The sequence below is a fragment of the Pseudoduganella sp. R-31 genome (assembly GCF_049913235.1).
GTDB lineage: Bacteria > Pseudomonadota > Gammaproteobacteria > Burkholderiales > Burkholderiaceae_D > Rugamonas.
Map to the genome: position 1 here is coordinate 6,226,999 of NZ_CP183986.1, position 55,301 is coordinate 6,282,299.

The window sequence follows — 55,301 nt, forward strand, 5'->3', positions numbered from 1 at the left end:
GTCAAGCAGTTCGGCGTCTCGCGCATGACCGTCAACCGCGCCGTGCGCGAACTGACCGCGGAAGGCGTGCTGACCCGCCGCCAGGGCGCCGGCACCTATGTCGCGCCGCAAAAAGTCCAGGCCACCCTGCTGGAAATCAAGAGCATTGCCGACGAGGTCAGGGCGCGCGGCCACGCCCACCGCAGCGCCTTGCAGCTGCTCGAGCGCGGCAAGGCCGGCGACTTGCTGGGCAAGGCCTTCGACTTGCCGCCGGGCCAAGAGCTGTATCATTCCGTCATCGTGCACTTTGAAAACGGCGTGCCGATCCAGGTGGAAGACCGCTGGGTCAACCCGCTTTGCGCCCCCGACTACATGACGCAGGACTTCAGCCACACCACGCCCAATGAATACCTGATGCGGGCGGCGCCGCTGCAGGCGGCCACTTACAGCATAGAAGCGCTGGTGCCGCCGCGCGATATCGCCGAGATGCTGGCGATGGATGGGCGCCAGCCCTGCCTGGTGCTCAAGCGCCAGACCCAGTCGGCCGGCCGCGTGGCCTCGCTGGCCACCATGTGGCATCCTGGCCATCGCTACCAATTTGGCGGCAGCGTCCCCGCCTGAGCAATGCTATAGTTGTCCGCACGCCAGCGCCCCCGCGCTGGCCAGAAAGGGAAGCCTTGTCGCCATCGAGCCAGAAAGCCGCCCCGCCTGTCCTTGCCCGCGTGCGCGCCCGCGCGCGCCGCCGCTGCGCGCGCGCCATCGCAGCCCCGCTGTGCGCCGGGCTGCTGGCGCTGGCCGCCCTGCCGCTGGCGCCGGCCGCCAGCGCCGCCGAGGCCGTCACCGTCCAGCTCAAATGGCGCCACCAGTTCGCCTTTGCCGGCTATTACGCGGCCCAGGCCAAGGGCTATTACCGCGACGCCGGGCTGGACGTGACCTTGCGCGAAGCCCAGCCCGGGCAAGACCCGCTGCAAAGCGTGCTCGACGGCGGCGCCCAGTATGGCGTGGGCAATGCCTCGCTGCTGCTGCGGCGCGCCGCCGGCGCCCCGGTGGTGCTGCTGGCCTCCGTGTTCCAGCATTCGGCCACGGTGCTGGCCGTGCGCCTGGACCAGCAGGGGCGGCGCCGCCCCTGGCCCGGCAGCCGCGTCGCGCTCGGCCCCGACACCGAGGAATTGCGGGTCTACCTGCAGCGCGCGCAGGTGCCGCTGGCCCAGCTCACCATCGTGCCCGGCAGCCACGGCACGCAAGACTTGCTGGAGGGCCGGGTCGACGCCATATCCGCCTACCTGAGCTCGGCGCCCTACGCGCTCGAGCGCGCCGGCCTGCGCTATGAGATCCTGCACCCGCGCAGCGCCGGCATCGACTTCTACGGCGACAACCTGTACACCACCGAGAGCGAGCTGCGCGAACATCCGGCGCGCGCGCGCGCCCTGCGCGAAGCGACGCTGAAAGGCTGGCGCTATGCGCTCGAGCACCCGAACGAGATTGTCGACCTGATCCGCGCCCGCTATCCCGAGCGCAAGGCGCGCGAAGAGCTGCTGTGGGAAGCGGCCCAGCTGGCGCCGCTGCTGGAACAGCACCTGATCGAACTGGGCTACAGCAACCCGCTGCGCTGGCAGGGCATTGCCGCCAGCTACGCCGGCGCCGGCCTGCTGCCGGCCGACTTCAAGCTGGACGGCTTCCTCTACCACGAGGCCCCCGCCACCCCGGCCTGGCACTACGCGCTGGGAGTGGCGCTGGCGCTCTTGGCCGGCGCCGCCCTGTGGCGCCTGCTGCGCGTGTCGCGCGCCCTGCGCGGCGCCGAAGTGCGGGTCGGCGACGCCGAGCGCATTGCCAGCTTTGCGCTGGAAGGCGCCGGCGAAGGTTCCTGGGACTGGCAGCCGCAGCGCCCGGCGCTGCACCTGTCGCCGCGCTACTGCGAAATCCTCGGCTATGCGCCGGGCGCGCTGCGCCCGGCCAATGTCGAGCAGTGGCTGCAGCTGGTGCACCCCGACGACCGCGCCCGCATCGCCGGCGAGATTGGCGCGCTGGACCAGCCGGACGTCGGGCGCACCCCGTTCACCATGGAATTTCGCATGGCCTGCCGCGACGGCAGCTACACCTGGGTGCTGGCGCGCGGCATGGTGCTGGCGCGCGACGCCGCCGGCCGGCCCTTGCGCATGTCTGGCACCCTGGGCGACATTTCCGACCGCAGCGCGGCCGAACTGGCGCGCATGGCCGCCATGCTGGACGCCCTGCCCGGCGCCCTGCTGGTGGCCGACCGCGGCGGGCGGGTGCGCCAGGCCAACGAGGCGGCCGACGCGGTGTTTGCCGCCGACGCCGGCACGCTGGCCGGCGCCAGCATGGAACTGCTGATCCCGGACGTGATGCGCGACACCCCGGGCCGCCCGCGCGAACTGTTTGCCCGCCCGCGCATGCCGGGCCGGGTGCTGACCGCGCGCCGCCTGGACGGCAGCCACTTCCCGGCCATGGTGCACCTGGCGCCGATCCAGCTGGCCGGCCAGGGCCTGGTGGTGGTGTCGCTGCGCGACATGACCCAGCGCCAGCGCGCCGAGGAAGCGCTGCAGGCCTCGTCCGAGCGCTACCGCCTGATCGTGCAGACCGCAGCCGAAGGCATCTGGATGTGCGACGCGGCCGACCAGACCAGCTTCGTCAACCCCACCATGGCGCGCATGCTGGGCTACGAAGTCGAGCACATGCTGGGGCGCCCGATGGCCGACTTCATGGACCCCGACTGCCCGGCCCTGCAGGCGCAGCGCCAGCCAGGCGGCGCCGCCGCCACGCCGGCAGAACCGGCCGAAGGGCGCTTCTACCGCCAGGACGGCTCTTCGCTGTGGGCCCTGCTCTCGACCACCACCGTCAACGCCGACAACGGCAGCTACGCCGGCACGCTGACCATGGTCACCGATATTTCCGACCGGCGCCTGGCGGAGCTGGCGCTGCGCCACTCCAACCAGCGCCTGGCCTCGGTGTTCAACGCCGTCACCAACGGCCTGCTGGTGTTCGACGCGGCCGGCAATATCGTCGAATGCAATGCCGCCGCCAGCCGCATGCTGGGGCGCGCGGCCGCGCGCGGCGCCGGCCAGTGGGACGGCGTGCACGAGGACGGCCGCCGCTTTTCCGCCCCCGAGCACCCGGTGGCGCAGGCGCTCTCCAGCGGCCAGCCGGTGCGCGACGTGGTGATGGGGGTGCCGGCCGCCGCCGGCGCCGGCAGCGACACCTGCTGGCTGTCGGTCAACGTCGAGCCGCTGCGCGACGAGCACGGCCCGGGCAGCATGCTGGTGGCCAGCCTGACCGACATCACCTACAGGAAGCGCAGCGAGGACGCGCTGCGCCAGGGCGAGCAGCGGCTGCAGGAAATCATCCAGATGATGCCGATCGGCCTGTTCATCAAGGACAAGGACAGCCGCATGCTGCTGATGAACCGCGCCTGCGAGCAGCAGTTCGGCTACACCTTCGACGAATTGAACAACGGCGACTACAGCGTGTTCCACGCGCCGGAAGAAGCGGCCGCCTTCCGCGCGCGCGACCTGGAAGCGTTTGCCGGGCGCGCCCTGATCGACTTCGAGGAAAACATCTGGAACCCGGCCCTGGGCCAGACGCGCCAGCTGCGCACCTTCAAGAAGCCGGTGTACGACGCCCACGGCGCGCCGGCCTACCTGATCTGCATGTCGATCGACATCTCGGACAGCAAGGCCAACGAGCGCGCCCTGCGCGAACTCAACGAGCACCTGGAAGAGCGGGTGGCGCAGCGCACCGCGCAGCTGGACGAAGCGCGCCAGCAGGCCGAGGAAGCGTCGGCCGCGAAAGGCCAGTTCCTGGCCAAGATGAGCCACGAGATCCGCACCCCGATGAACGGCGTGATCGGCATGGCCTACCTGGCGCTGAAGACCGAACTGGAGCCGCGCCAGCGCGACTACCTGGAAAAGATCCGCTTCGCCGGCGAGCACCTGCTGCGCATCATCGACGACATCCTCGACATCTCCAAGATCGAAGCAGGCAAGCTGGAAATCGAAGACGTCGACTTCTCGCTCGAGCACGTGATCCAGACCCTGACCACGGTGGTGGCGCCGAAGGCGGCCAGCCGCGGCCTGCGCCTGGCGTTTGACATCGACCCGGCGCTGCCGCCGGTGCTGCGCGGCGACCCGCTGCGCCTGGGCCAGGTCCTGATCAACTACGTCAACAACGCCATCAAGTTTTCCGAGCAGGGCAGCATCGAAGTCAGCGTCAAGCAGCTGCTGGCCGACGACATGGCCTGCCTGCTGCGCTTCGAGGTGCGCGACCACGGCATCGGCCTGTCGGACGCCGAGCAGGGCAAGCTGTTCCAGGCCTTCCAGCAAGCCGACAGCGCCATCACGCGCGAATACGGCGGCACCGGCCTGGGGCTGGCCATCTGCAAGCAGCTGGCGCAGCTGATGGGCGGCGAAGTGGGCGTGCACAGCGCGCCCGGCGCCGGCGCCACCTTCTGGTTCACCGCCCGCCTGGGCGTCTCGCCGCGCGGCCTGCCGGACGTGATCAACGAAGTCAACGCCGCCGCCGCCGCCCTGCTTGACAGCGCGCGCAGCACGGCCGCCATGCAGGCGCTGAAGGACGCGCGCATCCTGCTGGTCGAGGACAACACCTTCAACCAGCAGATCGCGCTCGAGATGCTGGAAGAAGCCGGCTCCTCGGTGTGCCTGGCCAACAACGGCGCCGAAGCGCTCGACCTCTTGCACCAGGCCGCCTTCGACTGCGTGCTGATGGACGTGCAGATGCCGCTGATGGACGGGCTGGAAGCGACGCGCCGCATCCGCGCCGACCCGGCCCTGGCCGCCACCCGCGTGCTGGCCATGACCGCCACCGCCACCAAGGACGACCGCGAACGCTGCCTGCAGGCCGGCATGGACGACTTCATTGCCAAGCCGATCCAGCCGGCCCTGATGTACCAGAAGATCGCCAGCTGGCTGCCCGAGCGCGACGCCGGCGCCGCCGCCAGCGAGGCCGCCCTGCCGCGCGGCGCCGGGCGCGCCGCCTTCCGTCCCACGCTGGCTGGCGACCCGGCCATCATCGACCTGTCGGTGCTGGCCCAGCTCCTGGGCTACCAGCCGCACAAGATCCGCAAGTTCGCCTTCAAGTTCCTGCAGACCACCGAAGCCGGCTTTACCGAAATGGAAAACGCGCTGGCCGCCGGCGAGCTGCAGAAAGTGCGCGAGCTGGGCCACCGCATCAAGAGCAGCGCGCGCGCCGTGGGCGCGCTTGGCATGGCCGAGCTGTGCCTGCAGCTGGAACAGCTGGCGCCCGAAGCCGAAGCGGGCGCCGCGCGCGCCGTGCTGGACCGCCTGTGGCCGCTGCTGCATGCGGTGAGCGAGCACATCATGACCAACACCACCTTTGCCGACGATGACTGAGACCCCCACCACGCCGCTGCGCATCCTGCTGGTCGACGACGACCCCTTCATGCTGAGCATGTTGTCCGACATGCTCGAAGAGCTCGGCCAGCTCAATGTACGTAGTGAAAGCGACGCCCGCCAGGCCCTGCTGGTGCTGCCGCAATACCGCCCCGACCTCCTGGTGTGCGACCTGTCGATGCCCGAGATGGACGGCATAGAATTCCTGCGCAAGGCCGCCGACAGCCACTTCGGCGGCGCGGTCGCCCTCTTGTCCGGCATGGACGCCGGCATCCGCCAGGCCGCCGAAACGCTGGCGCGCGCCCACGGCCTGGCCCTGCTCGGCACGCTGGCCAAGCCCGCCACCCCCGCCGCCCTGGCCGAGCTCCTGGCCCAGGCCGCCACCCGCCGTGCAGGATGAAAGTCGGGGTCAGGTCTGGCAATCCGCCATTTTGGCGGATTGCCAGACCTGACCCCGACTTTCGCCTTTCAAGCAGCGTACACAGGCTGGAAAAATCGGTTATTATTTGGGCCATTCCCGCCCTGATTCCCGCTTGACTTCCCAGTATTGAATTAGCGCAGTTCGTCGCCAGATGGGCGATAACAGCAAGGGATATTCCCGGGCGAACACTCAACTAAGGAAAAACATGAGCGACCTGATCAAACACATTACCGATGCCTCCTTCGACACCGACGTGCTGAAGGCCGACCGCCCTGTGCTGGTGGACTTCTGGGCCGAATGGTGCGGCCCTTGCAAGAGCATCGCGCCGATCCTGGAAGAAGTGGCCAAGGAATACGACGGCAAGCTCACCATCGCCAAGCTGGACGTGGACAGCAACCAGGCCGTGCCGGGCAAGTTCGGCATCCGCGGCATCCCGACCCTGATCCTGTTCAAGAATGGCGTGCCAGCCGCGCAGAAAGTCGGCGCCATGGCAAAAGGTCAACTGACCTCTTTCATCGACAGCAATATTTGATGTAATATAGGCGGTGCTGCGCCCGCAGCCCGCCTGATTGGCAGGGAAAGCGCCCAAAAACCTTTCCCTTTAATTAAAAGAACCCACGTAGTTCCCTCCCCTACCCTTACTTTCCCGTCACGGGACACTCAAACAGCTATGCACCTTTCTGAACTTAAGGCTATGCACGTTTCAGCTTTGCTGGAAATGGCAATCAGCCTCGATATCGACAATGCGGCCCGCCTGCGCAAGCAGGAACTGATGTTCGCGATCCTGAAAAAACGCGCCAAGGCCGGCGAACAGATTTTCGGCGACGGCGCCCTGGAAGTCCTGCCTGACGGCTTTGGCTTCCTGCGCTCGCCGGACGCCTCCTACATGGCGTCGACCGACGATATTTACATTTCCCCGTCCCAGATCCGCCGCTTCAACTTGCACACCGGCGATTCGATCGAGGGCGAGGTGCGTACCCCGAAGGATGGCGAGCGTTACTTCGCCCTGGTGAAGGTGGACAAGGTCAACGGCGAATCGCCGGAAGCGTCCAAGCACCGCATCCTGTTTGAGAACCTGACCCCGCTGCACCCGAACGTGCCGCTGCGCCTCGAGCGCGACATGACCGGCACCGAGAACATCACCGGCCGCATCATCGACCTGGTGGCGCCGATCGGCAAAGGCCAGCGCGGCCTCTTGGTGGCTTCGCCAAAATCCGGTAAATCGGTGATGCTGCAGCATATCGCGCACGCCATCACCACCAACCACCCGGACGTGACCCTGATCGTGCTGCTGATCGACGAACGTCCTGAAGAGGTTACCGAGATGCAGCGCTCGGTGCGCGGCGAAGTGGTGGCTTCCACCTTCGACGAACCGGCCACCCGCCACGTGCAGGTTGCCGAGATGGTGCTGGAAAAAGCCAAGCGCCTGGTGGAAATGAAGAAGGACGTGGTGATCCTGCTGGACTCGATCACCCGCCTGGCGCGCGCCTACAACACCGTGATCCCGGCGTCGGGCAAGGTGCTGACCGGTGGTGTGGATGCCAATGCGCTGCAGCGTCCGAAGCGCTTCTTCGGCGCCGCCCGTAATGTGGAAGAAGGCGGCTCGCTGACCATCGTCGCCACCGCGCTGATCGAAACCGGTTCGCGCATGGACGATGTGATCTACGAAGAATTCAAGGGCACCGGCAATATGGAGGTGCACCTGGAGCGCCGCCTGGCCGAGAAGCGCGTCTACCCGGCCATCAACCTGAACAAGTCGGGCACCCGCCGCGAGGAACTGCTGATCAAGGCCGACCAGCTGCAGAAGATCTGGATCCTGCGCAAGCTGTTGTACTCGATGGACGAGATCGAGGCGATGGAGTTCATTCTCGACAAGATGCGCGCCACCAAGAACAATGGCGAGTTCTTCGAGATGATGCGGCGCGGCGGCTGATCCACCAAAACCGGTAAACCGGGGTCTGACCCGCAGGGTCAGACCCCGTACGGTCTCACGGCCGGGGGCAACCCTAATCCCCGGCTTTTGCACACCTGGGGTCCGACCCTTGGGTCGTACCCCGCCTTACCGGGTTTGATGTATAATCGCGAGTTCCGTTAAACCCTGGCAAGTGATCGGCAATCGGGTCGAGAGGCAGTAAGGACCGACGAAGTGCTGTTTGGCTACCAACATTGAGAGAAAAGCATGAAAGCTGATACCCATCCAGATTACCGCGAAGTCCTGTTCCACGACGTGTCCTGCGACTTCAAGTTCATCACCCGCTCGACCATCCAGACCCGCGACACCGCGACCCACGAAGGTAAAGAGTACCCACTGGTGAAGATCGAGGTTTCCTCCGAATCGCACCCATTCTTCACCGGCCAGCACAAGATCGTCGACACCGCCGGTCGCGTGGAAAAGTTCCGCCAGAAGTTCGGCAAAGTCGGTTCCAAGACCGCAGTTGCAAACGGCTAATCCCCGTCGCAGCGAAAAAAAGGCAGCCGCGGCTGCCTTTTTTCTTTTTACCCGTCATACTCCAGCTTTCCAAAGAATAAGCCCTGACCGATGAAGCCAGTCCGTCTTCCCGCCGCCGCCACCCGCACCCTGCCCCGCTGGGCGTTTTTCGCCCTGGGCTTGCTGTACATCCTGCCGGGCCTGATCGGGCGTGAACCATGGAAGAACGATGACGCGGCCAGCTTCGGCGTGATGTGGACCATGGCGCATGGCGCCTGGCAAGACTGGCTGTGGCCGAACATCGCCGGCCTGTCGGTGACCGATGAAGGGCCGCTGGCGTTCTGGCTCGGGGCGCTGGGCATCAAGCTGTTCGGCTGGGCCATCGGCGACGTGCTGGGCGCGCGCGTGGCCACCCTGGGCGTGTTTTTGCTGGGCGTGATGGCGGTCTGGTATGCCACCTTCAACCTGGGCCGGCGCCCGGAAGCGCAGCCGCTGCGCCTGGCCTTCGGCGGCCAGCCCGAGCCCAACGATTTCGGCCGCACCCTGGCCGATGCGGCCGTGCTGATCTACCTCGGCTGCCTGGGCTTGCTGGTGCACAGCCACGAGACCACGGCCGAACCGCTGCAGGTCTCGCTGCTGGCGCTCACCCTGTACCGCAGCGTGCGCTACATGGAACTGCCTTCGCTGCGCAATGCCGCCCTGGCCGGCCTGGCGCTGGGCCTGCTGACCCTGACGCGCGGCTGGGTGGTGCCGGCCGCCCTGGTGGTCGCCCTGTTTGCCTGCACCCGCTTCCTGGCCATGCCGGCCGCCCGTTCGCTGCGCGACCTGGCCTTTGCCGTGGCGGTGGCTGCCGGCGTGACCGCCGTGTGGGCCGTGCCCGCCCTGCTGACCCGGCCTTACGGCCAGGCGCCGCTGGCTGCCTGGATGGCCTGGAACGAGGCCCAGTTGACGGTGGCCGGCTTCGAAGGCTTGCGCACCTTCTTGCGCGTCGGGGTCTGGTTCTTCTGGCCGGCCTGGCCGTTTGCCGCCTGGGCCGTGTGGGCCTGGCGGCGCCAGAGCAACCTGCTGCACATCGTGGTGCCGACCACCTTCGTCACGGTAGCCACCCTCCTGGTGCTGATCAACCCGGCCCCCGAGCAGGGTCACCTGCTGATGCTGCTGCCGCCCTTGGCCATCATGGCCGCCTTCGGCCTGCTGACCATGAAGCGCGGCGCCATCAACGCCATCGACTGGTTCAGCGTAATGGTGCTGACCCTGTGCGCCGCCGTGCTGTGGATTTTCTATTACGCCCAGCTGACCGGCTGGCCGGCCAAGCCGGCGCATAATGTGCTCAAGCTCTTGCCGGGCTTCACGCCGGAAGTGAGCTGGCTGTCGCTGCTGGTCGGCCTGTGCGCCAGCGCCGGCTGGTTCGTGCTGGTGCACTGGCGCCTGTCGCGCCGCCCGGCCGTGCTGTGGCGCGCCGTGGTGCTGTCGTCCGGCGGCCTGATCCTGATCTGGATCCTGCTGATGACGCTGTTCCTGCCGCATGTGAACTACAGCAAGAGCTACGCCAGCGTGGCGCGCGAGGCGGCGGCAGTGCTGCCGCCCGGCACCGATTGCGTGCAGAGCAACGTCACCCCGGCCCAGCGCGCCTCCTTCGCCTTCTTCGGCAAGATGCCGTTCAACGGCGTCGAACAGCGCCGCTGCGAAGTGATGCTGTTGCAAGATAGCATCAAATCTCGTGCCTACCAGCAACAACCGGGCGCCGAGTGGGAACAGCTCTGGGAAGGGCGCCGCGCCTCGGACCGCAGCGAGCGTTTCCGCCTGTTCAAGCGCCGCACGGTTCAAGCCAACTGATTGTCCGCCGGCCCGCCTCCCTGCTATCCTGTGGTTGAGGATAGCAAAGAGGTAGGCATGGTATCAGGGCTGGCGATTCTGACAATGTTGATGGGAACTGCCGCGGCGCTGGCAGCCCCGCCCCTCGTGATCACCGCCGAGCATTCGCCGCCGGCCAGCATGAAGGTCGGCGACCAAGTGGTCGGGCGCGAGGGCGAAAAAATCCGCGAAATGCTGGCCCGCAGCGGCTATGCCTACACCATCGACGTGCTGCCGTGGAAGCGCGCCTTCACCATGGCGCAGCGCGATCCCTACACCTGCGTGTATTCCACTTCGCGCACCCCGGAACGCGAAAAACAGTTCAAATGGGTCGGCCCCACCGATGAAGCGGAATGGGTGCTGATGGGGCGCGCCGGCCGCAAATACGATGTGCACAGCCTGGACGATGCGCGCAAGCTGCGCATCGGCACCTATCACGGCGACGCGCGCGACGAATTCCTGCGCGCCCGCGGCTTCGAAGTCGATGGCGCGCCGGACAACGCTTCCAACCCGAAGAAGCTCATGCTCGACCGCATCGACCTGTGGGCGGTCGGCGTGCGCAACAACGACCTCAGCGCCCTGGCGCAGTTTGCCGCGCCGGAAGCGCTGGTGCCGGTCCTGACTTTCCATCACGTGAAGGTCTACCTGGCTTGCAACCCGAGCGTGCCGGACGCCATGATTGGCCGCATGAATGCAGCGCTGGATGCCATGCGCAAGGACGGCACGTTTGCAAGATTGGAAAAGAAATACGATCAGTGGCAAGCCGGCAAATAACTTGTCGATTATTACTGTTGCGCAACTAAAGTTTTTTTGAGGCGTGGCGAACGCGTGCTTGGATTACGCGCTATAGTCACCATATGTGGAATGTTGCCGTACGGCATTCCTGACAACACTGGGGCCAGCCGAGGCATACGCCGCCGGCCATAGGCCCACCACAAAACCTTGCGTTTGAATGGCCTATGTTCAATATCTACAAGCTCCAACTCGCCCTCAAGAACCCCCTGGTGCGCATCACCCTGGTGCTGCTGGCTACCGCCGCCCTCGCCTTTGCGCTGCTGCGCGGCGACGTGGCGCAGGATGCCGCGCCGGTGCTGCGCTCGCAGAACATCGGTGAAATCACGGCCCTGGTGGCCCAGCGCGACAAGCTGGACTACCTGCTGATCGCCCGCCCGCTGGCCGATTCGCCGCGCTATGTCTACAAGTTCAAGGGCGACGCCACCCTGCACGTGGTGGTGGTGCCCAGCACCTCGCACCAGAGCCTGGAGCGCGAAGTCCTGCTGCGCAATAACATCCCTTACGCCATTGCGAAAGAAGACTACCTGGCCGCCCACAAGGGTGTGCTGCTGGACGACGGCGGCCAGTGGGCCAGCGTGCAAGCTTTCCTCAAGCGCCATGCTTTCGACATCTTCGTGGTGGGCCTGGTGCTGTTCGTGCTGAAGTGGGGCGTGCCGGGCATGGGCATGAACGCGTCGGTGATCACGCCCGACCAGCTCAAGGGGTCGATGGACGACCTGATCGGCATGGAAGACATCAAGCAGGAAGTGCTGCACCTGGAAGACATGATCCGCAACCGCGAAGTCTACAAGCAGCACAATATCGACAAGCCCTTCAACGTGATGCTGACCGGCCCGGCCGGCACCGGCAAGACCAAGCTGGCCGGCTACCTGGCCAAGCGCCTGGGCTATCCGCTGATCCAGGCTTCCGGTTCGGCGCTGGAATCGGGCTACGTCGGCGGCGGCTCGAAAGCCCTGAATGCGCTGTACAAGAAGGCTTGCGCGCGCGGCAACTGCATCATCTTCCTGGACGAGGCGCAGGCGCTGTTCATGCCGCGCGGCCGCGGCGAGAAGAAATGGGAAGACGATACCGCGAATACCCTGCTGGGCTTGCTGGACGGCGTGAAGAGCGAACAGGGCCAGGGCGTGATCTGGATCGTGGCGTCCAACTTCGACGATGCCTCGACCGCGATGGATGAAGCCATGCTGCGCCGCTTCAGCGTGAAGATCAACTTCCGCCTGCCGAACAAGGGCGAGCGCCGCGCGCTGCTGGAATCGTTCCTGAAGCGCAAGCAAGATGGCCTGGTGGACTGGAACGCCATGGACCTGGACCAGGTGGCGGAAATCACCGCCAACCTCAGCCCGGCCCTGCTGGAAACCGTGGTCGACCGCGCCTCCATGATCTCGATCCAGGAAAAATGCGTGATCAATACCGACCTGATGTTCCGCGCCTTCGAACGCGCCACCATCGGCCTGACCGACCGCGCCACCACGGCCGAGAAGACCCGCCAGCGCGAGCGCATCGCCCTGCACGAGCTGGGCCACTTCTTCATGCAGATCGACCCTTACCTGCGCGCCGGCATGCCGCTGGCCGAGGTGAAGGAAAAATCGCACCTGCTGAAGATTTCCACCGAAGCGGTGTCGAAGATGAACGCGCTGGGCTATGTGCTGTCGGCCGGCGACGACATGTCGCTGCGCACGCTGGAAGAGATGGAGCGCGACGTCATGCAGCTGTACGGCGGCGTGGCGGCGGAAGAATTGTTCTACGGCGCGCGCGGCATTTCCGTGGGCAGCCAGAACGATATCGAGAAGGCCACCAAGATGCTCAACATGATGGTCAACCGCCTGTCGATGTATTCGCGCTCCAAGCTCGATTACAGCCAGTTGCGCGGCGAGACCGGCGACGAGCACACCCTGGTGCAGGTGGAAGCCAAGGCGGACGAGTTGTACAGCACCACACTGGCCGCCATGCGCGACTATCGCGCGGTGATGGAATCCATCAAGGATGACCTGATGGAGCGCTATGTGCTGTCGAAGGATGCCATCTTCGCGCTGCTGGAGGAGCGCCTCGATCCGGCGCCCCTGCAGCAGGCAGCGTAAGCCGCGTCAGCGCGAAGCGATGACTGTGATATTGCGTTCGCCCGGGGCGGCAGCCAGCGACAGTTTCTCGAAGTTGCGGATGGCGACATCCGCGCCGTCGCTGCTGAATTCGACGCGCGTCCCGGCAGCGGTCACCAGCGCACCCGGCGCGACCGCGAACATCTCGGTCTTCGGCTGATCGTCCCCCGCCAGGGCGGAAGCGCTGCACAACAAGGCGAGCGACCGACATCGGCAGGCGCGCGTCCCGTGGAATAGAACGCATGCTGCGCGGACGAACTGCAATCATGGCCTGGAGGACTTGCCGTCAGTGCGACATGGCAGTCCGGGGCGCGCCCTGGCCCGAATCTGGGAGGACGCCCGGGGCCGTGGCGGCTGGGTGCACCCGCATCGGCAGTCCAAACCTGGTGCCCTGCGCTGCGGCCGGTAGGCTGGGCGCCGTGGGAGCAAGCTTGCGGCGGCCCCTGTGGCGACCGCCCTGTCTCTTCGACTTGGTCCATCCTACGCCCCGCTGTTTCCCTTGGAAAGCTGGCCGGGCGCTCATTTTTTTCAATTTGGACACCGCAGCCCATAGCTTAAATATTTGCTGCAGGGTTGCCGCGCGGTGGCAAATCGGTAATAATGCGTGTCGCGTTAAGTGGCCCGAGTGGTGAAATTGGTAGACGCAGCGGACTCAAAATCCGCCGCCGCAAGGCGTGCCGGTTCGATTCCGGCCTCGGGCACCATCTCTTCTTACTAACGCCTGCTTCCCTATACGCTTCGGCGCACGCCGTGGCATCCGCAAGGCTTCCCGGATTCCAGCTGTTCCCTCCTTTTTTGCTGCAGCACCAGGCGCGCCAGCCAGGCCATCGCCGGGCAGCGGCACCATATCGCGCAAGCGGGACGTATTGCGGCCCGGGCCGGACCGGTCCAGGGTACTGCCGCGTATCGGCGTTCAGGCGTAGCCGTAGCCACGCGCCATGGCGGCGGCGGCAATCGGCAGCAGGGCGAAGAGATGGATCTCGGTCATCAGGGTTTTGCGGACCGCACGGATTTCCACCTCCTCCGGTGCAAAGCCGGCGTCGGCCGACTGCGCCTTGCGCCAGCGCAGGAAGGCGCGGGTCGGCTTGATCGACAGCAGGCCGATGACGGCAAACAGCACCACCTTGGTCCAGAACACGTGGTTGTGGAGGTAGAACGCAGCCCCCTTGGCGCCGAAGAACACGCGCGCAAAGCCGATCGCCACCAGCGACAGCGACATGATGCCGAGCGCGATGTCGTACTTGGCCGCCAGCTGCACGGCCGGCGGCTGCATGCCCGGCCGCACCAGCACCAGCTGGGCCGTGATGGCCGCGGCGATGCCGAAGGCCAGCAGGTGGTGCACTACCGCGAGCAGCAGGTCGACCATCATGGCCGGCCTCCTTAAGCGCGTTCCGACACCGCGTCGACCACGCACAGCGCCGTCATGTTGACGATGCGGCGCACGGTGGCGGACGGGGTCAGGATGTGCACCGGCGCGGCGCAGCCGAGCAGGATCGGGCCGATCGCGATGCCGTTGCCGGCGGTCTTGACCAGGTTGTAGGCGATGTTGGCGGCGTCGATGTTCGGCATCACCAGCAGGTTGGCGTCCTGCTTCAGGGTGGTGTTGGGCAAGAGCTTGTGGCGCAGCTTGGAATCGAGCGCTGTGTCGCCGTGCATTTCGCCGTCCACTTCCAGGTCCGGCGCGCGCTGGCGCACCAGGTCCAGCGCGGCGCGCATCTTCTGCGCCGATTCGCTGTTGGAGGAGCCGAAGTTCGAATGCGACAGCAGCGCCGCGCGCGGCACCAGGCCGAAGCGCTTCATCTCTTCCGAGGCCATGATGGTGATGGCGGCCAGTTCGTTGGCGTTCGGGTTTTCGTTGACGTGGGTGTCCACCAGCGCCAGCTGGCGGTCCTGCAGCACCAGGATATTCATCGCCGCGTAGACGCAGGCGCCCGGGCGGCGGCCCAGCACCTGGTCGATGTAGTGCAGGTGCAGCTGGGTGGTGCCGAAGGTGCCGCAGATCATGCCGTCGGCATCGCCCTTCTTGATCATCATGGCGCCGATCAGCGAATGGCGGCGGCGCATTTCCAGCTTGGCGTATTCCTGCGTCACGCCCTTGCGCGCGGTCAGCTCGTAATAAGCCTTCCAGTAGTCGCGGTAACGCTCGTCGAAGTCCGGATTGATCACGTCGTAGTCGACGCCCTGCTTCAGGCGCAGGCCGAATTTCTGCACGCGCGCATCGAGCACGGCGGGACGGCCGACCAGGATCGGGCGCGCCAGTTTCTCGTCGACCACCACCTGCACCGCGCGCAGGATGCGCTCTTCCTCGCCTTCGGCGTAGACGATGCGCTTCATGTCGGCCGGGGTCTGCTTGGCCACCGCGAACACCGGCTTCATGAAGGTGCCGGAACGGTAGACGAACTGCTGCAGGCTGTCGGCGTAGGCTTCCAGGTCCTTGATCGGACGGGTGGCCACGCCGGAATCGGCCGCCGCCTTGGCCACGGCCGGCGCGATCTTGGTCAGCAGGCGCGGGTCGAACGGCATCGGGATCAGGTATTCCGGGCCGAAGGCCAGGTTGGCGATGCCGTAGGTGGTGGCGACGATGTCCGACTGCTCGGCGTGGGCCAGGTCGGCAATCGCGTGCACCACGGCGATTTCCATTTCGCGGGTGATGGTGCTGGCGCCGCTGTCGAGCGCGCCGCGGAAGATGTACGGGAAGCACAGCACGTTGTTGACCTGGTTCGGGTAGTCCGAACGGCCGGTGCAGATGATGGCGTCGCCGCGCACCGCCTTCACGTCCTCCGGCAGGATTTCCGGATTCGGGTTGGCCAGGGCCAGGATCAGCGGATTCGGCGCCATCTGCTTGACCATGTCCTGCTTCAGCACGCCGCCGGCGGACAGGCCGAGGAAGATGTCGGCGCCTTCGATGCAGTCGGCCAGGGTGCGGTGCGGGGTGTCGCGTGCGAAGCGTTCCTTGTCCGGGTCCATCAGTTCGGTGCGGCCCTTGTAGACCACGCCGGCCAGGTCGGTGACCAGGATGTTTTCGATCGGGAAGCCGAGGTCGACGATCAGGTCCAGGCAGGCCAGGGCCGCCGCGCCGGCGCCGGACACCACCAGCTTGACGTTCTTGATGTCCTTGCCGATGTATTTCAGGCCATTCAGGATGGCGGCGCCGACGATGATGGCGGTGCCGTGCTGGTCGTCATGGAAGACCGGGATCTTCATCTTCTCGCGCAGCTTGCGCTCGATGTAGAAGCACTCCGGCGCCTTGATGTCTTCCAGGTTGATGCCGCCGAAGGTCGGTTCCAGCGAGGCGATGATGTCGACCAGCTTGTCCGGGTCGGACTCGTTGATTTCGATGTCGAACACGTCGATGCCGGCGAACTTCTTGAACAGCACGCCCTTGCCTTCCATCACCGGCTTGGACGCCAGCGGGCCGATATTGCCCAGGCCCAGCACGGCGGTGCCGTTGGAAATGACGGCCACCAGGTTGCCGCGCGCGGTGTATTTATAGGAGTTGGCCGGGTCGATGACGATTTCTTCGCATGGCGCAGCCACGCCCGGCGAATAGGCCAGCGCCAGGTCGCGCTGGTTGGTCAGTTGCTTGGTGGGGGAGACGCTGATTTTGCCTGGCTTGGGGCACTCGTGGTATTCGAGTGCGGCGGCGCGCAGTTGTTGGCGAAGTTCTTCTTTTTTGTCAGATCCCGAATCCATGCTGTACTGCCCCTTCTATCCTATGTCCGAAAGCTTCCGATTCTAGCAGATAGAGGGATTGCTCTAACGTAGGTATTTTTACCAATCCCGAATTTTCATCGGTTTCCATTGCCTTCCGATTAAGAATCGTCTTGCGGCCCGGGATTTTTCTCCCAATCAAGCTAATAAACTGTCGCCCCGGCGACAATGCTGACTTGCGGCACGAGACCTTAAAATCTAGTTGCGCCAAATCGCATTTGCTTGCAATTTTCGGCGAAAGCAACTTTACATATAGCATTTTTCTGCATAGACTGGATTTACTGGCACTTTACGGAAGGAAAATACCATGCGTGATGCAATCTGGCATTCCTGGTCCCGTCTGTCCGGCGTCCTGTTCCCTGCGACTGCCGTCGCCCTCTTCTTCACCCCGCAAGATTCCAGTTATGTTGCCTTGCTTGCCATGGCGGCACTGGCTTCGGGCGGCACCTGGATTTACCTGCGCGACAAGCCAAACTAAGGACGAAGCCCGGCTACCCCGCTAGAATGGCGGGATGCTTTCCGAATTCGACCTGATCAAACAATACTTCGCCCGTCCCTTGCCCGGACGCGCAGCCCTTGGCATCGGCGACGATTGCGCCTTGCTGGGGCCGTCGCCGGGGATGCAGACGGCCGTTTCCTGCGACATGCTGGTCGAGGGCCGGCATTTCTTTGCCGGCGAAGATGCACAGCGCCTTGGCCACAAGAGCCTGGCCGTCAACCTGTCCGACCTGGCCGCGATGGGCGCCCGTCCGGTGGCTTTTACCCTGGCCCTGGCCCTGCCGGCCGCCGAACGCGCCTGGCTGGAAGGTTTCTCGCGCGGCCTGTTCGCGCTGGCCGACCTGCACGGCTGCGAACTGATCGGCGGCGACACCACCAAGGGGCCGCTGAATATCTGCATCACCGTGTTTGGCGAAGTGGCGCCGGGACGCGCCCTGCGTCGCAGCGCTGCCCGTCCCGGCGACGACATTTGGGTATCCGGCACCCTGGGCGATGCGCGCCTGGCCCTGGCCGGCTACCTGGGTGAACTGGCGCTTCCCGCCGAGCAGCTGGCAGCCGCCGGAACGCGCATGCATACGCCGACGCCGCGCGTGGCGCTGGGCGCGCTGCTGGCCGAGCGCAGCCTGGCCCATGCCGCCATCGATATCTCGGACGGGCTGGTGGGCGACCTTGGCCACATCCTCGAGAAGTCGCGGGTGGGCGCCACCCTGAATGCCGACGCGCTGCCGGCCGGCCCGGTGCTGGCGACCCAGCCGCAGGCGCTGCGCCGCGCCTTTACCGCAGCCGGTGGCGACGACTACGAGATCTGTTTCACCGCGCCCGCCTCGCGGCGCGAGGCGATCCTCGCCGCCGCCGCAGAATGCGGCACCCCGGTCACCCGCATCGGCCGCATCGAGGACGCTGCCGGCCTGCGCTGGACCGATGCATCCGGCGCGCCGTTGGCACTGGAGCTGTCCAGCTTCGACCACTTCTCCACCTGAACAATGACCTTCCGCGAACATTGCCAACGCCTCGATACCGAAGCGCTGCTGGGGCACCTGCGCCTTGACCTGCGCGACGACGCCAAAGCTGTCGTGATGCAGCTTCTGGCCGCGCGCGGCGTCACGCCCGCCACGATCGAACAGGTACTGGCCGACCAGGCGGCCCGTGATGCCGACGCCTTCGCAGAGTCCGAACGCATGGCCAGCTTGGGCGAGCGCATGCTGGCCTTCGGCATCGACTTCGCGGCCTGGCTGCTGGCGGCCGCCTGCCTGCTGGGGACACGCGACGGGGAAACTGCCGCCCTCCCGGCAAGCAGTTTTGAAGTCCTCAGCTGGACCTATTTGCTGCTGCGCGATGCCGGCCCGGGCCTCAGCCCAGGCAAGCGCCTGCTGGGGCTGCGGGTCGTCCGCGCGTCGGACGAAGGCCCGATATCGTTGCTCAGCTCAATACTGCGCAACGCCACGCATCTGATCTTCATTCTCGATGCTCTGTTCATCCTGGGCGAGCGCCGCAGGCGGCTCGGCGATAAGCTGGCCCGGACTATCGTGCTGCGGGCGGCGGCAGTTGGCGCAAGTATTCCCCCGGCGGCTTGCCCACCAGCGCAGCAAAATCCTTGATGAAGTGGGCCTGGTCGTAATAGCCCAGGCTGAGCGCGAGCTGGGCCAGCGCCGGGGCGGTGCCGGCCTGCAGCCGGGCCACGGCTTCGTGCATGCGATAGCGCTTGATCACCCATTTCGGACCGACGCCAACGTATTGCTGGAACAGGCGCTGCAGGGCGCGCTTGTTGATGCCCGCCTGTTCGGCCAACGCGTCCACCGTCAGCAGCGCCGGATTGCCTGCCACGGCAGCCACCAGCGCTGCGGCGCGGCCTGCGTCTTCATCCGCCCGGGGCAGGCGTGCCAGGAGAAAAGCTTCCGCCAGGGCAGCCATCGCAGAGGGCGCCGCATCGGCGGACGTTGCGCAGGCGCGCAGCTGCTGCGTCAGCTGTTCGCCGCCGGCGCCGAACAGCTGCGCCAGCGCGACACGCCGGTCGGACAGTTCCGCGACTGCGCGGCCGAAGAAGGGACGAAAACCGCCCGGCCTGAACTTGATGCCGAACGCGAAGCCCTGCCCCGCAAGCAGCTTGGTGTAGCGCGCCGTATGCACGCCGTACACGCCGTCCGTATCATTCTCGATCACCAGGTGCACATTGGGATGCGGCAGCGTTTCCTGCTGCTGCGGCGGATGGCCCTGCATGTCCCAGCCGACGAACCAGTAATGCTCGACCCATTCCGCCAGCGCGGCGCTGGGCGCCATGCGTTCATGGCAGAATGAGCCCACCTTGATATGCGGCACCAGGATGCCGCGCGGCTCAGTTTCGATTTGTCGCGTTTTTCCAATCATCAGGCGATGGAGACTACCATAATGGCGGCCATGAAAACACTGATCCCCCTACTATTCGCATTCGCCGCCGCTGCGGCCAATGCAGGAGACAAGCCCATGCAAATCGAAGGCACGTTCGACGTCAAACTCACGCCGCAGCCGGCGGTGGAGGGCCAGCCCTGGGGCCGGCAAACCATTAGCAAGACTTTCCACGGCCCGCTCGATGGCACCAGCAAGGGCGAAATGCTGGCCGTCATGACTGCCGTGAAAGGCTCGGCCGGCTATGTCGCTCTGGAACAGGTCAGCGCCACGCTGGAGGGCCGCAAAGGCAGCTTCTTCCTGCAGCACTCCGGCCTGATGAACAAAGGCACGCCGACACTGAACGTCAGCGTCGTCCCCGACTCCGCCACCGGCGAACTGGCCGGCCTGCAAGGCACGATGACCATCGACGTGACCGGCGGCCAGCACCGCTACACTTTCAACTACCAGCTGCCGTCACGCTGACCTGCCTCAATATCGCAGTCCGCCGTGCCCCTATGCTTGAAGCAGCGGCGCAACGGGGATAGCGATGGCAAATCTTTCCGAGGAAGAAGCACTAGCATTAATGACTGTTCGCAGCCACTGCGATGACTTATGCAACTGGAAGCTCGAGCGAGAGCGAAGCGTAACCTGGGAAATCTCGTCTGGCGTGCCAAACACAATTGGCATCAGAAAGGACCAGTTCATCCAATTGCAGCTCCCATGAACATTTTGGCTGCAGTCGCCGGGAAGAACAGCCTGGATGGCAAAGCTGGGACTTTGAATTGGCGCTTGCACACTTCTGCCAAAGGGCTAACATTTACCTGATGCCCATCCCAATGGATCCACGTTCGGCGTTCAAGGAGAAGGGATATGCTAAAAAACATCATTGAGGCCGCAACAGGCCTGAGCTGTGAAGTGGATGAAAACGACGAAAGCGCAGTAGTCTTCGCTCCACGCCCCTTTAAAGACGAACCGGAGTACTTTCTCTTGATCGAGAAGAGGGGCGACAAACTGCTGCTGACGGACGAAGGCGGAGTAATGCTTCATCATGGCCGCTGCGCAAAAGTGGTTAAAGAGATTTCTGCCATCGTGCGGGGCAGCGACCTGGACTTCACGAATGACGCCATTGAGTTACGCTGCGATGTCGACGAACTGGCTCCCGCAGTAAAAAAATTTCTCGCCACGATGTCAGCCTTGGCCGCACATGAACAGGAGTTCAACGAGATGTGGTGGCAAAGCTGGCAAGAATCAAAGGCAATTGCCGCGAAATGATGTCATGAAGTGGTCACAAGCAGCGACTATTATCCTGCCTGTCTCCACATTCATACCACTCCCGTGAATGTTTTCCAGCCGCCCCCATCGTGGGCGGCATTTTTTTATCCGGTGAGCGCGGTATGGTCTTCGCCCGGTTCCCCGGCGCGGCGGCCGCTGCCGTGCATCAGCCAGTAGTGGTGGAAGGCCAGGCGGATATTGTCGCGCAGCTGGGTGTCGTCCCACGGCTTGGTGTAGAAGCGGTAGATCGCGCCGCGGTTGATCGAGTCGAGCACCGCTTCCAGCCCGGTGTAGCCGGACAGGATGATGCGGATCGTGTCCGGGTACATTTCCTTGACCTTGGCCAGGAATTCGGTGCCGCTCAGGATCGGCATGCGCTGGTCGCACACGATCACCTGCACCGGATACAGCGCCAGCAGGTCGAAACCTTCGGCCGGCGACTCCGCCGTCAGGATGCGGTAGCCGTCGCGGCGGAACAGGCGGTGCAGCGAGGACAGCACGTTGACGTCGTCGTCCACCAGCAGCAGGGTTTGCGGCGGCTCGGCCGCCACATTGGGGTCGGGCGGCAGGCTCTTGCCCGATTCGGCCAGCGCGCCCATCTCCGGCGCGGCCAACGGACGGCTGAAGAAGTAGCCCTGGATTTCGTCGCAGCGGTTGCGGCGCAGGTATTCCAGCTGCGGCCGCGTCTCCACGCCTTCCGCAATCACGCGCAGCTTGAGGCTGTGCGCCATGCTGATGATGGCCAGCGCAATCGCGGCATCGTTGGGATTGGTCGTGATATCGCGCACGAAGGCGATGTCGATCTTCAGCTTGTCGATCGGGAAGCGCTGCAGGTAGGCCAGCGAGGAATAGCCGGTGCCGAAATCGTCGATCGCCACCTTGATGCCCAGTTGCTTGAGCGCCGTCAGCACCTGGATGGTGCGCTCGGCATTGGACATCAAGGCCGTTTCGGTCAATTCCAGCTCCAGCAGTTCGGGCGGCACATTGTGCCGTTCCAGCGCCTGCCGCACGTCGTTTTCCAGATCGCCCTCGACGAACTGGCGGCTGGCCACGTTCACGGCCACGTGCACGCCGCCAACCGGCGTGCGCAGCCAGGTCGCGATCTGGCGGCAGGCGGCATCGATGATCCAGCTGCCGACGCGCACGATCAGGCCCGTCTCTTCCAGTACGCCGACGAATTCCGCCGGATAGACCAGGCCATAGCCCGGCCGGTTCCAGCGCAGCAGAGCCTCCGCGCCGCTGATGCGGCCCGCGGTCAGGTTGACCTTGGGCTGGTAGTGCAGCTCCAGTTCGTTGTTGTCCAGTGCGCGCCGCAGCGCCATCTCCAGGTCGAGGCGCGCCAGCACCTGCACGTTCATGCCGGCGGTGAAAAAGCGGTAGCCGTCGCCGCCGGCCTCCTTGGCGCGCTCCATGGCGGTGTTGGCATACTTGACCAGCGTCTCCGGATCGTTGGCGTCGTCCGGGTACATGGCGATGCCGATGGAGGCGGTCAGCGTGGCCTGGTGATCGTCCAGCTCGAAGGGCGAGCGCAGGGCATCGCGCACTTCGTTTGCCACCAGGACCGCGTCCTGCTGGTCGCGCGTCATGGTCAGGATCAGCGCGAACTCGTCGCCGCCCAGGCGGCCCACCGTATCGCGCAAGCGCACGCATTGCACCAGGCGGTTGGAAAATTCGTGCAGCAACTGGTCGCCCATGGCGGCGCCCATCGAGTCGTTGACCTTGCGGAAGCGGTCCAGGCCGATGAACAGCACCACGATGCGCCATTCCTTGTCCTGCGCCAGCTCGATCGATTCGCCGAGGGTCTGGAAGAACAGGGTGCGGTTGGGCAGGCCGGTCAGACGATCGTAATGCGCCATGTGGCGCAGGCGCTCTTCGGCCAGGCGCCGTTCGGTGATGTCGCGCGCCACGCAGATCAGGGTGCGGTGTGCCGACTCTCCTTCGCTTTGCAGCAGCCAGTAGACTTCCACGGGCACCGTGGCGCCATCGCCGCGCTGCAGTTCGATTTCCATCAACTCCGGCGCGCGGTGCGGCGCCGCCTTCGCCTGGCCGGCGCGCTCGGCCTGCGCCGACAGCGTATCGCGGCCGCCAAGCCCAAGCCGGGCCGGCTCCAGCGACAGCAGTTGCGCGCGCGGGTGGCCCAGCATGCGGCAGGCGCCTTCGTTGACGTCCACCAGCGCCAGTGTATTGGTGTCGATCAGGAAGATGGCGTCGGCGGTGGCGTCCATGGCGCTGCGAAAGCGCTGCAGGTCGGCGGTGCGGGCGCGCACGGTCTGCTCCAGCACCTCGTTGTAGTCGCGCGCCTGCTGGTGCAGCAGCCGCACTTCCAGCATATTGTTGATGCGCGTGAGCACCTCGACCGGGTCGAAAGGCTTGCTGACGAAGTCGCGCGCGCCGGCATCGAGCGCCGGCAGCTTCTGGTCCGGCTGCGCCGTCACCACCAGCACCGGCAGGTATTCCGGCTCCAGCGGCTTGAGCGCCTCCATCACGTCGAAGCCGCTCATGCCGGGCATGTGCAGGTCGAGGATGATCAGGTCGTAGCGGTGCTCTTCGTGCCAAGGCGCCACCATGCGCGGGTCGGTGGTGGAGCTGACGTTCACGTAGCCGCTGGTCTGCAGCAGGTATTCCAGCAACTGCACATTGACCGGCTGGTCGTCCACTATCAGGACTTTGGCGTTCAGGATATCGTCGCGGCTGATCACTTGGACGTACTCCCTTCTTCCTCCCTGCGTGCCAGGAAGGCCATGGTGCTGTTGATCGCTTCCGTGAACTCGTCGATGTTGATCGGCTTGATCAGGTAGCGGAAGAAGCCTGCCGCCAGGCCTTTTTCCACGTCGCGCGGCATGGCATTGGCGGTCAGGGCGATGACGGGGATGTGCGCGGTGCGGGGATCGCTGGCCAGCAGCTTGACGGCGTCGATGCCGTTCAGGCCCGGCAGGTTGATGTCCATCAGGATGATGTCCGGCTGGTGGGCGCGCGCCAGCTCGATGCCAAGGTGGCCGTCCGGCGCGGAAATCAGTTTCAGGTCGGGGCGGAAGCTGATGATCTCTTCCACCAGCTTGAGGTTGGCCGGGTTGTCTTCCACATACAGGATCATGGCCGGCTCGCCTTCCGCGTGGCGCTGTTGCTGGGGCGGCCGCTCGGCATTGGGGTCGATGCGCGACGGCGTCGGCTCGGTCGATTCCAGCTCGATCCAGAACATGCTGCCCACGCCCTGGCTGCTGGTCACGCCGATGGTTCCGCCCATCAGCTCCACCAGGCGCTTGGTCACCACCAGGCCGATGCCGGTGCCCTCCTCCGCCCCGCTTTCCTGGCCCAGGCGGTTGAAGGGCTGGAACAGCTGCTTGACCTGCTCCGGCCTGAGCCCCATCCCGGTATCCTGCACCGAGACCCGCAGCAGGCTGGTGCCGCTCGGGCTGCAGTCGACCACCACGGCGCCGCCATCGCGGTTGTACTTGATCGCGTTGGACAACAGGTTGAGCACGATCTGCTTCAGGCGGGTGCGGTCGGCCGTGACATGGGAGGTGCAGCCGTCCGGGAACAGCAGGCGGATGCCGCGCGCGCTTGCCAGCGGCGCCACCATGCCTTCGCACTCGTGCAGGATTTCGTTGAGCGCCACCGGTTCCAGCGACAGCGCCACGGCGCCCGACTCGATCTTGGCCAGGTCGAGGATCTCATTGATCAGGGTCAGCAGGTGGCGTCCGGATTTCAGGATGTGGTTGGCAAATTCGCGTTTCTGCACCAGCGTGGAAGGCAGTTTTTCCGAGGTCAGGATTTGCGCGAAGCCGAGGATGGCGTTCAGCGGCGTGCGCAGTTCATGGCTCATGGAGGAGAGGAAGGCCGACTTGGCCTGGTTGGCGCTCTTTGCCTCCTGCATTGCCATGGCCAGCTCGCTGTTGGCCTGCTCCAGCTGCAGGGTGCGTTCGTGCACGCGCTGCTCCAGTTCCTCGTTCAGGCGCATGACTTCCTGCTGCGCCTTGCTGCGCTGTTCCGCCTCGCGCGCGATTTCGCTGTTCGAGGTTTCCAGCTCGCGCGTGCGGCTTTCGATCTCGCCCAGCATCTTGTTGAAGGCATCGGCCAGCTCGGCCACCTCGTCGTTGCTGGTACCCGGCGCACGGCGCGAATAGTCGCCGGTCGCCATCACCTCGCGCGCGACGTCGGCAATCGCCAGCACCGGCTGCGTGACGACCTTGTTCAGGGGCCGCATCAGCAGGTAGGCAATGCCCATCGCCAGGAAGGTGGCGACGATGGCAATCATCATGTAGTCGCCGAAGCGCCCCAGGAGTTCATAGTCCGACTGCAGGTAGACGGTGCCCAGCAATTCGCCGTTGTCGCGGATGCGGCGGAACAGCATCATCTTGCCGTCCTCGAAAGCCACGCCCTCGGCCTGCGGCGCAGCCGGCACGCTGATATCGATGCCCGGCGCCACATAGGTAGCGAACAGCTGGCCGCGCGCGTTGTAGATGGCGCCGGCATTGACCTTGGGCCGCAGGCGCAGCAGGGCCAGGTTCTCCTTGGCCAGCCGCGGATCGTCGAACGTCAGCGCCGGCGCGCTCATATGCCCAAGCAGCTCGGCCTGGGTCGTCATGTCGGAACTGAGGGACTGGTGGTAGGCGCGCAAGTCGTACGCGATGATGGTGCCGAGCGACACCAGCAGGGCCGCCAGCGTGACCAGCATCACCACGCCAAGCAGCTTTTGCGGCAGGGAGCGGCGGCGCGTCATCATCCCGCCACCTGCTGCACGCGAAGGGCGGCCGACAGCATGCGCGCGCTGATCTTCAGGCGCGCTACGGCCGCGTGTTTCAGGGAGACTTCAAAACGCAGCCTTTCGTCGGCGATGACGAAATTGATCATGCTGCCCATGCCGAAAGTCTCGTCGCCATCGGTGACGGTCAGCACCGGCTGGCCGCGGCTGGCGGCCAGCAGCTCCTGCGCCAGCGCCCTCTCCTGCGCCGGGATGAACAGGATGTGGACGCCGGCCAGGCTGTCGCCGCGCTTGATGCGCCTGACCTGCAGCGGCCGGCCGTTGGCCGTATGGCCGGCAACCGTCTGTTCCAGTTGCTCGGCCAGCGGGTCGGCGCCGGCAACGCCGATCACGATTGGCGCATCCGGGCGCGCAAAGCTGCCCTCGGGCCATTCAACGAAGCCGGCAAACTTGTACAGGTAGGCAGCCTTGACCTGGCGCTCCAGGCTGGAGCCGGATTGGGCATGGGCGCACAGGGGCAGCAGCGCAGCCAATAGCAGCGCAACCCAGAAAACGGGACATCTTCCTTGGAGAGTCCTCACCACCGTGCCTCGCGAACAGGGGATTTGGGGCATTCTATCGCTGAGTACCCGACAGCGGCGCAATTATTGGTTTATCGCACCACAAAAGCCTTCCCCGGCTTGCAAGTTAGTCGTGACGCCACATTATTGCGGTGCAGCGTGGTCAATCTGCACAGCAGCGCGCTAGAATGGGTTCAAACGCTTTTGTTTGCTAAAGGAGCCACAAGTGAGTACAGACATCAACGAACTGGCCGCCCAGGTGGGTAAGGCCTTGCAAGACAAAGGCTTGCTGTTGGCAACCGCGGAATCGTGCACCGGTGGCGGCATCTCCACGGCAATCACGGACATTGCCGGCTCCACCGGCTGGTTCGATTGCGGCTTTGTCTGCTATTCGAACGCATCTAAGACCGAAATGCTGGAAGTACCGGCCGCCATGATGGCGCAATTCGGTTCCGTCAGCGAAGAAGTGGCAGCCGCCATGGCGCAAGGCGCGCTGGGCTCCAGCAATGCGCATGTGGCGGTATCGGTCACCGGCATTGCCGGCCCCACCGGCGCGGTGCCGGGCAAGCCGGTCGGCACGGTCTGTTTTGGCTGGGCCAACGCCGATACCGTGCACACCGAACGGCTGGTGTTCTCCGGCGACCGCCAGGCGGTGCGCGCGCAGACCATCGAGCATTCGCTGAAAGGCCTGCTGCGCTTTATTAACTAGTTGAGCAAGCGGCTGCGGCGCTCCGCTGCAGCCGGTTCGAACAGGGTCAGGCCGGCGATGGCGCGGCTGATCGCCACGTACAGGTAGCGCCGTTCTTCGGCGTATTCATCGCCATTACGGGTGGCGCGCGGGAACTGGCCTTCTTCCATATACGGCAGCAGCACCTGCTGCCACTCCCTTCCCTTTGCCGACTGCACCGTGGCCAGCGCCAGCGTCTTACTCGCTGTACCGCGTGCCGCAGGCTTGCCGCGCGTTGCCACCTGGCGGCGGCGCAGTTCTTCGAGGAAGGCCGGCGCCTTGGCATCGCCCTGGCGCTGGGCAAAATCAAGGAAGGCGCGCAGGGTGCGCAGCACGGAGTCGGCGTGGGCGCGCTTGACGAAAGTGCGGCGGGTAGCGGCCGGCAGGTCGAGGCCCGTGCTGGCCAGTTCCAGCAATTGCGCAGCGCTGGCCGTCGGGGCCTGCGCCTTCAACTGCTCCAGCACGGCGGCCAGGCGCTGCTTCCAGCGCCGCGTGGCGCCGCTGTCGTAAGGCTGTTCGGCGCACAGCAGGCCGCTGAACATGAATTCCAGGGTTTCCGGGTCGCGCACCACGGCGTCCTTCTGCTGCTGGTAGGCGTCGCCAGAGCCGTACATGGCGTGGCTGGCCTCGTAGTCGCGGCGATCGCCCGACACGGCGAAATAGGTTTGCAGGCCGTCGACCATCAGCTCGCAGCTTTCCTTGTCCGCCTTCAGCGTGCTGTAGTCGCCGCTGGCCACGTGCAGCAGGGCGCGCAGGGCCATGATCTCGGGGCGCTTGAGGTAGGAGGCGAAGCCGTCGCAGTTGTAGGGCAGGCCGGCGTCCAGCAAGGCGTTTTCGATTTCCACGCTCTGGTCCACTTCACGCAGGATGATGGCCAGGTCGGGGCCGAGCGCCAGCTCTTTCGCCTTGGCGACGACAGCCCGGGCGCAAGCTTGCGGATCGGCGTGCTCATATTCGACGTGGCGCACTTCCGAGTAGGTGTCCGGGTGCGATTCGAAGCCGCATTTCGGCAAGGCGCGTTCCAGCAGTTTTTTCAGCGACACGCCGCAGCGGCGCGACTGCGACAGCGGCAGGCGTTCCGCGTCCGGGAAGGCCAGCTCGAAGCCGCCGCCCGAAAAGCGCGGGTCGGCGCCGCGTTCGGCGTTGATCACCTGGTGGCGGTCGCCCACCACCACCAGCCGCGCGTTGCGGCGGAACAGTTGCAGCAACTCGAATTCGGCGGCATTCACGTCGTGCCATTCGTCGACCAGCAGCAAGTCGGCCTGCGGCATGTCGTGCACGGCTTCCTGAAAGCGGCGCAGGATGGACACCAGGTCGGTCGCGTAATCGACCGGCGCCTGCCACAGGATATGCCCGGCCTGCGGCTGGCGGCGGCGCTCGAACTCGTGGAATATCTCCACGATCTCGCGGTCTTCCAGCTGGAACTCATTGCACAATTCGTCGAAAGTGAAGTCGTCGAAGACCTCATCCTCGAAGCGCAAGGTGGCCAGGGTCGCCTTCATCTGCGCCAGCAATTGCAGCATCATTTCCACGCGCTGGGTGCTGCGCTCGAAATCGAAATCGAATTCCGTATAGCGGCCCTCGTGGCGCTGCCAGACCGTGTTGGCGGCTGCCACCAGCATGGGGCGCATCTGCTCCAGGCTGGACCAGCGCTCGGGCAGGTCCAGCCAGTTGCCGTGCTCCGCGATGCGCGTGAGCTGCGAGCGCGCCAGCGCTTCCACCGTCAGCACCTGCACCTTGCGCTCCGGGCATTCCAGCGCCAGCTTCTCGTAAAAGCGCTGGCGCGCCCCTTCCGAGAAACACAGGCCCAACACGACGCCCGGTTCCTGTGCCGCCAGCATGGCCAGCGTGGTAGTCTTGCCTGTCCCTGCGCGGGCCTCGATCATCAAGGTCCGGGCGCGGGACTTCAGGATCGCTTCCTGCTCGCTGGATGGTGAAACTCGCATGCCTGTTCAAATGGTGCCAATGAAAACACGCATTCTACCTTGGCTGGCCGTCGCAGCCGCCCTCTCCGCTCCAGCCGCCGGGCATGCCGCACGCCCCCTGACGGTGTACGCCGCCGGCGACATCGCCGACTGCCGCTACAACCGCGCCGCCGACTCCGGCGCCGCCGGAACCGCCGCCATCATCGCCAGGGGCGACCCCGAGGCCCTGATCCTCACCCTGGGCGACCATACTTACCCGAATGGCGCCCCGGCCGAATTCAGCGACTGCTACGCCCCTACCTGGGGCCAGTTCAAGGCGCGCACCCGGCCTACTCCCGGCAACCACGAATACACCAGCGGCAAGGCAGCAGGCTATTTCGACTACTTCGGCGAACTGGCCGGTCCTGCCGGACGCGGTTATTACAGTTTCGACAAGGGCGGCTGGCACTTCATTTCCCTGAACAGCGACCTGAAAACCGCCGAGCACCAGCGCCAGCTCCTGTGGCTCAAAGACGACCTGGCAGCCAGCAAGGCGCGTTGCGCCCTCGCCTACTGGCACGCGCCCATGTATAGTTCTGGCGGGCACACCCCGACCAGGAAGATGCAGGACGTCTGGCGCGCCCTGCATGCGGCAGGCGTCGAACTGGTGCTGTCCGGGCATGACCACGACTACGAGCGACTGGCGCCGATGGATGCAGACGCGCAGCCCGATCCGGCACGCGGCGTGCGCCAGTTCGTGGTCGGCACCGGCGGCGCCATGCTGACGCCCTTCCTCTGGCTCAATGAGCAGAGCGAGGCGCGCTCCAACTGGCGCACCGGCGTGCTGAAACTGGTATTGAAGGAAAACAGCTACGAATGGGAGTTCCTGCCGGTCCAGCCGAAGACGGCGCCGGAACGCCCGCAGCAGGAAGCCCGTGACAGCGGCACGGCCAACTGCCACTGATAACAGGAGCATCAATGCAAAACACGGTTCACTTCGTCCTGCAGGGCAAGGGCGGTATCGGCAAGACGTATGTATCGACCATCCTCGCGCAATGGCTGAAAGCCAAGAGCGAAGGCCCGCTGCGCTGCTACGACACCGACCAGGAAAACACCACCTTCTCGCGCTACAAGGCACTGGACGTGAAGCACGTGCCGGTGATGACCGAATCGCGCACCATCGACCCCAAGCGCTTCGACGCCCTGATGATCGACATCCTGGAAGAAGACGGCAACTGCGTGGTCGACAACGGCGCCAACACGTTCTCGCCGCTGATGGCCTACCTGATTGAGAACGACTGCTTCAACCTGCTGGAAGAATCGGGCCGCAAGGTGTACATCCACACCATCGTTGGCGGCGGCGACACGCTGCACGATACCGCGATGGGCTTCGTCACCACGGCCAAGTCGACCCAGGTGCCGCTGGTGCTGTGGGAGAACGAGCATTTCGGCCTGCTGCAATCGGCGTCCGGCAAATCCTTCCTCGAATCGCAGACCTACGCCGACAACTCGCAGCGCGTGCGCGGCCGCATTGTGCTGAGCGCGCGCAATGCGGACACCTTCGGCGCCGACGTGAAGAAGATGAACACCGGCCGCCTGACGGTGGACGAAGTGAAGGCCAGCGACAAATTCAATGTGATGGAAAAGCAGCGCATCAAGGTCGTGTTCCGCGACCTGTTCGAACAACTCGACCTGGTGAACTGGTAAATGGCCCTCGACCCGCAGAAACTACGCCTGCACGTGTTCGAAAAGACCGGCATCAAGGTAGATGTCGACGACCCTATCTTTGCCCTGGTGGCCTTGAACGAAGCGGTACTGGAAGAAGCGGTCGAGCGCCACCTGGCGCGCCTGGACGGCGCGCATGCCCCAGCGGCAATGCCAGGCGCCGCCTACGTCCCGCCCCCTGGCGCCCGCCCCATCCCCACCTCGCACGAGCCCTTCTCGCGCCGCGAACTGCGCCTGCTGGCAGCCGCCGCAGGGGTAGCAGTCCTGACCGCCGCCCTGGTGTTGATCGGCCAGGCCATGTTCAGCAAACCGGCCGGCATCCCGCCCGCCAAGCTCGAGCGCGCCCTGCAAACCCTCGACGCCAAGACCCGCACCGCCTTCGAAGCAGAACTAGCCAAATAAAAGTCGGGGTCAGGTCTGGCAATCCGCCACCAATTTCGCTATGCGAAATTGGTGGCGGATTGCCAGACCTGACCCCGACTTTCATGCTAACATGTGAATACCTATTCATTTGTTTGCTATGGCTATCTATTCTGACAACGATGCTTCCGTCGCGGAGCTGGCGGACCTGTTCCATTTGCTGGGGGATTCGACCCGGCTGCGCATTGTGCTGGCTTGCCTGGAGCAGCCGATCGCAGTCAGCGATATCGCGGGTTCGCTGCAACTGAGCTCTTCGCTGGTCAGCCACCACCTGCGCCTGCTGCGCGCCGCGCGTATCGTCAAGTCTGAGCGCCAGGGCAAACAAGTCTTCTATTCCACCGCTGATGCCCATATCAGCGGCGTCCTGCGCGATATGCTGGAACATATCGCCGAACCATCCAACGGTAACGAACAATGAGCGCCCATCATCATCACGGACATGGCCACGACCACGGCCATCATCACCACCATCACGGCGAAGTAGGCCACGGCCGCGCTTTTGCCATTGCGATCGCGCTCAACGCGGTGTTCGTTGTCATCGAGTTCTTCTACGGTTTCCTGGCCAATTCGACGGCGCTGATGGCCGACGCGGGCCATAACCTGTCGGACGTATTGAGCCTGATCCTTGCCTGGGGCGCGGCCATCCTGGCCAAGCGCGAGCCGTCCGGCCGCTATACCTATGGCCTGCGCAGCAGCTCCATCCTGGCTGCGCTGTTCAACGGCATGCTGCTGATGGCGGCCACCGGCGCGATCGCCTGGGGGGCTTTCCAGCGCTTGATGGAGCCTACGCCTGTGGCGGGGTTGACCGTGTCCGTGGTGGCCGGCATCGGTATTGCCGTCAACGGCATTTCGGCCTGGCTGTTCATGAAGGGCAGCAAGGACGACCTGAATATCCGCGGCGCCTACCTGCACCTGGCGGCCGATGCCGCCATCTCGCTGGGCGTGCTGATTGCGGGCCTGGTGGTCATGTACACCGGCTGGGCGTGGATCGACCCTGCCGTGTCTCTGGTGATCGTGGTGCTGATCATGAAGAGCACCTGGTCGTTGCTGCGCGAGGCGCTGGACATGACGCTGGGCGCGGTGCCCGGCAACGTGGATGCCGGCGAAGTGGAAAAATTCCTGCTGGCCAGCCCTGGCGTGGCCGGCGTGCACGACCTGCATATCTGGTCGATGAGCACCACCGATGTGGCGCTGACTTGCCACCTTGTCATGCCGGGCGGCTACCCGGGCGATATGGCCATCGACGACATTGCGCGCCAGTTGAAGGAGCAATTCGGCATCCACCATACGACATTGCAAACCGAGCAAGGTACCACCCAGCATGAGTGCTGCCTGCAAGGCCAGGGGCATGCGCTTGAGGACAAGCATGACCACGACCATGATCACCAGCACGATCACGATCACCACCATGGTCATGCGCATTAAGCCAAGAAGTCATACACAGCCTCTCCACGCCGTCCAAGTCCTGGGACTGTAAAATTGCCAGCCGGCATCATTAGTATGCCGGCAGGCTTATAAATCAAGCACTTACCGGAATCCTTCCAACGGGCACACAGCTTGCTGTTGTCCCGGGACCCCGCCACACACGCGGGGACCTACACAACGGAGACCGGAATGCAAAAGAAGCGCCCCCTTACCCTCTACATCCTGTTCGCGATGCTGCTAGGCATCGCCGTCGGCTACGCCTGTCACACGGTATTCCCTGACAAGAAACTCACCGCCGACATCTCGGCCCACATCTCGCTGGTGACCGACATCTTCCTGCGCCTGATCAAGATGATCATTGCGCTGCTGGTGTTTTCGACCCTGACCGTCGGCATCGCGAACCTGAGCGATGGCAAAGCCGCCGGCCGCATCGGCGCCAAGGCTTTCGCCTGGTTCATCGTCGCTTCGCTGGTCTCCCTGGCGCTCGGCATGCTGCTGTCGAATGTGATGCAGCTCGGGACCAACCTGGGCCTGCCGCTGCCCGCCCTTGACGCGAGCACCGGCCTGAAAACCTCGGCCTTCACGCTGAAGGATTTCATCACCCACGTGGTGCCGAAGTCGCCAATCGAGGCCATGGCCAATAACGAGATCCTGCAAGTGCTGGTGTTTTCGATCTTCTTCGGCTCCGCGCTGGGCGCGCTGGGCGAATCCGGCAAGCGCCTGCTGGACGTGGTCGACGAGCTGGCACAGGTGATGTTGCGCATTACCGGCACCATCATGGGCCTGGCCCCGCTGGCGGTGTTTGCCGCCATGGCTTCGGTGGTCACCACCAATGGCCTCGGCATCCTTGCCACCTTCGCCAAGTTCATGGGCGGCTTCTACTTCGGCCTGTTCTGCCTGTGGGCACTGCTGATCGGCGCCGGCTTCGCCGTGCTGGGCCCGCGCGTCCTGCGTTTGGTCGGCCTGATCCGCGAACCGTTCCTGCTGGCCTTCTCCACCGCCAGCTCGGAAGCGGCCTATCCCAAACTGCTGGTCGCGCTGGACAAGTTCGGCGTGCAGCGCCGCATCTCCAGCTTCGTGCTGCCAATGGGTTATTCCTTCAACCTGGACGGCTCGATGATGTACTGCACCTTCGCCGTGCTGTTCATCGCCCAGGCTTATGGCATCGACCTGTCGCTGGGCACCCAGATCACCATGCTGCTGCTGTTGATGCTGACCTCGAAAGGCATGGCCGGCGTGCCGCGTGCTTCGCTGGTGGTGATCGCCGCCACCCTGACCCAATTCCACATTCCTGAAGCCGGCCTGCTGCTGTTGATGGGCGTGGACCAGTTCCTCGACATGGGCCGCTCGGCCACCAACGCCGTCGGCAACGCCATCGCCACCGCCGTCGTGGCGAAGTGGGAAGGCGCGCTCGGCGAAGAAGAACAAGCGGACGAACACAGCTACATTCGCGCCGCATAAGAACAACAACCTCAGGAGAACACCAATGAAATACACTGCCACCACCCTGCTGGCCCTGGCCTGCTGCAGCGCGCACGCGCAATCTTCCGTCCAAGTCTATGGCGTTGCCGATGCCGGCATCGTGCTCGAACGCGGCGGCGCCGCCGGCAATACCTCCAATGTGAGCAGCGGCATCGCCTCCGGCTCGCGCATTGGATTCAAGGGCACCGAAGACCTGGGCAATGGCCTGTCGGCCAGCTTCGTCATCGAGAGCGGCTTCGCCATGGATACCGGCGCTTCCGGCCAGGGCGGCCTGACTTTCGGCCGCCAGTCCTACGTCTCGCTGGCCAGCCCGCTGGGCACCATCAGCGCCGGCCGCCAGTACTCGCCGTACTACAAGGCCTTGCGCGACATCGCCGATCCCTTCGCCGATGGCCTGGCCGGCCAGGCTGCCAACCTGATGGTACCGAACCGCCGCATGGACAACTCGCTGCGCTACGCCTCGCCCAAGCTGGCCGGCTTCTCGACCGAGCTGGCTTACAGCGCGGGCGAAGTGGCCGACGACAATACCCGCAAGCGCGCGCTGAGCGGCGCCCTGAATTACGACGAAGGCCCGCTGGCGCTGTCGCTGTCGCACTTCCGCCGCGAGAGCGCCACCTCCGGCCTGCATGCCTATAACACGCTGCTGGCAGCGCGCTACAAGCTTGGCAACTACCAGCTGCACGCTGGCTATGCTTTCAACCGGGGCATGGGCACGGTTGGCGGCGGCGGCAGCAGCACCCTGTCGAACGGCAGCAGCAGCCCTACAGGCACCGTGACCAGCGCCACCAGCGTCATCACCGCCGGCACCATCGGCATTCCGGGCGCCTCCAGCCGCGACCTGGTGCTGGGCCTGTGCGCCACCTTCGGCCCACACAGCTTTGCCGGCTCGGTGGTGCAGCACATGGACCGCAGCGCAGCCAACCAGGATGCGCGCCAATACGGCATCGCCTACCTGTACGGCCTGTCCAAGCGCACCGACCTGTACGCCGCCTACGGCCGCATCAATGGCCACAACGGCGCCCCTTTCACTGTCGGCAACGCCACCGACGACGGCAAGGGCCAGCGCGCCTTTAACCTGGGGTTGCGCCATCAACTGTAACTGAGGTTTGCTATAGTTGGCTGTAATGCCAGTCCAGCCCAACATCACCGCAATGCCCCAGGCGCAACCGCGTCCGACGCAACACGTCCGTACTTTGCTGGGCCTGGTGCTGCTGGCAGGCCTGGCCCTGCCCTACCTGGCCTACTGGTGGGCCGACAGCGCAACGACCGAGCGCCTGCGTGAAGCGGGCGCGCAAAGGCTGGAGGTGTATGCCACCAGCCTGGAAAACCTGCTCGACAAGTACGACCTGATCCCGCGCATGCTGGAGCTGGACAAGGACGTGGTCCAGCTGCTGGAACATCCCGGCGACGAGGATGTGCGCAACAGTGTCAACGAATACCTGGAAGGCTTGAACAAGAAGGCCGAGTCCAGCAATATCTACATCGTCAACCTGCAGGGCCGCACCCAGGCCGCCAGCAACTGGCGCCAGAAGGACAGCTTCATCGGCGACGACGTCAATTTCCGGCCCTACATCCGCAATGCCCTGCGCGGCCGCCCCGGCGGCTTCTACGGCGTCGGCACCACCAGCCTGGAGCCGGGCTATTTCTACGCCCACGGCATCTACAAGGACGGCCGCATGCTGGGCGTGGCGGCCATCAAGGTCAGTATCGAGAACCAGCAGCGCAGCTGGACGCAGGGCAGCGACAAGGTGGCCCTGGTGGACCCGAATGGCGTAATCTTCCTCAGCTCGGATCCGGAGTGGAAGTTCAAGGCGCTACGGCCCCTGTCGGCAAACGTACGCGCCGAACTCGAACAGACGCGCCAGTATTTCGCGCAAGCGCTGCCGCCGCTGACGCTGAAGCATGACGAAGCGCTGGCCAATGGCGACCGCCTGCTCGCGATCCGCAACAGCAATGCACCGGGTGCAGCGTCGACGCCCCTGATGCTGGCGCAGACACGCTCCCTGGCGCCGCGCGACTGGATCTTCATCTACATGTCCGACCTGAACGCGGCGCGCGACAATGCCAGCCTCGCCTTCCTGTTCGCGCTGCTGGCCTATGGCTTCCTCATCCTGCTGTTCCTGTACTGGCGCCAGCGCCTGCGCGCCAAGGAAGAGCTGGAACGCATGGTGGCCGAGCGTACCGCCAGCCTGGCGCGCATGACGCAGGACTTGAGCAAGGAAGTCGATGTGCGGCGCCAGGCCGAGCAGCAGTTGCAGATCACGCAGAACGAGCTGTTCCAGGCCGGCAAGCTGGCGGTGCTGGGGCAGATGTCGGCCAGCATCACGCACGAGCTGAACCAGCCGCTGACGGCGCTGCGCACCATGTCCGACAACGCCGTGCTGCTGTTTGAGCGCGGCCGCATGGACGATGTGCGCAACAACCTGAAAACCATTTCGCAGGTGGTGGCGCGCATGGGCACCATTACCGGCAAGCTGAAGGGCTTCGCCCGCAAGTCGAATGCGGAACTGGGCCCGGTGTCGATCCACACCTCGATTTCGAACGCCCTGGTGCTGGTGGAGCGCCGCATCCAGCTCGACAAGGTCACCTTCCAGCTGCGCATCGACAAGGCCGATATCTATGCGCTGTGCGACAGCAACCGGCTGGAACAGGTGCTGCTCAACCTGATGACCAATGCCCTGGACTCGATGGCCGGCTGCGCGGTGCGCGAGCTGGTGCTGGAGGTGAGCAGCAAGCCAGGCCGGGTCCTGATCCGCGTGGCCGACAGCGGCCCGGGTCTCAGCGACGAAGCGCGCGAGCGGCTGTTCGAGCCGTTCTACACCTCCAAGCCGCAAGGCGAAGGCTTGGGTCTGGGGCTGGCGATTTCAGAACAAATCATCCGCGATTTCGGCGGAAGCTTAAGAGCGGAACAGGCCAGTACCGGCGCCTGCTTCGTGATCGAATTAAAAGAAGCGCAGGAGACGTAATGAACAACATACAAGTGCTACTGGTCGAAGATGACCCGACCGTACGCGCTGGCAGTGAACAGGCGCTGGAGCTGGCCGATTTCTCGGTGAGCAGCTTCGAAAGCGCCGAACCGGCAGCCCAGCTGCTGCAGGCGAACAGCCCGGTGGTGCTGGTGAGCGATGTACGCCTGCCCGGCATGAGCGGGCTGGAATTGCTGGAAGCGGCGCGTGCCATCGACCCCGAACTGCCGGTCATCCTGGTCACCGGCCATGGCGACATTTCGATGGCGGTGCAAGCCATGCACGACGGCGCTTACGACTTCCTGGAAAAGCCCTACTCTTCGGAGCAACTGGCTGACGTGGTGCGACGTGCCGTCGACAAGCGGCGCCTGCAGCTGGAAGTGCGCGCGCTGCGCCAGAAGCTCGAGCACAGCGAAGGCATCGAGGCCTGCCTGCTGGGCAATACACCCGCCATGCAAGCCTTGCGCCAGGTTATCCTGGACGTCGCCGGACAGCCGGCCGATGTGCTGATCTATGGTGAAACCGGCACCGGCAAGGAACTGGTGGCACGTTGCCTGCACCAGTTCAGCGAGCGCGGCAGGCATCACTACGTGCCGGTCAACTGCGGCGCCATCCCGGAGACGATTTTCGAGAGCGAACTGTTCGGCCACGAGCAAGGCGCCTTCACCGGCGCTGCCAAGCGCCAGGTCGGCAAGATCGAGCACGCCGATCACGGCACGCTGTTCCTGGACGAAATTGAAAGCCTGCCGCTGGCGATGCAGGTCAAGCTGCTGCGTGTGCTGCAGGAGCGCTCGATCCAGCGCCTGGGTTCGAACGCCCCGGTAGCGCTGGACATCCGTGTCATTGCTGCGTCAAAAGAAGACCTGAAGGAGTTTTCCGACCAGGGCAAGTTCCGCAGCGACCTGTATTACCGCTTGAACCTGATCGTGCTGCACATCCCGCCGCTGCGCGAGCGCCGCGAAGACATTCCGCTGTTGTTCGAGCATTTCATGATGGATGCGGCAGCACGCTACAAGCGTCCCTGCCCGGTCGTACCGCCCGCGCAGATGCAGCAGCTGATGGCGCAGGACTGGCCCGGCAATGTGCGCGAGCTGCGCAATGCGGCCGATCGTTTCGTGCTGGGGTTGTCAGCCTCGACGGAGAGCGCAGCGCCTGCTTCGCTGGCGGACCAGGTCGGCGCTTTCGAGCGCATGCTGATCGAGCAGGCGCTGCGCGCGGCCGGCGGCAACGTCGCCACCGCCTGTACCGCGCTGAGCCTGCCGAAGCAGACCATGTACCACAAGATGCAGAAGTACGGCCTGGCGGCCGAGGACTACCGCTGAGTTATTTGACGTCCACCAGCTCGACGTCGAAGATCAGGGCCGAGTTGGCAGGAATGCCCGGCATGGAGCGCGAGCCATAAGCCAGTTCCGCCGGGATGATCAGGGTGCGCTTGCCGCCCACCTTCATGCCGACGATGCCCTGGTCCCAGCCCTTGATCACTTTGCCGGTGCCCAGCTTGAAGTCCAGCGGCTCGCCGCGCGGGATCGAGCTGTCGAACTGGCGGCCGCGCTGGTTCTTGGCCAGCGGACGATACAGCCAGCCGGTGTAGTGCATGAAAACGGTGTTGCCGACATTGGCTTCGGCGCCCTTGCCGATCTTGTGATCGGTGACGATCAGTTGCTCTGCGGCTGGTCCCGGCTGGGCCGAACCCGGCACGACCGGTCCTGGCTGGGCCGGCGCCGCGGCTTCGGCTTGCGCCGCTGGTGCGGCCGTCGCGGCTGGCTGCGCCGGGGCAGGTTCTTGGGTAGGCTGCTGTGCCTGCGCCAGGCCGGCGGCGCACAGGAATGCGAACAGGATCGAAGTGCGTTTCATGTATATTCGTTAAGTGGTTTTAAAGCGGCTGCCATGATAGCAAAACAAGCTGTGCACAAATTGTTTTTTGCGCTCTGGCCGGACGAGGATGTTCGCCAGGCTTTGCTGCGCCTGCAACAGCCGGTGCACGGGAGGCTGATTCCGCCCGAAAAACTGCACCTGACCATGGCATTTCTTGGCCAGCAGCCGGCGGAAGCCTTGCCTGTCTTGCTCGACATCCTGCATGCAACGCATGTGCCGCCGTTGCAGTTGACCGTTGATTGTTATGGCTACTTCAAGCGGCCGCAAATTGCCTGGGCGGGGATGAGTGCTGTGCCTGCCGGGCTGCTGGCCGCACAGGGGGAACTGATGGCGCGGCTGGAGGCGGCGGGGTTCAGCGCCGCGACGCATGGGGAATTCAAGCCGCACATCACGCTGGCGCGCGAGGCGAAGGAGGCGCCTGCGGATTTCAGCGGGGTGCCGGTGTTGTGGAATGTGCAGGGGCTTGCGCTGGTGGAGTCGATGCCGGATGGGCGGTATTTGCCGTTCGCCCAAAACCGGTAAAACGGTGTCTGACCCGCAGGGTCAGACACCGGGCTGCTGCGGCCGCGAGTCAGGTGTCTGACCCTGCGGGTCAGACACCGGTTTACCGGTTTCAGCCTGCTCAGCCAGTTTGCGCAGCAAATGCCCCGCCGCCACCATCCCAAACGTCGCGGTCACAACCATCGCCGAGCCAAACCCCGCGCAGTTGATACCGGTCAGCCCAGGCTTCGCAGCCTTCTCATCGCCATCGACAGTGCAAGCCTCCCCCGTCTCAGGAAACTTCAAAGGCTCCATCGAAAACACCGCATCGACCCCCAGCTTGTTCTTGGAATTCGGCGGATAGTTGTACTGGCTGCGCAAACGCCGCCGCACCTTCTTCAGCAAGGGCTCCTGCTCAGTCTTGGACAAATCGCGCACCTCGATCCGGGTCGGATCGGTCTGTCCTCCCGCACTGCCAATCACGATCAGCGGAATCTGCTTGCTGCGGCAATAGTGAATCAGCGCCGTTTTCGATTTGGCTGAATCAATTGCATCCACGACATAGTCGAATTGCTGCGCCCCCACCATCTCATCCAGGTTATCCGGCGTGATGAAATCCTCCACCTGCACCACTTCGCAGAATGGATTGATCTGGGCAATGCGCTCCGCCAGCGCGGTAATCTTGGCCATCCCGATCGTGCCGGACAAGGCCTGGATCTGGCGATTGATATTCGACTCGGCCACATTGTCGAGGTCAATCAGGGTCAGCTTGCCAATGGCAGAGCGCGCCAGCGCCTCCACAATCCACGAGCCGACGCCGCCCACGCCAATGACGCAGACATTTGCGCCACGGAAACGTGCGAGCGCTTTTTCGCCATACAAGCGGGCGATGCCGCCAAAACGGCGGTCAAAATCGATATCTTCCAGAACTGGATCAACTATTTGCGGGGAATTCATCCCGTCATTTTACCGGACCCGGGCTACAATGTTTTCTCTTGCCAAGTTCACCAGACCTGCACCATGAGTAACTCCTTGATCGATACCGCCCCCGGCTATGAGCAGCCGATCGCTGTCCTGAAACACTGCCACGACAAGATCCGCAAGCAATTGCAAACCTTGCAAAACCTGCTGAGCCACCTGCCGCAGCACGGCGCCGATGCCGCCGCCCAGCAGGCCGCCCAGGCCGTGCAAAAGTACTTCAACAAGGCTGCCCACCTGCACCACGCCGACGAGGAAAACGACCTCTTTCCCCTGTTGACGGCGGCGGCGCAAGGCGACGATTCGGCCCTGCTGGCCGAGCTGGGCCCGCAGATCCTCGCTCAGCACAAGCAGATGGACCAGGACTGGGCTATACTCGATTCGCAACTTGATAAGATTGCCAACGGTTCCAGCGCAGCCTTGAATGCCGCCGACGTAGAACGCTTCGTGCAAGCCTATACCTCGCATATGGAAACCGAAGAGGCGCACATCGCGCCCATGGCCAAACGGATACTCAGTCCCGCCCAGATGACCATCCTGGGCGAGGCCATGCAGCAGCGCCGCGGCATCCTGCCGGCGGCCATCGCCGGCGGAATCGCCCTGGCGGACCTGCGCATGGATTATGGCCGCGCCAGCCTGTCGGAAGCCGACACCCTGGCCGACCCGATTGCGCAGTTTGCCAAGTGGTTCAATGAAGCCATGAAGGCGCAGGTGAACGAGCCCAACGCCATGAGCGTGGCCACGGTCGGCAAGAATGGCCGCCCGAGTTCGCGCATCGTGCTGATCAAGCAATACGATGAGCGCGGCTTCACCTGGTACACCAATTACCAGAGCCAGAAAGGCCAGCAGCTCGCGGAGAATCCGCACGCGGCAATCCTGTTCTTCTGGCCCGAGCTTGAACGCCAGGTCAGGATCGAAGGCCGGGTCGAGAAAACCTCCGCCGAAGAGAGCGACAAGTACTTTTACAGCCGCCCGGTGAAGAGCCAGCTGGGGGCCATTGCTTCCCAGCAGAGCCGGCCGATCGCCAGCCGCGAAGCAATGGAAGAGAGTTATGCCGCCGTCGAGGCGGCCAGCGGCGGTCAGCCGCATCGGCCCGAGCACTGGGGCGGTTACCGCCTGGTCCCGGACCGCGTCGAGTTCTGGCAAGGGCGCGCCTCGCGCTTCCACGACAGGATAGTCTATGACTTGCAGGACGGTAGCTGGAAAAAGGAACGCATCCAGCCCTGATCCGTCCTTTCACAGGGAAGGGGCAGGCGCATGTTTGTACAAAACCGCATCAACAGCTGGATCAGCAGCATTGCCCCGCAAGTCGCCCTGCCCCTGAGGATCGAGCTGTGGAATGGCCGCAGCTTCGACTTCTCGCAAGAAGCGCCGCGCGTGACGATCCGCGTCCCCAGCCCAGCCGCGGCGCGCTACCTGCTCAAGCCCTCGCTCTCCAGCCTGGGCACCGCCTATGTCGAAGGCGCCATCGAAGTGACCGGACGCGCCGTCGACATGATCAAGGTGGTCAACGCCCTCGCCCGCAGCTCGCTGAATGACAGCAGCAGCCTGGCCCGCATCGCGCGCAGCTTCCACCACAACCGCAAGGGCGATGCGGAAGCGATCCGCTACCACTACGACGTCTCCAACGAGTTCTACCAGCAGTTCCTCGATCCGAACATGGTGTATTCCTGCGCCTACTTCGAAAATGGCGACGAGGACCTGGCTACCGCGCAGATCAAGAAGATCGACCATATCCTGGCCAAGATCCGGCTGCAGCCGGGACAGACGCTGCTCGATATCGGATGCGGCTGGGGCGCACTGGTGATCCGCGCCGCCCAGAAGTTCGGCGCGCGCTGCACCGGCATCACGCTGAGCGAAAACCAGCATGCGCTGGCGCAGGAGCGTGTGCGCGCCGCCGGGCTGTCGGACCTGGTCGAGATTCGCTTGCAGGACTATCGCGACGTGCAAGGCAGCTTCGACCGCATCACCAGCGTCGGCATGTTCGAGCACGTGGGCATCAAGCACCTTGTGGAGTACTTCGGGATTATCAACAGGCTGCTGGCCGACGATGGGCTGGTGATGAACCACGGGATTACGTCGACCGATCCGGATAACGGCGAGACACCGTATGGCGGAGGCGAGTTCATCGAGAAGTATGTCTTCCCGCACGGCGAGCTGGCCCACATCGGCCAAGTGCTGAAAGCCATGCAGCAAGGCCAGCTCGAGGCCTACGACGTGGAAAACCTGCGTCGCCACTACGCCCGCACCTGCGCCATCTGGACCGAGAACTTTGAAGAACACGAGGAGAAGGTGCGCGAACTGGCGGGCGACAAGCGCTTCCGCATCTGGCACGTCTACCTCGCCGGCTGCGCCTATGCATTCGACCAGGACTGGATCAGTCTTTACCAGATCGTGTGCGGCAAGGCGGGGCGGCATCCTTCTTCGTTTCCCTGGTCGCGGCGTTACATCTACGACGACCACTGATCCCGGCTGGCCGGTTGCACTCGGTTGGCTGGCCAGGTTCCCCTGTAACTCGTTCAATTCCTGCTCTTTGGCCTTTCCGCGATAAACTACCGCCGTTTGTGCAAACTAATCGCAGCATTTTCACAAGTGTACCGGCACAAGAAGTTGCGTCTTACGCTATTAGACGTCATGATTGTAATTTTGAACATGCCAGTATGACGTCTTATGCACGTTGTTAGGTTTATCTGTACGCGCCCATGGCAAGGCACTGGAAAGAAAAACCAGATCCGAGCAAGCACCGCGACTTTATGCGGGATTCACTTCGACGCCTACGGCGCGCCTGCATTAACGCGTTAAGCCGGCACTAAACTTTATGGACATCCAAGAAGAACTTCGCAAGTCGGTAGCGTTGGCAGTTCGTCGATCAGCCGCGACGCTAAAGACAGATGGCCCGCTATTTGGATTCGCACTTGCGACCGATGACGATGTAAGAACTCTTTACCATGTCGCGTGTACCGTCGACTGGGTTCGGGAAAATGAGCTGTCCTACCCTGACATTGGTTTCATCTTTGTCGAGTGGCCTGATTCCGCGCACGATGATCTTTTCTCTCCCATAAGTTCACGCTTGGCTACCCTATCCAATCAAACATCCATCGAACATGCCGCTTGGTCTTCCGCTAGAGATCAAAGATTCAATGCATTGGTACTGGCCCTGAAGGACTGTCGGGACGCAGGAATATTTGATGAGGAAACACTACTGGTTGTGGGCAGCACCGATCCAAGCGAACACCTTCAGGCTCTTGAGATGCGGGCAGCAAAGTTACTCAATAGATCCAAAATCATTAGCGAGTATGCGAGAGCAATTGGGTCGCCCATGGGGTCAACTTAACAATGCATTCAAGCCGACGCCCTGCCTCCACGCTGCGCGCTTCGGCTGCCAGTTACTAGCGAGATACGCAATCACTTATGGATACTCCTTACATTTGCCCCCGCTGTCGCTCGAACCAGTTTGGAGCATTCGTGCAAGGTGGCAGCTATTTCACTCGTTGTTTGAATTGCGGTGATGGTGGGCCAGTGACTAGTTGGCTCGCGTTGTCCGCTCGGCTTACCAGTGAAATACGCGCCGTAGTGGTGGATGAAAATCTCAACGAAATTGAGGTGTTGGGCCAAGCTGCGGGACCGCAAATCAGTAAGGTAATTTCGGAAGCTGCCTACCAAGGGAAGCTGGTCCGTCTAATGAAACCGATGTGACGCAAGTGCCCGCCCCACCCGGCCCAACTGAAGATCCTTGGCGTCACGCCGCAACCTTCCGATCACAGCCTCAACATTCCATTGCCATGACAGCGTGCTAGAATTTTCCGCCAAATCGCAGCATAAGGCCTTGTTTCGGGAGAGTGATCGTGTTGTTGGAAATTGCCTTTGGTGACGCCTATGGCGCAGGTTTCGAATTCTGCAGCCGCGAGAAGATTGAGCGCCACAATAATCTGGCTTCCTATGTGTCCCACGAGTGCGGGATGGCGCCTGGCCGTTATACCGACGATACGCAAATGAGCATGGCAGTTGCGGAAGTCCTGCTGGCATCCACTGACTGGACCAGCGATGCTTTCGCCGACGCGTTTGTTCGCTGTTATAAGCGCGATCCCAGAATGGGTTACGCCAAAGGCCTGCAAAGCTTGCTGGACGACTGTGGCAGCGGCATCGAATTGCGGAAAAAGATCCATCCAAATAGTGCCCGCAATGGCGCTGCAATGCGTTCGGTCCCATTGGGGCTTATCCCAGACAAGCATCTGCTATTGGCGACAGCTCGCGAACAAGCTGTGGTCACTCACGATACGCCAGACGGTATTCTGTCATCACAAGTTGTGGCATTGATGGCGCATCATCTGGTGCATGGACGCGCCACCCTCGAGGACTTGCCACGCATGATCCGAACCGATACTGGGTTCGAGTTGAGAACAGATTGGGCCGGCAAGGTCGAATGCGACGCCATCCAGACAGTGCATGCTATGAGTACCGCATTGCTCAGGAACAGGCGCATGTCCGACTTGATGCGCGACTGCGTGAATTTTGGTGGCGACGTCGATAGCGTGGCAGCCATTGCCATGGGGTTGGCATCGCTGACTGAGGAATATACGCCTGATGTTCCATCGCAATTGCGACTTGGCTTGGAATCCGGGAAGTATGGTTCAAATTTTCTGGCACAGCTGGATACGACTTTGGCTGCCCATTTCTCGCGATGAACTCCACCGCTCACCACATATCGCCACACGTCCAAGCCTTAAGCGCCGAACATGCGGCGCAATATCGCGCGCTTGTGTTGCACGGCTATGAGCAAGAGCCGGATGCTTTCACGGCTACGCCGGAAGAACGCGCTGGCTTGCCCTTGTCCTGGTGGGAGCAGCGCATCGGCGGCCCCGGCCAGGACATCATTGCTTTTGGCGCGTTCAACGATGCACAACTGATCGGCGTGGTGGCTGTGGAATTCTCAGTCCGGCCGAAGACCCGTCACAAGGCTCACTTGATTGGCATGTACGTGGAAAAGGTATGGCGCGGCAAGGGCCTCGGCCGCCAATTGGTGGATATCGCCCTCAACCAGGCCAGGCAGCGGCCTGGCCTGGCAGTCGTGACGCTGACCGCCACCGAGGGCAACGCCCCCGCCATCGCCCTCTATGAAGCAGCAGGCTTCCGCAGCTTCGGGATCGAGCCGATGGCAATACGAACCGCGACGGGATTTCGGGCAAAAGTTCACATGTGGCTCGCGCTATAGTGTTTACACTATCGATTTCATGAAAACAATCAATTAGATCAATCCATACTCTTGCTTTAGCCTAAGGTTTCCCTGACAACAACAAGGAGAAACCGTGATGAGCAATCGCAAACTCGCCGTGCTGGCCATGCTGGCAGGCCTTCTTCCACTCTTCGAACCGCAGCTCGCCTACGCCGCCGACAAGGTAGCCGGCGGGCAGAACTGGTGGCCCGAGAAACTGGACCTCCAACCGCTACGCCAGCATTCCCCCGAATCCAATCCCTACGGCGCAAACTTCAACTACGCCAAAGAATTCCAGAGCCTCGACCTGAAGGCAGTCAAAAAAGACATCAACACAGCCCTGACCAATTCCCAGCCCTGGTGGCCGGCAGACTACGGCAACTACGGTCCATTCTTCATCCGCATGGCATGGCACAGCGCCGGCACCTATCGCGTAGGCGATGGCCGCGGCGGTGCGGCCAGCGGCCAGCAGCGCTTCGAACCGCTGAATAGCTGGCCCGACAACGTCAGCCTGGACAAGGCGCGCCGCTTGCTGTGGCCAGTCAAACAGAAATACGGCCGCAAGATTTCCTGGGCCGACCTGATGGTCCTGGCCGGCAATGTGGCGATGGAAAACATGGGCTTCAAGACCATCGGTTTTGCCGGTGGGCGCACCGATGCCTGGGAAGCCGACAAGGTATTCTGGGGCGCCGAAAACAAATGGCTGGGCGCCGACCGCTTCAGCGGCAAGCGTGAGCTGAAAGGCGCGCTGGCCGCCACCCAGATGGGCCTGATCTACGTGAATCCTGAAGGCCCCGAAGGCAAGCCTGATCCGATCGCCGCCGCAGCCGATATTCGCCAGGCTTTCGGCCGCATGGCCATGGACGACGAGGAGATCGTCGCCCTGATCGCCGGCGGCCACACCTTCGGCAAGGCGCATGGCGCGCACAAGCCCGAAGAATGCGTGGGCGCAGATCCTGCTGGCGCCGCGCTGGAGCAGCAAGGGTTGGGCTGGCAGAACAAATGCGGCAAGGGTAATGCCGAGGATTCGGTGACCAGCGGACTGGAAGGCTCCTGGACCTCGAACCCTATTGCATTCACCACGCAATACCTGGACAACCTGTTTGCCTTCGACTGGGTGCAAAGCAAGAGCCCCGCCGGCGCCACGCAGTGGGTGCCAAGCACGCCGGATGCAGCGAACCTGACGCCGGATGCACACATCGCCGGCAAGCGCCACGCCCCGATCATGTTCACCACCGACTTGTCGCTGAAGGAAGACCCCGAGTTCCGCAAGATCGCCAAACGCTTCCAGCAAGATCCGAAGTTGTTTGCCGACGCCTTCGCCCGGGCATGGTTCAAGCTGACCCACCGCGACATGGGCCCAAGCGCCCGCTACATTGGCGCCGACGTACCGAAGCAGGCCTTCCTGTGGCAAGACCCGATTCCCGCGCCAAGCTATGCCGCCATCGGCAGCCAGGATGCGGCACAGCTGAAGGAGAAAATCCTGTCGTCCGGCCTGAGCACGCAGGATCTGGTCAAGACGGCGTGGGCCGCCGCTGCCAGCTACCGCGGCAGCGACAAGCGGGGCGGCATCAACGGCGCCCGCATCCGTCTCGCGCCGCAGAAGGATTGGGCGGTGAACGAACCTGAGCAACTGGCCAAGGTGCTGGCCAAGCTTGAAACCATCCAGGCCGATTTCAACAAGGCCCAGAAAGGCGGCAAGAAAGTCTCGCTGGCCGACCTGATTGTCCTCGGTGGCAATGCGGCAATCGAGAAGGCAGCGAAAGCGGGCGGCCATGCCGTGCAAGTCCCGTTCAAGCCGGGCCGCGCCGACGTGACCCAGGCGCAGACCGATGTCAAATCCTTCGCCGTGCTAGAGCCGAAAGCCGATGGCTTCCGCAACTACTATGACAGCGAGAGCAAGCTGTCGCCCGCAGAAGCACTGGTAGAAAAAGCCAACCTGCTCAACCTGACGGTGCCTGAAATGACGGTGCTGATAGGCGGCCTGCGCGCCCTCGATGCAAACTATGGCCACTCGGCCAATGGAGTGCTGACCAGCAAGCCGGGTACCCTGAACAACGACTTCTTCGTCAACCTGCTGGCCATGGACACCAAATGGAACAAGGCGCCCGGCGTGGACGGCCTGTACGAGGGCCGCGACCGCAGTAGCGGTGAACTGAAATGGAAGGCGACACCGGTGGACCTGGTGTTCGGTTCGAATTCGGAACTGCGCGCTGTGGCCGAAGTCTATGCTGCAAACGATAGTCGTGAAAAATTCGTCAGGGACTTCGTGGCCGCCTGGAACAAGGTCATGAACCTGGACCGCTTCGATTAAAGACCGCAGCCCTGTGGGGAGTGATTGAACAGAGCTCCCCGCAGGCATCCTCCGCCTGCTTACTGGCCTGCCGAACAGCACGCCGGAAACGCCGAGGTGACCAGTGCATAAGCGGCATGCTACCATTTGCAAAAAAGTTAATTTGAGCGTGAATCAATGTTCTGGAACCGCAACAAGAAACCCAAAGCCACTCCCGCCGAACCCAGGGAGCATCACTACGTCTTTGCCCACATCCTGGTGAGAGAAGTTTGCTCACAAGATCCGTTGCACTTTTTTGCTTTGGTCGCTTCGCCCGAGCAGGAACATTTCGTCGGATGGCTGTGGGAAATGACTGCGAAGCAGGTTGGCAGGCCAATCACCGACTTCGACGCGCGTCAGTTGGTAGTAAGCACCTTCCGGATTCAGGATTCGCCAACCGTTCTGCTGAAGATGCCGGCTCCAATAGCGGCGGCAGAGGCCCACATGGTTGCAGTTGTCCTCACCGACTTCCCCAAAGACGAGGCGTCGGAAAGCAAAGGAGGCTTCCGCTATTTCACCCTTGAGCACGGCGTGAACCTGGACGACTCGACCAGGACCGTCTTCTGCGAATGGGATAATGAAGGCCACAAGAACTTTGGCGATGGACCTTCGCCAACCGTTGAAGCCTTCGCAGCTGCTATTGAAGCGAGACTTTGATCCTTGAGCAAGCGCTGCATAGTCTTCGGCTCTAGCTGGATGGACCGCGCAAGTGAGCTTCAACACGGGACGGAGCCCTCAGCCCAATCTCGATGCCTACTGCGCGCTGAAGCCGTGATGAGCAACGCGTTATCTGAAAGATCAACATGAAGATGTATATTCTTGTTCGAGACGACATTCCGCTTGGCTTTGCCATGGTGGCAGTTGCGCACGCATCACTCGCGGGCTATCTGAAGTTTCAAGACTCTCCCGAAGTGAAGGAGTGGCTTTCTGGTCCGTTCTTCAAGGCCGTCTGCAAAGCCAATCCAAAGGAGTTCGAGAACGCCAAGCTCGTTCCGGACCACGTTGTCCTCACCGAATCTGCCCTTGGCAACCAGGAAGTCGCCATCGTTTTCAAGCCGCGCTCTGAATGGCCAAAGATGTTCAAGTTCCTGCGACTCTACCGTGCTTGACCCCTGCAGACCAAACGACGAGGCACGCACAATCGCCGTACCACCACTGGAAAGCCCGACTTGAGAGAAGTAAAGCGAGGGCAGTTGTTGCTGCTGACGGTATTTCTAATGTTGAACGGCCTCGACATCGTGCTGCTGCTTGGCCAGCTTTTTCACGGCAACGTTCAGCGCGCGTTACCTGTTTCGATCCGCTTAACGCTAACGCTTGTCTTGCTGTCCTATCTTTACAGGGGCTTCGTGTGGGCGCGCGTGGTTACCGGCGTGCTGCTTCTTGTCGCGACAATCTACGGCGCCGTTGCAGCGGCTTCGCTGCAGTCATGGGTCTTGTGGGCACTGCTTGCCTCGTATAGTTTCTCGCTGTATGTTGTATGCCTCTCGCCTTCAGTTCGAAAGTTCTTCGCAGCACAAAAAGCACAACGCACTCACATTCCGCAGGAAATCCCTGCCAACACCGGCAATGAACGAAATTTACGCATCGAAGCTTTCCGCAAGCAGCATGAAGGCTAAGACGATTTAGCTGGTCCTTTCATACATGACGTCAGACCTCAACACGTATTTGGTGCCCGCGCTGATCTCTGCCCCTTGGTGCGACTGGTTGTGCGGGAAGACCAGCAGCATGCCTTCCTGCGGGCGTACGGTCTCCCACCTGAACTGGGTGTCGCCGCCTTCGAAGCCGGCATTCAGGTAGATCAGGAACGTGAGCAGGCTCACCTCGTCCGGCGACTTCTCGAACGAGCCATCCTTGTGCCATTTGAAGTACTCACCGCGTCCGTACCGATAAAAACGAAAACGCTCGTTCAAGCCGCACAGGCGCCACTCTCCCATGGTCGCTGGGAGCAACGGCGCGGCACGCGTAAATAGCAACTCGGCCAGGCATGGATCGTCGAAGATCACCCGGTCGTTGTTGCGAATGTCCGTGCGCCGAACCGATCCCATAGGGAGATTGACTTCAGAGGGCTGGTAGCCCATCTGCTCGCCCATTGCGATGTAGTGATGGCATTCGGCTTCATCGAGGAATTGATTTACCGTGAAGACGCCAAGACCCAGTTGTTCTGCTTTCATGATGTCGCCTTATTTTCTTTGTTAGTGCAAATAATACACTAAGTTATTTTCTTTTGACACTAAGGGGATTAAAATGGCCGCCTATGAGCGAGGACATCAATGAGCAACCGCGAGACTGAGCAGGAATTTCTGCGGAAGTACAATATTCATGACTTCGACGTTCCGCTGACCAGCGTCGACCTGGTCATTCTCACGATTCGAGAAAATGCGCTGCACGTCCTGCTGGTACGCCGAGGCGAACACCCGCACAAGGGACGCTGGGCGCTGCCTGGCGGCTTCATCGACGTTCACCGCGACGCCGACCTTGATGCCACGGCGCTGCGCAAGCTACGCGAGAAGACGGGCGTCGAGGCGCCCTACCTCGAACAACTGCAAGGCTTCGGCAGCGCTACGCGCGATCCGCGCGGCTGGTCCGCGACCTTCGCCTACTTCGCCTTGATCGGATCGGACGGCGTGGAGCTGCACCATGGTTCCGGCAGCGACGCGGCCAGTTGGCATCCGGTGGATGGCTTGACGGCGAAAGATGCGCTGGCGTTCGACCACGCAACGATCCTCGACGTGGCCCTGCAGCGCGTGCGCAACAAGGTCGAGTACACGTCGATCCCCGTGCATTTGCTGGCGCCCGAATTCACCTTGTCGGACCTGCAGCGCGTGTACGAAACCATCCTGGGGCGCGCGGTGGAGAAGAGCGCATTCCGCAAGCGGATCAAGGAGGGCGATTTCCTCGAAGAGATTCCAGGCAAGCAGCGCCACGGCAGCAACCGGCCGGCCCAGTTGTACCGCCTTCGCGCCGGCCATCCAACGGTCTACTTCAATCGCGTAATGAGCGCTGGAGGTTGAGCCTATGTTGAAGCCTCGCGTGGTACGCTATCTGCGCCCACTCTCGTATGTCCCGATCTTCCTTGTAATCGCCGCGCTTGTTTGGGACAATTTTCGTCCCAGGGGACAAGCCTGTCCAAGCATGTCTTGCGTCGGACAAGGCCTGGGCGAGGCGATGGCGCTGATGTGCGCACTCGTCGTGGCAGTTATTCTGGGTGCTGTGCTCAACATCGCATCGTTCCGGCGCCAGGAATCGCCCAGGTCGACGCTGCGGAAGCTTGAACTTTGGCTGTTCGTGTCGCCGTTCATTCTGACGTTGGGACTCGTCATCCTTTTCATCCTCAGATAGCAGTAGGAGCCGCAATGTCTACCCTTGAGCGAGCCATCGAAATTGCAGCTGCAGCCCATGCCGGCCAAGCCGACAAGGCCGGCCAGCCCTACATCCTGCATCCACTGCGGGTAATGCTTCGCGTCTCTACCAATGACGAGCGCATGGCAGCGGTGCTGCATGACGTGGTGGAAGACACGCCGGTTACATTGGCGCAGTTGACAGAGGCCGGCCTTCCAGTTGAAGTAGTCGAAGCCATTGAGGCGCTTACCAAGCGCCCCGGCGAAACCAGGATGCAGGCCGCGGCACGCGCAGCATTGAATCCGATTGCACGCGTCGTCAAGCTCGCCGACAATGCGGAAAACATGGACCTGAGCCGCATCGCCAACCCGACCGAGAAAGACTTCGCGCGGGTTGAGGAATACAAACAGGTTCGCGCCCTCTTACTGAATTCGGATTCAAATTGACACGCACGCTGGACATCGCACTTGCCCTTGGCCTCGGAGCAGTACTGCTCACGGCAGTTTTCATCTTCGGTGATCCAGCCTATCTGGGTCCATGGTATTACCTGCTGGCCTGGGGCGGCGTGATCGGCCTGATCCAGATTGGCAAAGCACCTCCTTTGTCTACTTTGGGCGCTACGACTGCCTTGACTGTGACCCTCCTCGGCTACTGGGCATGGCAAGCCTCGCTGCCGCGACCAGAGGGATTGCTTGGACTCGGCCATTTGTTCTCACTGCCCGGCCTTGCGCTGGCGGCAGTCGCTGTTGCAGTGCTCGCGCGGCGCCGTGGCTTGAAGCCTGCCAGCGCTTTTGCCGCGACCTTCGCCGCATGTTCCGCAGGTTTCTGTATCGCGCAGTTCATTGTTTGCAGGACTGCCCTCTATTGCGGGGCGATCTCGGGAATGTGATTTGCTGAAGGAGTTTCCGCCATGAAGACTGCTGTTGGACCATTCAATACCGTCGAAACTTACCTGCACCTTGGCCCTGATGGAACTTCGGTGCCACTTGAAGTCAACGAATCGTTCTGGCAAGACTTGACTTCGGGCGCATTCGCCCACCTCGGGCCGGGGCGGCTGGTATCGACTTATGACTTCAGCGAGGACTGGGCAAGCTGGGAGCAGCACCCGGCCGGCGAAGAAATTGTCGCCCTGATTTCTGGCGCCATCCAATTCGTGCTGGAAGTGGATGGCGGCGAACGCAAGGTTGAGTTAGACCAGCCCGGTCAATTCCTCATCGTCCCACGCGGCACCTGGCACACGGCGAACATCGCGCGCCAGGCCAAGGTCCTGTTCATTACTCCCGGCGAGGGTACAAGCCACCGTCCAAGGGTTTGATGATGGCCATAGCATAGTTCAGCCCGAGATATGCGCCGAGTGAAATCGCTGCGAGCCTGACGGTGCCGGGCGGACGCCGGCTGGCTACTTGAGCTTCTCGGCGTACATCTTACGGAACTTGGCCACCTTGGGCGCCACCACGAAGGCGCAATAGCCTTGCAGCGGATGCTGGGCGAAGTAGTTCTGGTGGTAGTCCTCGGCCTTGTAGAACGGCGCGGACGGCGCCAGTTCGGTGACGATCGGCGCGTCCCAGACATGGGCCATCTCGGCGATCACCTGCCGCGCAGTGGCTTCCTGCTCAGGAGTTTCGTAGAAGATCACGGAGCGGTACTGGGTGCCAACGTCATTGCCCTGGCGATTCAGGGTAGTCGGGTCGTGAATGGTAAAGAAGATGACCAGCAGGTCGCGGTAGCTGACTTGGGCCGGGTCGAATTCCAGCCGCACCACTTCGGCGTGACCGGTTTCACCGGTACACACCTGTTCATACGTGGGATTCGGCTGCGCGCCGCCCATGTATCCCGATTCGACCTTGGTGACACCTTTCGCCTCCAGGTACACCGCCTCGGTGCACCAGAAACATCCACCGCCCAGGATTGCTACTTCAGCCATATCGCCCTCCTCACGTACCGGAAGTATTACTGTAGCGCAAATCGGCGCGCACTGCTCAAAAAGTGCCGCCTTAGCTAAAATCCCCGTCGCTTTCGCCAAAGGTTAGACTATCGTTCTTTGGCATAATCTCTTTGAAACAAACAGGTCCCGCATGAATACCAGCTCCCCACGCGCCGCCTCGCGCGAATTCGACAGTGTGCATTTTCGCCAGGCACTGTCGCAATTTGCCACGGGTGTGACCGTGATTACCACGCGGCTCGCTGATGGCAGTTTCCGTGGCTTGACGGCCAGCTCCTTCAATTCCGTCTCGCTCGACCCGCCATTGGTGCTGTGGAGCCTGGGCACCGGCGCCAACAGCCTGCCCATATTCAGCGGTAACTCGCACTATGTGATCAATGTGCTGAGCGCCGACCAGGCCCATTTGGCCAAGCTGTTTTCGACCCGCACGGAAGACCCGTTCGGCACGGTCGAATTCGAGCTGTCGCGCACCGGCCAGCCGGTCCTGAAGGGCGCCACGGCGTGGTTTGAATGCCACAACCGCAGCCGCTACCCGGAGGGCGACCACGTGATTTTCGTGGGCGAGGTTGAACATTGCGAGTTTGCCGGGAACGCACCGCTGGTTTTCCACGGCGGGAAGTTCCGCGACCTGTTGAAATGATTGATTTTTTATAAACAAAGAGAGACAGGAAGCATAATGAGCAAAGCCGCATTCCACTGGGACGATCCCCTGCTGCTGAACGACCAGCTGACCGACGACGAGCGCATGGTGCGCGACGCCGCCGCGGCTTACTGCCAGGACAAGCTGGCGCCGCGCATCCTGGAAGCCTTCCGCCACGAGCAGATGGACACTTCCATCTTCCGCGAAATGGGCGAACTGGGCCTACTGGGCCCGACCATCCCTGAGCAATACGGCGGCCCTGGCCTGAACTACGTGGCTTACGGCCTGATCGCGCGCGAAGTGGAACGTGTCGATTCCGGCTACCGCTCGATGATGTCGGTGCAGTCCTCGCTGGTGATGGTGCCGATCTATGAATTCGGCACCGAAGCCCAGAAACAGAAATACCTGCCAAAGCTGGCCACCGGCGAATGGATCGGCTGCTTCGGCCTGACCGAGCCAAACCACGGTTCCGATCCAGGCTCGATGATCACCCGCGCCAAGAAGGTGCCAGGCGGCTACTCGCTGACCGGCTCCAAGATGTGGATCACCAACTCGCCGGTAGCCGACGTATTCGTGGTGTGGGCGAAGGACGATGAAGGCGCGATCCGCGGCTTCGTGCTGGAAAAAGGCATGAAAGGCCTGTCGGCTCCTGCGATCCACGGCAAGTTCGGCCTGCGCGCTTCGATCACCGGCGAAATCGTGATGGACGAAGTGTTCTGCCCTGAAGAAAACGCCTTCCCGGACGTACGCGGCCTGAAAGGCCCGTTCACCTGCCTGAATTCGGCCCGCTACGGCATCGCCTGGGGCGCGCTGGGCGCGGCGGAAGCCTGCTGGCATACCGCCCGCCAGTACACGCTGGACCGCAAGCAGTTCGGCCGTCCACTGGCGGCGAACCAGCTGGTGCAGAAGAAGCTGGCCGACATGCAGACCGAAATCACCCTCGGCCTGCAAGGCTGCCTGCGCCTGGGCCGCATGAAGGACGAAGGTACTGCCGCCGTCGAAATCACCTCCATCATGAAGCGCAACTCCTGCGGCAAGTCGCTGGACATCGCCCGCGTAGCGCGCGACATGCTGGGCGGTAACGGCATCTCCGACGAATTCGGCATCATCCGCCATATGGTGAACCTGGAAGTGGTCAACACCTACGAAGGCACGCACGACATCCACGCCCTGATCCTGGGCCGCGCGATGACTGGCATCCAAGCCTTCCAGTAAATAAATGGGGACGTACCCCATTTATTAAGCAAGCCCCGCTGCGAGCGGGGCTTATCGTTTGTGCTCAGATTGGCTGCGTCAGGAAGTTCAGATTGGCCGCCGCTGCAGTCTTTCCTTTCGTCGCGCCCTTCTTGCTGTCCGTCGACAGCTTCTGCCAGCGATCGACGAAGTCCGATAGCGCGTGCATCAGCGCGACTTGTCCCTGCGACTTGGCGATGATCTCGCCGAGCTCCTTGTGCAGGCGGCTCGATTCATCCACGATCTTCTGCGTCGGCGATTCAGTCGACACCGGGCCAAAGCGATGCATGAACGCTTCATGCGCTTCGCGCAAGCGCGCAATCATGTTGGCCATGTCGAGATAGGCTGCCGCGGCTGAGGCACGGGCGCCATCGGTGCTGCCAGGGTCGGAGGCAGCGTCTTCGAATTCATTCTGCTTCGCTTTCAGCCGCCGCAGGGAGTCGAAGTAGTCCAGCATGTATTGTTCGGTGAGTGACGCCATCTTCGCCTCCATTAGTCATTGGCTTTCTTTTCTGCTTCTTCAATTTTCTTTTTGCCGTCTTCAACGCTGTCCTTTA

55 protein-coding genes and 1 tRNA gene (2 of these 56 only partly in view) are annotated in these 55,301 nt (G+C 63.1%); 42 read left to right on the forward strand and 14 right to left on the reverse strand.

Annotated features, from left to right (window positions below; all coding sequences use genetic code 11):
- The 9 genes from hutC to ACN9MY_RS28480 form a co-directional block, all read left to right on the forward strand.
- Positions 1–600, forward strand: partial view of a histidine utilization repressor gene (gene hutC / locus ACN9MY_RS28440; RefSeq protein ID WP_426319368.1) — the 3' portion only. Its footprint begins 120 nt before the window's first position; 600 of the gene's 720 nt are visible here — the last part of the coding sequence; the start codon falls outside the window, past its left edge; its stop codon occupies positions 598–600.
- A gap of 56 nt (positions 601–656) precedes the next feature.
- On the forward strand, positions 657–5,363 hold the full coding sequence (locus ACN9MY_RS28445; RefSeq protein WP_426336484.1) for a PAS domain S-box protein: 4,707 nt from the start codon (positions 657–659) through the stop codon (positions 5,361–5,363).
- On the forward strand, positions 5,356–5,763 hold the full coding sequence (locus ACN9MY_RS28450) for a response regulator (protein ID WP_426165228.1): 408 nt from the start codon (positions 5,356–5,358) through the stop codon (positions 5,761–5,763). The genes ACN9MY_RS28445 and ACN9MY_RS28450 overlap by 8 nt, the downstream gene beginning before the upstream one ends.
- Before the next feature lie 226 nt (positions 5,764–5,989).
- On the forward strand, positions 5,990–6,316 hold the full coding sequence (gene trxA / locus ACN9MY_RS28455) for a thioredoxin TrxA (RefSeq protein ID WP_426165230.1): 327 nt from the start codon (positions 5,990–5,992) through the stop codon (positions 6,314–6,316).
- Positions 6,317–6,454: 138 nt separating this feature from the next.
- Positions 6,455–7,717 carry a transcription termination factor Rho gene (gene rho, locus ACN9MY_RS28460; protein WP_130310289.1) on the forward strand — a complete coding sequence of 421 codons (1,263 nt, stop codon included), beginning with the start codon at positions 6,455–6,457 and terminating at the stop codon, positions 7,715–7,717.
- Between the two features lie 246 nt (positions 7,718–7,963).
- A complete protein-coding gene (locus tag ACN9MY_RS28465) occupies positions 7,964–8,233 on the forward strand; it encodes a type B 50S ribosomal protein L31 (protein WP_130310288.1) in 270 nt (89 codons plus the stop codon).
- Between the two features lie 90 nt (positions 8,234–8,323).
- Positions 8,324–10,048, forward strand: coding sequence for an ArnT family glycosyltransferase (locus tag ACN9MY_RS28470; RefSeq protein WP_426336485.1), 1,725 nt, complete (start codon positions 8,324–8,326; stop codon positions 10,046–10,048).
- 84 nt (positions 10,049–10,132) lie between these two features.
- Positions 10,133–10,840, forward strand: coding sequence for a substrate-binding periplasmic protein (locus ACN9MY_RS28475; RefSeq protein ID WP_426165235.1), 708 nt, complete (start codon positions 10,133–10,135; stop codon positions 10,838–10,840).
- A 185-nt stretch (positions 10,841–11,025) separates the two neighbouring features.
- Positions 11,026–12,939, forward strand: coding sequence for an AAA family ATPase (locus tag ACN9MY_RS28480; RefSeq protein ID WP_426165237.1), 1,914 nt, complete (start codon positions 11,026–11,028; stop codon positions 12,937–12,939).
- A gap of 6 nt (positions 12,940–12,945) precedes the next feature.
- Here the strand turns inward: ACN9MY_RS28480 and ACN9MY_RS28485 are convergent, their stop codons facing one another.
- Positions 12,946–13,101: a hypothetical protein gene (locus ACN9MY_RS28485; RefSeq protein WP_426165239.1), complete on the reverse strand. Its 156-nt coding sequence runs from the start codon at positions 13,099–13,101 to the stop codon at positions 12,946–12,948.
- A 475-nt stretch (positions 13,102–13,576) separates the two neighbouring features.
- Between ACN9MY_RS28485 and ACN9MY_RS28490 the strand changes: the two genes are divergently transcribed.
- A tRNA-Leu gene (locus tag ACN9MY_RS28490) sits at positions 13,577–13,661 on the forward strand.
- A gap of 209 nt (positions 13,662–13,870) precedes the next feature.
- On the opposite strand, the gene ACN9MY_RS28495 is transcribed toward ACN9MY_RS28490, so the two are convergent.
- A complete protein-coding gene (locus ACN9MY_RS28495; RefSeq protein ID WP_426319374.1) occupies positions 13,871–14,326 on the reverse strand; it encodes a DUF2214 family protein in 456 nt (151 codons plus the stop codon).
- An 11-nt stretch (positions 14,327–14,337) separates the two neighbouring features.
- On the reverse strand, positions 14,338–16,650 hold the full coding sequence (locus tag ACN9MY_RS28500) for an NADP-dependent malic enzyme (RefSeq protein ID WP_426319375.1): 2,313 nt from the start codon (positions 16,648–16,650) through the stop codon (positions 14,338–14,340).
- A 325-nt stretch (positions 16,651–16,975) separates the two neighbouring features.
- Between ACN9MY_RS28500 and ACN9MY_RS28505 the strand changes: the two genes are divergently transcribed.
- The 3 genes from ACN9MY_RS28505 to ACN9MY_RS28515 are packed head-to-tail and all read left to right on the forward strand — an operon-like array spanning position 16,976 to position 18,764.
- Entirely contained in the window at positions 16,976–17,146 is a 171-nt protein-coding gene (locus tag ACN9MY_RS28505; RefSeq protein ID WP_426165245.1) for a hypothetical protein, read from the forward strand.
- Between the two features lie 34 nt (positions 17,147–17,180).
- Complete coding sequence (gene thiL, locus ACN9MY_RS28510) at positions 17,181–18,146, forward strand: thiamine-phosphate kinase (RefSeq protein ID WP_426319376.1); 966 nt, start codon at positions 17,181–17,183, stop codon at positions 18,144–18,146.
- 3 nt (positions 18,147–18,149) lie between these two features.
- Positions 18,150–18,764, forward strand: coding sequence for an RDD family protein (locus tag ACN9MY_RS28515; RefSeq protein WP_426319377.1), 615 nt, complete (start codon positions 18,150–18,152; stop codon positions 18,762–18,764).
- Here the strand turns inward: ACN9MY_RS28515 and ACN9MY_RS28520 are convergent.
- Positions 18,688–19,530 (reverse strand): AraC family transcriptional regulator, encoded by an 843-nt coding sequence (locus tag ACN9MY_RS28520; RefSeq protein WP_426165251.1) that lies wholly within the window; start codon positions 19,528–19,530, stop codon positions 18,688–18,690. The genes ACN9MY_RS28515 and ACN9MY_RS28520 overlap by 77 nt on opposite strands.
- A gap of 30 nt (positions 19,531–19,560) precedes the next feature.
- On the opposite strand from ACN9MY_RS28520, the gene ACN9MY_RS28525 reads away from it, so the two are divergent.
- Entirely contained in the window at positions 19,561–20,013 is a 453-nt protein-coding gene (locus ACN9MY_RS28525; protein WP_426336486.1) for a DUF3224 domain-containing protein, read from the forward strand.
- Positions 20,014–20,400: 387 nt separating this feature from the next.
- Positions 20,401–20,802, forward strand: coding sequence for a hypothetical protein (locus tag ACN9MY_RS28530; RefSeq protein ID WP_426319379.1), 402 nt, complete (start codon positions 20,401–20,403; stop codon positions 20,800–20,802).
- Positions 20,803–20,906: 104 nt separating this feature from the next.
- Here ACN9MY_RS28530 and ACN9MY_RS28535 read toward each other — a convergent pair whose 3' ends face one another.
- Genes ACN9MY_RS28535 through ACN9MY_RS28545 form a run of 3 tightly spaced genes read right to left on the reverse strand, consistent with a single transcriptional unit; the run spans position 20,907 to position 26,037 of the window.
- On the reverse strand, positions 20,907–23,501 hold the full coding sequence (locus ACN9MY_RS28535; RefSeq protein WP_426165255.1) for an EAL domain-containing protein: 2,595 nt from the start codon (positions 23,499–23,501) through the stop codon (positions 20,907–20,909).
- Positions 23,498–25,525: an ATP-binding protein gene (locus ACN9MY_RS28540; protein WP_426165257.1), complete on the reverse strand. Its 2,028-nt coding sequence runs from the start codon at positions 25,523–25,525 to the stop codon at positions 23,498–23,500. The genes ACN9MY_RS28535 and ACN9MY_RS28540 overlap by 4 nt, the downstream gene beginning before the upstream one ends.
- Positions 25,522–26,037 (reverse strand): YfiR family protein, encoded by a 516-nt coding sequence (locus tag ACN9MY_RS28545; protein WP_426165259.1) that lies wholly within the window; start codon positions 26,035–26,037, stop codon positions 25,522–25,524. The genes ACN9MY_RS28540 and ACN9MY_RS28545 overlap by 4 nt, the downstream gene beginning before the upstream one ends.
- A 253-nt stretch (positions 26,038–26,290) precedes the next feature.
- Between ACN9MY_RS28545 and ACN9MY_RS28550 the strand changes: the two genes are divergently transcribed.
- Positions 26,291–26,773: a CinA family protein gene (locus tag ACN9MY_RS28550; protein WP_426165261.1), complete on the forward strand. Its 483-nt coding sequence runs from the start codon at positions 26,291–26,293 to the stop codon at positions 26,771–26,773.
- Here ACN9MY_RS28550 and ACN9MY_RS28555 read toward each other — a convergent pair.
- On the reverse strand, positions 26,770–28,737 hold the full coding sequence (locus ACN9MY_RS28555) for a 3'-5' exonuclease (RefSeq protein ID WP_426319380.1): 1,968 nt from the start codon (positions 28,735–28,737) through the stop codon (positions 26,770–26,772). The two genes, ACN9MY_RS28550 and ACN9MY_RS28555, sit on opposite strands and share 4 nt — an antisense overlap.
- 19 nt (positions 28,738–28,756) lie before the next feature.
- On the opposite strand from ACN9MY_RS28555, the gene ACN9MY_RS28560 reads away from it, so the two are divergent.
- The 9 genes from ACN9MY_RS28560 (at position 28,757) to ACN9MY_RS28600 (ending at position 38,035) form a co-directional block, all read left to right on the forward strand.
- On the forward strand, positions 28,757–29,659 hold the full coding sequence (locus ACN9MY_RS28560; protein WP_426336487.1) for a metallophosphoesterase family protein: 903 nt from the start codon (positions 28,757–28,759) through the stop codon (positions 29,657–29,659).
- 14 nt (positions 29,660–29,673) lie between these two features.
- Positions 29,674–30,402 (forward strand): hypothetical protein, encoded by a 729-nt coding sequence (locus ACN9MY_RS28565; protein WP_426165267.1) that lies wholly within the window; start codon positions 29,674–29,676, stop codon positions 30,400–30,402.
- Positions 30,403–30,822, forward strand: a complete 420-nt coding sequence (locus ACN9MY_RS28570; RefSeq protein WP_426165269.1) for a hypothetical protein — start codon at positions 30,403–30,405, stop codon at positions 30,820–30,822.
- Positions 30,823–30,940: 118 nt separating this feature from the next.
- Positions 30,941–31,258, forward strand: coding sequence for an ArsR/SmtB family transcription factor (locus ACN9MY_RS28575; protein ID WP_057261009.1), 318 nt, complete (start codon positions 30,941–30,943; stop codon positions 31,256–31,258).
- Complete coding sequence (locus tag ACN9MY_RS28580; RefSeq protein ID WP_426336488.1) at positions 31,255–32,265, forward strand: cation diffusion facilitator family transporter; 1,011 nt, start codon at positions 31,255–31,257, stop codon at positions 32,263–32,265. Before ACN9MY_RS28575 ends, ACN9MY_RS28580 begins: the two co-directional genes overlap by 4 nt.
- Positions 32,266–32,454: 189 nt before the next feature.
- Positions 32,455–33,726, forward strand: a complete 1,272-nt coding sequence (locus ACN9MY_RS28585; protein ID WP_426336489.1) for a dicarboxylate/amino acid:cation symporter — start codon at positions 32,455–32,457, stop codon at positions 33,724–33,726.
- A gap of 25 nt (positions 33,727–33,751) precedes the next feature.
- Positions 33,752–34,846, forward strand: a complete 1,095-nt coding sequence (locus ACN9MY_RS28590; protein WP_426336490.1) for a porin — start codon at positions 33,752–33,754, stop codon at positions 34,844–34,846.
- Positions 34,847–34,871: 25 nt separating this feature from the next.
- Positions 34,872–36,713, forward strand: coding sequence for a sensor histidine kinase (locus ACN9MY_RS28595; protein ID WP_426336491.1), 1,842 nt, complete (start codon positions 34,872–34,874; stop codon positions 36,711–36,713).
- A complete protein-coding gene (locus ACN9MY_RS28600) occupies positions 36,713–38,035 on the forward strand; it encodes a sigma-54-dependent transcriptional regulator (protein ID WP_426336492.1) in 1,323 nt (440 codons plus the stop codon). The genes ACN9MY_RS28595 and ACN9MY_RS28600 overlap by 1 nt, the downstream gene beginning before the upstream one ends.
- Before the next feature lies 1 nt (position 38,036).
- On the opposite strand, the gene ACN9MY_RS28605 is transcribed toward ACN9MY_RS28600, so the two are convergent.
- Positions 38,037–38,567 (reverse strand): FKBP-type peptidyl-prolyl cis-trans isomerase, encoded by a 531-nt coding sequence (locus ACN9MY_RS28605; RefSeq protein WP_426319387.1) that lies wholly within the window; start codon positions 38,565–38,567, stop codon positions 38,037–38,039.
- 60 nt (positions 38,568–38,627) lie between these two features.
- Here ACN9MY_RS28605 and thpR point away from each other — a divergent pair, with 60 nt between their 5' ends.
- Positions 38,628–39,110 carry an RNA 2',3'-cyclic phosphodiesterase gene (thpR, locus tag ACN9MY_RS28610; protein WP_426336493.1) on the forward strand — a complete coding sequence of 161 codons (483 nt, stop codon included), beginning with the start codon at positions 38,628–38,630 and terminating at the stop codon, positions 39,108–39,110.
- A 21-nt stretch (positions 39,111–39,131) separates the two neighbouring features.
- Here thpR and tcdA read toward each other — a convergent pair whose 3' ends face one another.
- A complete protein-coding gene (gene tcdA / locus ACN9MY_RS28615) occupies positions 39,132–40,025 on the reverse strand; it encodes a tRNA cyclic N6-threonylcarbamoyladenosine(37) synthase TcdA (RefSeq protein WP_426319389.1) in 894 nt (297 codons plus the stop codon).
- A 63-nt stretch (positions 40,026–40,088) separates the two neighbouring features.
- Between tcdA and pdxH the strand changes: the two genes are divergently transcribed.
- The 9 genes from pdxH (at position 40,089) to ACN9MY_RS28660 (ending at position 49,206) form a co-directional block, all read left to right on the forward strand.
- Entirely contained in the window at positions 40,089–41,273 is a 1,185-nt protein-coding gene (gene pdxH / locus ACN9MY_RS28620; RefSeq protein ID WP_426319390.1) for a pyridoxamine 5'-phosphate oxidase, read from the forward strand.
- A gap of 30 nt (positions 41,274–41,303) precedes the next feature.
- Positions 41,304–42,512, forward strand: a complete 1,209-nt coding sequence (locus ACN9MY_RS28625; protein WP_426319391.1) for a class I SAM-dependent methyltransferase — start codon at positions 41,304–41,306, stop codon at positions 42,510–42,512.
- Positions 42,513–42,864: 352 nt separating this feature from the next.
- Positions 42,865–43,380, forward strand: coding sequence for a DUF4303 domain-containing protein (locus ACN9MY_RS28630; protein WP_426319392.1), 516 nt, complete (start codon positions 42,865–42,867; stop codon positions 43,378–43,380).
- Positions 43,381–43,891: 511 nt separating this feature from the next.
- Entirely contained in the window at positions 43,892–44,731 is an 840-nt protein-coding gene (locus ACN9MY_RS28635) for an ADP-ribosylglycohydrolase family protein (protein WP_426319393.1), read from the forward strand.
- On the forward strand, positions 44,728–45,258 hold the full coding sequence (locus tag ACN9MY_RS28640) for a GNAT family N-acetyltransferase (RefSeq protein WP_426319394.1): 531 nt from the start codon (positions 44,728–44,730) through the stop codon (positions 45,256–45,258). Before ACN9MY_RS28635 ends, ACN9MY_RS28640 begins: the two co-directional genes overlap by 4 nt.
- Before the next feature lie 97 nt (positions 45,259–45,355).
- Complete coding sequence (gene katG / locus ACN9MY_RS28645) at positions 45,356–47,572, forward strand: catalase/peroxidase HPI (RefSeq protein WP_426336494.1); 2,217 nt, start codon at positions 45,356–45,358, stop codon at positions 47,570–47,572.
- A 156-nt stretch (positions 47,573–47,728) separates the two neighbouring features.
- Positions 47,729–48,247, forward strand: a complete 519-nt coding sequence (locus tag ACN9MY_RS28650; RefSeq protein WP_426319396.1) for a hypothetical protein — start codon at positions 47,729–47,731, stop codon at positions 48,245–48,247.
- Positions 48,248–48,393: 146 nt separating this feature from the next.
- The gene (locus tag ACN9MY_RS28655; protein WP_426319397.1) at positions 48,394–48,699 is read left to right on the forward strand and encodes a hypothetical protein; all 306 of its coding nucleotides are present in this window, start codon (positions 48,394–48,396) and stop codon (positions 48,697–48,699) included.
- A 60-nt stretch (positions 48,700–48,759) separates the two neighbouring features.
- Positions 48,760–49,206, forward strand: coding sequence for a hypothetical protein (locus ACN9MY_RS28660; protein ID WP_426319398.1), 447 nt, complete (start codon positions 48,760–48,762; stop codon positions 49,204–49,206).
- A 6-nt stretch (positions 49,207–49,212) separates the two neighbouring features.
- Here ACN9MY_RS28660 and ACN9MY_RS28665 read toward each other — a convergent pair whose 3' ends face one another.
- Entirely contained in the window at positions 49,213–49,761 is a 549-nt protein-coding gene (locus tag ACN9MY_RS28665) for a 2OG-Fe(II) oxygenase (protein ID WP_426319399.1), read from the reverse strand.
- A 99-nt stretch (positions 49,762–49,860) separates the two neighbouring features.
- Between ACN9MY_RS28665 and ACN9MY_RS28670 the strand changes: the two genes are divergently transcribed.
- The 5 genes from ACN9MY_RS28670 to ACN9MY_RS28690 are packed head-to-tail and all read left to right on the forward strand — an operon-like array spanning position 49,861 to position 52,244.
- Positions 49,861–50,601 carry an NUDIX hydrolase gene (locus tag ACN9MY_RS28670; protein ID WP_426319400.1) on the forward strand — a complete coding sequence of 247 codons (741 nt, stop codon included), beginning with the start codon at positions 49,861–49,863 and terminating at the stop codon, positions 50,599–50,601.
- Between the two features lie 4 nt (positions 50,602–50,605).
- Positions 50,606–50,929 carry a hypothetical protein gene (locus ACN9MY_RS28675; RefSeq protein ID WP_426319401.1) on the forward strand — a complete coding sequence of 108 codons (324 nt, stop codon included), beginning with the start codon at positions 50,606–50,608 and terminating at the stop codon, positions 50,927–50,929.
- A 14-nt stretch (positions 50,930–50,943) separates the two neighbouring features.
- Positions 50,944–51,375: an HD domain-containing protein gene (locus tag ACN9MY_RS28680; RefSeq protein WP_426319402.1), complete on the forward strand. Its 432-nt coding sequence runs from the start codon at positions 50,944–50,946 to the stop codon at positions 51,373–51,375.
- Positions 51,372–51,818 (forward strand): hypothetical protein, encoded by a 447-nt coding sequence (locus tag ACN9MY_RS28685; RefSeq protein ID WP_426165314.1) that lies wholly within the window; start codon positions 51,372–51,374, stop codon positions 51,816–51,818. Before ACN9MY_RS28680 ends, ACN9MY_RS28685 begins: the two co-directional genes overlap by 4 nt.
- 21 nt (positions 51,819–51,839) lie before the next feature.
- Positions 51,840–52,244: a cupin domain-containing protein gene (locus tag ACN9MY_RS28690; protein WP_426319403.1), complete on the forward strand. Its 405-nt coding sequence runs from the start codon at positions 51,840–51,842 to the stop codon at positions 52,242–52,244.
- Between the two features lie 84 nt (positions 52,245–52,328).
- Here ACN9MY_RS28690 and msrA read toward each other — a convergent pair whose 3' ends face one another.
- On the reverse strand, positions 52,329–52,853 hold the full coding sequence (gene msrA, locus ACN9MY_RS28695) for a peptide-methionine (S)-S-oxide reductase MsrA (protein WP_426165318.1): 525 nt from the start codon (positions 52,851–52,853) through the stop codon (positions 52,329–52,331).
- Between the two features lie 151 nt (positions 52,854–53,004).
- On the opposite strand from msrA, the gene ACN9MY_RS28700 reads away from it, so the two are divergent.
- Together ACN9MY_RS28700 and ACN9MY_RS28705 are read left to right on the forward strand one after the other, a co-directional pair.
- Positions 53,005–53,511 (forward strand): flavin reductase family protein, encoded by a 507-nt coding sequence (locus ACN9MY_RS28700; RefSeq protein ID WP_426319404.1) that lies wholly within the window; start codon positions 53,005–53,007, stop codon positions 53,509–53,511.
- Between the two features lie 36 nt (positions 53,512–53,547).
- On the forward strand, positions 53,548–54,726 hold the full coding sequence (locus tag ACN9MY_RS28705; RefSeq protein ID WP_426165322.1) for an acyl-CoA dehydrogenase: 1,179 nt from the start codon (positions 53,548–53,550) through the stop codon (positions 54,724–54,726).
- A 64-nt stretch (positions 54,727–54,790) separates the two neighbouring features.
- Here ACN9MY_RS28705 and ACN9MY_RS28710 read toward each other — a convergent pair whose 3' ends face one another.
- Both ACN9MY_RS28710 and ACN9MY_RS28715 read right to left on the reverse strand, forming a co-directional pair.
- Positions 54,791–55,225: a hypothetical protein gene (locus tag ACN9MY_RS28710; protein WP_426319405.1), complete on the reverse strand. Its 435-nt coding sequence runs from the start codon at positions 55,223–55,225 to the stop codon at positions 54,791–54,793.
- Between the two features lie 11 nt (positions 55,226–55,236).
- A protein-coding gene (locus tag ACN9MY_RS28715; protein WP_426319406.1) for a hypothetical protein crosses the window boundary here: on the reverse strand, positions 55,237–55,301 show its final stretch. It continues 484 nt past the right edge of the window; only the last 65 of its 549 coding nucleotides appear in the window; its start codon lies beyond the right edge, outside the window — the gene reads right to left on this strand; the stop codon is at positions 55,237–55,239.

What these genes read in the sequence shown, in the direction of transcription:
- ACN9MY_RS28540 (WP_426165257.1), bottom strand. Translation starts at nt 25,525, where the DNA reads ATGATGACGCGCCGCCGCTCCCTGCCGCAAAAGCTGCTTGGCGTGGTG.
- tcdA (WP_426319389.1), bottom strand. Translation starts at nt 40,025, where the DNA reads ATGAATTCCCCGCAAATAGTTGATCCAGTTCTGGAAGATATCGATTTT.
- ACN9MY_RS28555 (WP_426319380.1), bottom strand. Translation starts at nt 28,737, where the DNA reads ATGCGAGTTTCACCATCCAGCGAGCAGGAAGCGATCCTGAAGTCCCGC.
- ACN9MY_RS28565 (WP_426165267.1), top strand. Translation starts at nt 29,674, where the DNA reads ATGCAAAACACGGTTCACTTCGTCCTGCAGGGCAAGGGCGGTATCGGC.
- ACN9MY_RS28470 (WP_426336485.1), top strand. Translation starts at nt 8,324, where the DNA reads ATGAAGCCAGTCCGTCTTCCCGCCGCCGCCACCCGCACCCTGCCCCGC.
- ACN9MY_RS28495 (WP_426319374.1), bottom strand. Translation starts at nt 14,326, where the DNA reads ATGATGGTCGACCTGCTGCTCGCGGTAGTGCACCACCTGCTGGCCTTC.
- trxA (WP_426165230.1), top strand. Translation starts at nt 5,990, where the DNA reads ATGAGCGACCTGATCAAACACATTACCGATGCCTCCTTCGACACCGAC.
- ACN9MY_RS28590 (WP_426336490.1), top strand. Translation starts at nt 33,752, where the DNA reads ATGAAATACACTGCCACCACCCTGCTGGCCCTGGCCTGCTGCAGCGCG.
- katG (WP_426336494.1), top strand. Translation starts at nt 45,356, where the DNA reads ATGAGCAATCGCAAACTCGCCGTGCTGGCCATGCTGGCAGGCCTTCTT.
- ACN9MY_RS28530 (WP_426319379.1), top strand. Translation starts at nt 20,401, where the DNA reads ATGCTAAAAAACATCATTGAGGCCGCAACAGGCCTGAGCTGTGAAGTG.
- ACN9MY_RS28655 (WP_426319397.1), top strand. Translation starts at nt 48,394, where the DNA reads ATGAAGATGTATATTCTTGTTCGAGACGACATTCCGCTTGGCTTTGCC.
- ACN9MY_RS28570 (WP_426165269.1), top strand. Translation starts at nt 30,403, where the DNA reads ATGGCCCTCGACCCGCAGAAACTACGCCTGCACGTGTTCGAAAAGACC.
- ACN9MY_RS28575 (WP_057261009.1), top strand. Translation starts at nt 30,941, where the DNA reads ATGGCTATCTATTCTGACAACGATGCTTCCGTCGCGGAGCTGGCGGAC.
- ACN9MY_RS28525 (WP_426336486.1), top strand. Translation starts at nt 19,561, where the DNA reads ATGAAAACACTGATCCCCCTACTATTCGCATTCGCCGCCGCTGCGGCC.
- pdxH (WP_426319390.1), top strand. Translation starts at nt 40,089, where the DNA reads ATGAGTAACTCCTTGATCGATACCGCCCCCGGCTATGAGCAGCCGATC.
- ACN9MY_RS28580 (WP_426336488.1), top strand. Translation starts at nt 31,255, where the DNA reads ATGAGCGCCCATCATCATCACGGACATGGCCACGACCACGGCCATCAT.
- ACN9MY_RS28640 (WP_426319394.1), top strand. Translation starts at nt 44,728, where the DNA reads ATGAACTCCACCGCTCACCACATATCGCCACACGTCCAAGCCTTAAGC.
- ACN9MY_RS28585 (WP_426336489.1), top strand. Translation starts at nt 32,455, where the DNA reads ATGCAAAAGAAGCGCCCCCTTACCCTCTACATCCTGTTCGCGATGCTG.
- ACN9MY_RS28670 (WP_426319400.1), top strand. Translation starts at nt 49,861, where the DNA reads ATGAGCAACCGCGAGACTGAGCAGGAATTTCTGCGGAAGTACAATATT.
- ACN9MY_RS28705 (WP_426165322.1), top strand. Translation starts at nt 53,548, where the DNA reads ATGAGCAAAGCCGCATTCCACTGGGACGATCCCCTGCTGCTGAACGAC.
- ACN9MY_RS28700 (WP_426319404.1), top strand. Translation starts at nt 53,005, where the DNA reads ATGAATACCAGCTCCCCACGCGCCGCCTCGCGCGAATTCGACAGTGTG.
- ACN9MY_RS28675 (WP_426319401.1), top strand. Translation starts at nt 50,606, where the DNA reads ATGTTGAAGCCTCGCGTGGTACGCTATCTGCGCCCACTCTCGTATGTC.
- ACN9MY_RS28680 (WP_426319402.1), top strand. Translation starts at nt 50,944, where the DNA reads ATGTCTACCCTTGAGCGAGCCATCGAAATTGCAGCTGCAGCCCATGCC.
- ACN9MY_RS28625 (WP_426319391.1), top strand. Translation starts at nt 41,304, where the DNA reads ATGTTTGTACAAAACCGCATCAACAGCTGGATCAGCAGCATTGCCCCG.
- ACN9MY_RS28520 (WP_426165251.1), bottom strand. Translation starts at nt 19,530, where the DNA reads ATGATTGGAAAAACGCGACAAATCGAAACTGAGCCGCGCGGCATCCTG.
- ACN9MY_RS28630 (WP_426319392.1), top strand. Translation starts at nt 42,865, where the DNA reads ATGGACATCCAAGAAGAACTTCGCAAGTCGGTAGCGTTGGCAGTTCGT.
- msrA (WP_426165318.1), bottom strand. Translation starts at nt 52,853, where the DNA reads ATGGCTGAAGTAGCAATCCTGGGCGGTGGATGTTTCTGGTGCACCGAG.
- ACN9MY_RS28515 (WP_426319377.1), top strand. Translation starts at nt 18,150, where the DNA reads ATGACCTTCCGCGAACATTGCCAACGCCTCGATACCGAAGCGCTGCTG.
- ACN9MY_RS28500 (WP_426319375.1), bottom strand. Translation starts at nt 16,650, where the DNA reads ATGGATTCGGGATCTGACAAAAAAGAAGAACTTCGCCAACAACTGCGC.
- ACN9MY_RS28480 (WP_426165237.1), top strand. Translation starts at nt 11,026, where the DNA reads ATGTTCAATATCTACAAGCTCCAACTCGCCCTCAAGAACCCCCTGGTG.
- ACN9MY_RS28710 (WP_426319405.1), bottom strand. Translation starts at nt 55,225, where the DNA reads ATGGCGTCACTCACCGAACAATACATGCTGGACTACTTCGACTCCCTG.
- ACN9MY_RS28485 (WP_426165239.1), bottom strand. Translation starts at nt 13,101, where the DNA reads ATGTTCGCGGTCGCGCCGGGTGCGCTGGTGACCGCTGCCGGGACGCGC.
- ACN9MY_RS28450 (WP_426165228.1), top strand. Translation starts at nt 5,356, where the DNA reads ATGACTGAGACCCCCACCACGCCGCTGCGCATCCTGCTGGTCGACGAC.
- ACN9MY_RS28465 (WP_130310288.1), top strand. Translation starts at nt 7,964, where the DNA reads ATGAAAGCTGATACCCATCCAGATTACCGCGAAGTCCTGTTCCACGAC.
- ACN9MY_RS28475 (WP_426165235.1), top strand. Translation starts at nt 10,133, where the DNA reads ATGTTGATGGGAACTGCCGCGGCGCTGGCAGCCCCGCCCCTCGTGATC.
- ACN9MY_RS28605 (WP_426319387.1), bottom strand. Translation starts at nt 38,567, where the DNA reads ATGAAACGCACTTCGATCCTGTTCGCATTCCTGTGCGCCGCCGGCCTG.
- ACN9MY_RS28600 (WP_426336492.1), top strand. Translation starts at nt 36,713, where the DNA reads ATGAACAACATACAAGTGCTACTGGTCGAAGATGACCCGACCGTACGC.
- ACN9MY_RS28690 (WP_426319403.1), top strand. Translation starts at nt 51,840, where the DNA reads ATGAAGACTGCTGTTGGACCATTCAATACCGTCGAAACTTACCTGCAC.
- rho (WP_130310289.1), top strand. Translation starts at nt 6,455, where the DNA reads ATGCACCTTTCTGAACTTAAGGCTATGCACGTTTCAGCTTTGCTGGAA.
- ACN9MY_RS28595 (WP_426336491.1), top strand. Translation starts at nt 34,872, where the DNA reads ATGCCAGTCCAGCCCAACATCACCGCAATGCCCCAGGCGCAACCGCGT.
- ACN9MY_RS28650 (WP_426319396.1), top strand. Translation starts at nt 47,729, where the DNA reads ATGTTCTGGAACCGCAACAAGAAACCCAAAGCCACTCCCGCCGAACCC.
- thiL (WP_426319376.1), top strand. Translation starts at nt 17,181, where the DNA reads ATGCTTTCCGAATTCGACCTGATCAAACAATACTTCGCCCGTCCCTTG.
- ACN9MY_RS28560 (WP_426336487.1), top strand. Translation starts at nt 28,757, where the DNA reads ATGAAAACACGCATTCTACCTTGGCTGGCCGTCGCAGCCGCCCTCTCC.
- ACN9MY_RS28665 (WP_426319399.1), bottom strand. Translation starts at nt 49,761, where the DNA reads ATGAAAGCAGAACAACTGGGTCTTGGCGTCTTCACGGTAAATCAATTC.
- ACN9MY_RS28505 (WP_426165245.1), top strand. Translation starts at nt 16,976, where the DNA reads ATGCGTGATGCAATCTGGCATTCCTGGTCCCGTCTGTCCGGCGTCCTG.